This is a genomic window from Nocardioides sp. REDSEA-S30_B4, from assembly GCF_001627265.1.
GTDB lineage: Bacteria > Actinomycetota > Actinomycetes > Propionibacteriales > Nocardioidaceae > Nocardioides.
This window is the reverse complement of record NZ_LUPI01000101.1, coordinates 1-55954: the sequence shown is the minus strand read 5'-3', so window position 1 is coordinate 55954 and position 55954 is coordinate 1. Positions and strand designations below refer to the sequence as shown.

Annotated in this window: 56 protein-coding genes and 1 pseudogene (1 of these 57 cut by a window edge); 41 read left to right on the top strand and 16 right to left on the bottom strand. The window is 73.4% G+C overall.

Annotated features, from left to right (window positions below; genetic code table 11):
* The 5 genes and pseudogenes from dapE to A6R01_RS18385 form a co-directional block, all read left to right on the top strand.
* Window positions 1-297 carry the 3' end of a succinyl-diaminopimelate desuccinylase gene (gene dapE / locus A6R01_RS17480; RefSeq protein WP_292608700.1) on the top strand. Its footprint begins 792 nt before the window's first position, so 297 of the gene's 1089 nt are visible here — the last part of the coding sequence; the start codon falls outside the window, past its left edge; its stop codon occupies window positions 295-297.
* Window positions 284-1045, top strand: a complete 762-nt coding sequence (locus A6R01_RS17475; protein WP_292608696.1) for a TIGR00730 family Rossman fold protein — start codon at window positions 284-286, stop codon at window positions 1043-1045. Before dapE ends, A6R01_RS17475 begins: the two co-directional genes overlap by 14 nt.
* Window positions 1042-1326 (top strand): DivIVA domain-containing protein, encoded by a 285-nt coding sequence (locus tag A6R01_RS17470; RefSeq protein WP_292608693.1) that lies wholly within the window; start codon window positions 1042-1044, stop codon window positions 1324-1326. Before A6R01_RS17475 ends, A6R01_RS17470 begins: the two co-directional genes overlap by 4 nt.
* Before the next feature lie 15 nt (window positions 1327-1341).
* The gene (locus A6R01_RS17465) at window positions 1342-1764 is read left to right on the top strand and encodes a hypothetical protein (RefSeq protein WP_292608690.1); all 423 of its coding nucleotides are present in this window, start codon (window positions 1342-1344) and stop codon (window positions 1762-1764) included.
* A pseudogene (locus A6R01_RS18385) lies at window positions 1764-2282 on the top strand (M14 family zinc carboxypeptidase); the annotation flags it as partial. The gene A6R01_RS17465 and the pseudogene A6R01_RS18385, both read left to right, overlap by 1 nt.
* Window positions 2283-2660: 378 nt before the next feature.
* Here the strand turns inward: A6R01_RS18385 and A6R01_RS17460 are convergent.
* Window positions 2661-3491 carry an enoyl-CoA hydratase-related protein gene (locus tag A6R01_RS17460; RefSeq protein ID WP_292608687.1) on the bottom strand — a complete coding sequence of 277 codons (831 nt, stop codon included), beginning with the start codon at window positions 3489-3491 and terminating at the stop codon, window positions 2661-2663.
* Between the two features lie 156 nt (window positions 3492-3647).
* On the opposite strand from A6R01_RS17460, the gene A6R01_RS17455 reads away from it, so the two are divergent.
* Genes A6R01_RS17455 through A6R01_RS17445 form a run of 3 tightly spaced genes read left to right on the top strand, consistent with a single transcriptional unit; the run spans window position 3648 to window position 5723 of the window.
* Window positions 3648-3815 carry a DUF3117 domain-containing protein gene (locus tag A6R01_RS17455; RefSeq protein ID WP_166191440.1) on the top strand — a complete coding sequence of 56 codons (168 nt, stop codon included), beginning with the start codon at window positions 3648-3650 and terminating at the stop codon, window positions 3813-3815.
* A 10-nt stretch (window positions 3816-3825) separates the two neighbouring features.
* Complete coding sequence (locus tag A6R01_RS17450) at window positions 3826-5382, top strand: leucyl aminopeptidase (protein ID WP_292608684.1); 1557 nt, start codon at window positions 3826-3828, stop codon at window positions 5380-5382.
* Window positions 5379-5723 carry a hypothetical protein gene (locus tag A6R01_RS17445; protein ID WP_292608681.1) on the top strand — a complete coding sequence of 115 codons (345 nt, stop codon included), beginning with the start codon at window positions 5379-5381 and terminating at the stop codon, window positions 5721-5723. The genes A6R01_RS17450 and A6R01_RS17445 overlap by 4 nt, the downstream gene beginning before the upstream one ends.
* A 92-nt stretch (window positions 5724-5815) precedes the next feature.
* Here the strand turns inward: A6R01_RS17445 and A6R01_RS17440 are convergent, their stop codons facing one another.
* A complete protein-coding gene (locus A6R01_RS17440) occupies window positions 5816-6406 on the bottom strand; it encodes an O-methyltransferase (RefSeq protein WP_292608678.1) in 591 nt (196 codons plus the stop codon).
* Between the two features lie 251 nt (window positions 6407-6657).
* Here A6R01_RS17440 and sigE point away from each other — a divergent pair, with 251 nt between their 5' ends.
* The 3 genes from sigE to A6R01_RS17425 are packed head-to-tail and all read left to right on the top strand — an operon-like array spanning window position 6658 to window position 9189.
* Window positions 6658-7323 (top strand): RNA polymerase sigma factor SigE, encoded by a 666-nt coding sequence (gene sigE, locus A6R01_RS17435; protein WP_292608675.1) that lies wholly within the window; start codon window positions 6658-6660, stop codon window positions 7321-7323.
* Window positions 7320-7790 (top strand): zf-HC2 domain-containing protein, encoded by a 471-nt coding sequence (locus tag A6R01_RS17430; RefSeq protein ID WP_292608658.1) that lies wholly within the window; start codon window positions 7320-7322, stop codon window positions 7788-7790. The genes sigE and A6R01_RS17430 overlap by 4 nt, the downstream gene beginning before the upstream one ends.
* 55 nt (window positions 7791-7845) lie before the next feature.
* Complete coding sequence (locus tag A6R01_RS17425; RefSeq protein WP_292608656.1) at window positions 7846-9189, top strand: trypsin-like peptidase domain-containing protein; 1344 nt, start codon at window positions 7846-7848, stop codon at window positions 9187-9189.
* A 42-nt stretch (window positions 9190-9231) separates the two neighbouring features.
* Here the strand turns inward: A6R01_RS17425 and A6R01_RS17420 are convergent, their stop codons facing one another.
* Window positions 9232-9465: a helix-turn-helix domain-containing protein gene (locus A6R01_RS17420; protein ID WP_292608653.1), complete on the bottom strand. Its 234-nt coding sequence runs from the start codon at window positions 9463-9465 to the stop codon at window positions 9232-9234.
* A gap of 100 nt (window positions 9466-9565) precedes the next feature.
* On the opposite strand from A6R01_RS17420, the gene A6R01_RS17415 reads away from it, so the two are divergent.
* On the top strand, window positions 9566-10243 hold the full coding sequence (locus A6R01_RS17415; protein ID WP_292608651.1) for a hypothetical protein: 678 nt from the start codon (window positions 9566-9568) through the stop codon (window positions 10241-10243).
* Window positions 10240-11589 carry a chromosome partitioning protein gene (locus A6R01_RS17410; RefSeq protein WP_292608650.1) on the top strand — a complete coding sequence of 450 codons (1350 nt, stop codon included), beginning with the start codon at window positions 10240-10242 and terminating at the stop codon, window positions 11587-11589. The genes A6R01_RS17415 and A6R01_RS17410 overlap by 4 nt, the downstream gene beginning before the upstream one ends.
* Here the strand turns inward: A6R01_RS17410 and A6R01_RS17405 are convergent.
* Both A6R01_RS17405 and A6R01_RS17400 read right to left on the bottom strand, forming a co-directional pair.
* Window positions 11552-12913 (bottom strand): hypothetical protein, encoded by a 1362-nt coding sequence (locus tag A6R01_RS17405; protein ID WP_292608647.1) that lies wholly within the window; start codon window positions 12911-12913, stop codon window positions 11552-11554. The genes A6R01_RS17410 and A6R01_RS17405 overlap by 38 nt on opposite strands.
* Before the next feature lie 2 nt (window positions 12914-12915).
* Window positions 12916-13293, bottom strand: coding sequence for a hypothetical protein (locus A6R01_RS17400; protein ID WP_292608644.1), 378 nt, complete (start codon window positions 13291-13293; stop codon window positions 12916-12918).
* Window positions 13294-13364: 71 nt separating this feature from the next.
* Here A6R01_RS17400 and A6R01_RS17395 point away from each other — a divergent pair, with 71 nt between their 5' ends.
* The 5 genes from A6R01_RS17395 to A6R01_RS17375 all read left to right on the top strand — a co-directional run bounded on the left by A6R01_RS17395 (window position 13365) and on the right by A6R01_RS17375 (window position 19280).
* Window positions 13365-14828, top strand: a complete 1464-nt coding sequence (locus A6R01_RS17395) for a wax ester/triacylglycerol synthase family O-acyltransferase (RefSeq protein WP_292608641.1) — start codon at window positions 13365-13367, stop codon at window positions 14826-14828.
* A complete protein-coding gene (locus A6R01_RS17390) occupies window positions 14825-15151 on the top strand; it encodes a hypothetical protein (protein WP_292608638.1) in 327 nt (108 codons plus the stop codon). The genes A6R01_RS17395 and A6R01_RS17390 overlap by 4 nt, the downstream gene beginning before the upstream one ends.
* A 68-nt stretch (window positions 15152-15219) precedes the next feature.
* Window positions 15220-17391 carry a zinc ribbon domain-containing protein gene (locus A6R01_RS17385; protein WP_292608635.1) on the top strand — a complete coding sequence of 724 codons (2172 nt, stop codon included), beginning with the start codon at window positions 15220-15222 and terminating at the stop codon, window positions 17389-17391.
* Between the two features lie 78 nt (window positions 17392-17469).
* Complete coding sequence (gene pruA / locus A6R01_RS17380) at window positions 17470-19098, top strand: L-glutamate gamma-semialdehyde dehydrogenase (RefSeq protein ID WP_292608632.1); 1629 nt, start codon at window positions 17470-17472, stop codon at window positions 19096-19098.
* A 2-nt stretch (window positions 19099-19100) separates the two neighbouring features.
* Window positions 19101-19280 carry a hypothetical protein gene (locus A6R01_RS17375; protein ID WP_292608629.1) on the top strand — a complete coding sequence of 60 codons (180 nt, stop codon included), beginning with the start codon at window positions 19101-19103 and terminating at the stop codon, window positions 19278-19280.
* 61 nt (window positions 19281-19341) lie between these two features.
* Here A6R01_RS17375 and A6R01_RS17370 read toward each other — a convergent pair whose 3' ends face one another.
* From A6R01_RS17370 to A6R01_RS17360, 3 genes are all read right to left on the bottom strand, one after another.
* On the bottom strand, window positions 19342-19626 hold the full coding sequence (locus A6R01_RS17370; protein ID WP_292608626.1) for a hypothetical protein: 285 nt from the start codon (window positions 19624-19626) through the stop codon (window positions 19342-19344).
* A gap of 88 nt (window positions 19627-19714) precedes the next feature.
* Window positions 19715-20194, bottom strand: coding sequence for a DUF2505 domain-containing protein (locus A6R01_RS17365; protein ID WP_292608623.1), 480 nt, complete (start codon window positions 20192-20194; stop codon window positions 19715-19717).
* Window positions 20191-20673 (bottom strand): DUF2505 domain-containing protein, encoded by a 483-nt coding sequence (locus A6R01_RS17360; protein WP_292608620.1) that lies wholly within the window; start codon window positions 20671-20673, stop codon window positions 20191-20193. Before A6R01_RS17360 ends, A6R01_RS17365 begins: the two co-directional genes overlap by 4 nt.
* 56 nt (window positions 20674-20729) lie before the next feature.
* On the opposite strand from A6R01_RS17360, the gene A6R01_RS17355 reads away from it, so the two are divergent.
* The 9 genes from A6R01_RS17355 to A6R01_RS17315 all read left to right on the top strand — a co-directional run bounded on the left by A6R01_RS17355 (window position 20730) and on the right by A6R01_RS17315 (window position 39218).
* Complete coding sequence (locus A6R01_RS17355; RefSeq protein ID WP_292608617.1) at window positions 20730-21566, top strand: tryptophan 2,3-dioxygenase family protein; 837 nt, start codon at window positions 20730-20732, stop codon at window positions 21564-21566.
* 232 nt (window positions 21567-21798) lie between these two features.
* Window positions 21799-26667: an NAD-glutamate dehydrogenase gene (locus A6R01_RS17350; protein WP_292608614.1), complete on the top strand. Its 4869-nt coding sequence runs from the start codon at window positions 21799-21801 to the stop codon at window positions 26665-26667.
* 248 nt (window positions 26668-26915) lie between these two features.
* Window positions 26916-30302, top strand: a complete 3387-nt coding sequence (locus tag A6R01_RS17345) for an ABC transporter ATP-binding protein (protein ID WP_366925127.1) — start codon at window positions 26916-26918, stop codon at window positions 30300-30302.
* Window positions 30303-30544: 242 nt separating this feature from the next.
* Window positions 30545-31936, top strand: a complete 1392-nt coding sequence (locus A6R01_RS17340) for an amidase (protein ID WP_292608608.1) — start codon at window positions 30545-30547, stop codon at window positions 31934-31936.
* A 33-nt stretch (window positions 31937-31969) separates the two neighbouring features.
* Window positions 31970-32869, top strand: a complete 900-nt coding sequence (locus A6R01_RS17335; RefSeq protein WP_292608606.1) for an ABC transporter ATP-binding protein — start codon at window positions 31970-31972, stop codon at window positions 32867-32869.
* Window positions 32866-33939: an ABC transporter permease gene (locus tag A6R01_RS17330; RefSeq protein ID WP_292608602.1), complete on the top strand. Its 1074-nt coding sequence runs from the start codon at window positions 32866-32868 to the stop codon at window positions 33937-33939. The genes A6R01_RS17335 and A6R01_RS17330 overlap by 4 nt, the downstream gene beginning before the upstream one ends.
* A 131-nt stretch (window positions 33940-34070) precedes the next feature.
* Window positions 34071-35774, top strand: a complete 1704-nt coding sequence (idi, locus tag A6R01_RS17325) for an isopentenyl-diphosphate Delta-isomerase (protein ID WP_292608600.1) — start codon at window positions 34071-34073, stop codon at window positions 35772-35774.
* Window positions 35771-37300 carry an NAD(P)/FAD-dependent oxidoreductase gene (crtI, locus tag A6R01_RS17320; RefSeq protein WP_292608597.1) on the top strand — a complete coding sequence of 510 codons (1530 nt, stop codon included), beginning with the start codon at window positions 35771-35773 and terminating at the stop codon, window positions 37298-37300. Before idi ends, crtI begins: the two co-directional genes overlap by 4 nt.
* A 1-nt stretch (window position 37301) precedes the next feature.
* Window positions 37302-39218: a DUF5914 domain-containing protein gene (locus A6R01_RS17315; protein WP_292608593.1), complete on the top strand. Its 1917-nt coding sequence runs from the start codon at window positions 37302-37304 to the stop codon at window positions 39216-39218.
* An 8-nt stretch (window positions 39219-39226) separates the two neighbouring features.
* On the opposite strand, the gene A6R01_RS17310 is transcribed toward A6R01_RS17315, so the two are convergent.
* From A6R01_RS17310 to A6R01_RS17295, 4 genes are read right to left on the bottom strand one after another with little or no spacing between them, the layout of a single operon-like run.
* A complete protein-coding gene (locus tag A6R01_RS17310; protein ID WP_292608591.1) occupies window positions 39227-40831 on the bottom strand; it encodes an FAD-dependent oxidoreductase in 1605 nt (534 codons plus the stop codon).
* Window positions 40828-41559, bottom strand: coding sequence for a class I SAM-dependent methyltransferase (locus A6R01_RS17305; protein WP_292608587.1), 732 nt, complete (start codon window positions 41557-41559; stop codon window positions 40828-40830). Before A6R01_RS17305 ends, A6R01_RS17310 begins: the two co-directional genes overlap by 4 nt.
* Window positions 41556-41924, bottom strand: coding sequence for a lycopene cyclase domain-containing protein (locus tag A6R01_RS17300; RefSeq protein ID WP_292608584.1), 369 nt, complete (start codon window positions 41922-41924; stop codon window positions 41556-41558). Before A6R01_RS17300 ends, A6R01_RS17305 begins: the two co-directional genes overlap by 4 nt.
* Window positions 41924-42343 (bottom strand): lycopene cyclase domain-containing protein, encoded by a 420-nt coding sequence (locus A6R01_RS17295; protein WP_292608582.1) that lies wholly within the window; start codon window positions 42341-42343, stop codon window positions 41924-41926. The genes A6R01_RS17300 and A6R01_RS17295 overlap by 1 nt, the downstream gene beginning before the upstream one ends.
* Window positions 42344-42524: 181 nt before the next feature.
* On the opposite strand from A6R01_RS17295, the gene A6R01_RS17290 reads away from it, so the two are divergent.
* Complete coding sequence (locus tag A6R01_RS17290) at window positions 42525-43391, top strand: SDR family NAD(P)-dependent oxidoreductase (RefSeq protein ID WP_292608579.1); 867 nt, start codon at window positions 42525-42527, stop codon at window positions 43389-43391.
* Between the two features lie 18 nt (window positions 43392-43409).
* On the opposite strand, the gene A6R01_RS17285 is transcribed toward A6R01_RS17290, so the two are convergent.
* The gene (locus tag A6R01_RS17285) at window positions 43410-44402 is read right to left on the bottom strand and encodes a Ku protein (RefSeq protein ID WP_292608576.1); all 993 of its coding nucleotides are present in this window, start codon (window positions 44400-44402) and stop codon (window positions 43410-43412) included.
* A gap of 61 nt (window positions 44403-44463) precedes the next feature.
* On the opposite strand from A6R01_RS17285, the gene ligD (A6R01_RS17280) reads away from it, so the two are divergent.
* From ligD (A6R01_RS17280) to A6R01_RS17265, 4 genes are all read left to right on the top strand, one after another.
* Complete coding sequence (gene ligD / locus A6R01_RS17280; RefSeq protein WP_292608574.1) at window positions 44464-45420, top strand: non-homologous end-joining DNA ligase; 957 nt, start codon at window positions 44464-44466, stop codon at window positions 45418-45420.
* A complete protein-coding gene (gene ligD / locus A6R01_RS17275; protein WP_292608571.1) occupies window positions 45417-46331 on the top strand; it encodes a non-homologous end-joining DNA ligase in 915 nt (304 codons plus the stop codon). Before ligD (A6R01_RS17280) ends, ligD (A6R01_RS17275) begins: the two co-directional genes overlap by 4 nt.
* A 109-nt stretch (window positions 46332-46440) precedes the next feature.
* Window positions 46441-46914, top strand: a complete 474-nt coding sequence (locus A6R01_RS17270) for a hypothetical protein (RefSeq protein WP_292608569.1) — start codon at window positions 46441-46443, stop codon at window positions 46912-46914.
* Window positions 46915-47010: 96 nt separating this feature from the next.
* Window positions 47011-47700: a response regulator transcription factor gene (locus tag A6R01_RS17265; RefSeq protein ID WP_292608566.1), complete on the top strand. Its 690-nt coding sequence runs from the start codon at window positions 47011-47013 to the stop codon at window positions 47698-47700.
* A gap of 71 nt (window positions 47701-47771) precedes the next feature.
* On the opposite strand, the gene A6R01_RS17260 is transcribed toward A6R01_RS17265, so the two are convergent.
* Complete coding sequence (locus A6R01_RS17260) at window positions 47772-48365, bottom strand: TetR family transcriptional regulator (RefSeq protein WP_292608563.1); 594 nt, start codon at window positions 48363-48365, stop codon at window positions 47772-47774.
* 58 nt (window positions 48366-48423) lie between these two features.
* On the opposite strand from A6R01_RS17260, the gene A6R01_RS17255 reads away from it, so the two are divergent.
* A complete protein-coding gene (locus A6R01_RS17255) occupies window positions 48424-49473 on the top strand; it encodes an oxygenase MpaB family protein (protein WP_292608560.1) in 1050 nt (349 codons plus the stop codon).
* Here A6R01_RS17255 and A6R01_RS17250 read toward each other — a convergent pair.
* Window positions 49422-50516, bottom strand: a complete 1095-nt coding sequence (locus A6R01_RS17250; RefSeq protein ID WP_292608557.1) for an LLM class flavin-dependent oxidoreductase — start codon at window positions 50514-50516, stop codon at window positions 49422-49424. The two genes, A6R01_RS17255 and A6R01_RS17250, sit on opposite strands and share 52 nt — an antisense overlap.
* A gap of 138 nt (window positions 50517-50654) precedes the next feature.
* Between A6R01_RS17250 and A6R01_RS17245 the strand changes: the two genes are divergently transcribed.
* Window positions 50655-51176, top strand: coding sequence for a hypothetical protein (locus tag A6R01_RS17245; protein WP_292608554.1), 522 nt, complete (start codon window positions 50655-50657; stop codon window positions 51174-51176).
* Window positions 51177-51201: 25 nt separating this feature from the next.
* On the opposite strand, the gene A6R01_RS17240 is transcribed toward A6R01_RS17245, so the two are convergent.
* Window positions 51202-51324, bottom strand: coding sequence for a hypothetical protein (locus A6R01_RS17240; protein ID WP_292608551.1), 123 nt, complete (start codon window positions 51322-51324; stop codon window positions 51202-51204).
* Between the two features lie 243 nt (window positions 51325-51567).
* Between A6R01_RS17240 and A6R01_RS17235 the strand changes: the two genes are divergently transcribed.
* From A6R01_RS17235 to A6R01_RS17205, 7 genes are all read left to right on the top strand, one after another.
* Window positions 51568-52878 (top strand): ATPase, T2SS/T4P/T4SS family, encoded by a 1311-nt coding sequence (locus tag A6R01_RS17235; RefSeq protein WP_292608548.1) that lies wholly within the window; start codon window positions 51568-51570, stop codon window positions 52876-52878.
* Window positions 52878-53732, top strand: coding sequence for a type II secretion system F family protein (locus A6R01_RS17230; protein WP_292608545.1), 855 nt, complete (start codon window positions 52878-52880; stop codon window positions 53730-53732). Before A6R01_RS17235 ends, A6R01_RS17230 begins: the two co-directional genes overlap by 1 nt.
* Window positions 53729-54673, top strand: coding sequence for a type II secretion system F family protein (locus A6R01_RS17225; protein ID WP_292608543.1), 945 nt, complete (start codon window positions 53729-53731; stop codon window positions 54671-54673). The genes A6R01_RS17230 and A6R01_RS17225 overlap by 4 nt, the downstream gene beginning before the upstream one ends.
* Window positions 54674-54716: 43 nt before the next feature.
* On the top strand, window positions 54717-54908 hold the full coding sequence (locus A6R01_RS17220; protein ID WP_292608540.1) for a hypothetical protein: 192 nt from the start codon (window positions 54717-54719) through the stop codon (window positions 54906-54908).
* A gap of 69 nt (window positions 54909-54977) precedes the next feature.
* Window positions 54978-55223: a hypothetical protein gene (locus A6R01_RS17215; RefSeq protein WP_292608537.1), complete on the top strand. Its 246-nt coding sequence runs from the start codon at window positions 54978-54980 to the stop codon at window positions 55221-55223.
* A gap of 134 nt (window positions 55224-55357) precedes the next feature.
* Window positions 55358-55744, top strand: a complete 387-nt coding sequence (locus A6R01_RS17210; RefSeq protein ID WP_292608533.1) for a hypothetical protein — start codon at window positions 55358-55360, stop codon at window positions 55742-55744.
* Window positions 55741-55954 (top strand): pilus assembly protein TadG-related protein (locus tag A6R01_RS17205; protein WP_292608531.1); only part of this gene is annotated, 214 nt, incomplete at its 3' end. The genes A6R01_RS17210 and A6R01_RS17205, both read left to right, overlap by 4 nt.

Sequence of the window (55954 nt, the reverse complement as noted above, 5' to 3'; positions counted from 1 at the left end):
TTCGTGACCGAGTTCTTCGCGCCGTACGACGTCCGCCTCACCGACCTGGCGCCCGGCGCGCTGCCCGGCCTGGACCGGCCGGCGGCCGCGGCGTTCGTCGAGGCGACCGGCGGCAAGGTGGCGCCGAAGTTCGGCTGGACCGACGTCGCGCGCTTCACCTCGCTGGGCATCCCGGCGGTCAACTACGGACCGGGTGACCCGTTGTTCGCCCACAAGGCCGACGAGCACGTCAGGATCTCCGACATCGAGACCTGCGCGACGACGTTGAGGGGATGGCTCACCGATGGGCTGGCGTGACGAGAAGGGCCGGCCGAGCCGGTTCAAGGGGCCGGTCCGGCTGCGCCGCGACCAGGTCGAGACGACCACGACCGACCAGCGGCTGCTGGACAGCCGCGGCCCGCACGACTGGGTCCACACCGACCCGTGGCGGGTGCTGCGCATCCAGGCCGAGTTCGTCGAGGGCTTCGGCCAGCTCGCCGAGCTCGGCTCGGCGGTGGCGGTCTTCGGGTCGGCGCGCACCACGCCCGACGAGCCGTCCTTCGCCCAGGCCGAGGAGGTCGGGCGCAAGCTGGTCGAGGCCGGCTTCGCGGTCGTCACCGGCGGTGGCCCCGGCGCCATGGAGGCCGCCAACCGCGGCGCCAGCCAGGCCGGCGGCGTCAGCGTCGGGCTCGGCATCGAGCTGCCCTTCGAGTCCGGCCTCAACGACTGGGTCGACGTCGGCATCAACTTCCGCTACTTCTTCGTGCGCAAGACGATGTTCGTGAAGTACTCCCAGGGCTACATCGTCCTCCCCGGCGGCGTCGGCACCCTCGACGAGCTCTTCGAGGCGCTCACGCTCTCGCAGACCCGCAAGGTCACGCAGTTCCCGATCGTGCTGCTCGGCACCGCCTACTGGAGCGGCCTGCTGGACTGGATGCGCGACACGCAGCTGGCCGAGGGCAAGATCTCGCAGTCCGACCTCGACATGATGGTGCTGACCGACGACGTCGACGAGGCGGTGGCGCTCATGGTCGCCGCCCGCGAGCAGGAGGACCGAGCCGGATGATGTGGCTGTTCGCGATCCTGGCCGTGCTGCTGCTCGGCGGGGTCGCCGTCGTCGCCGCCGGCATGGGCACCCCGCTGGCGCAGGAGTACGGCGACCGCCCGGACGCCGAGGTCCCCGCCGACCGGCCTTTGGGGCCCGAGGACCTGCGACGGGTCCGGTTCTCGGTCGCGCTGCGCGGCTACCGGATGAGCGAGGTCGACGCCCTGCTCGCCCGGCTCGCCGAGGAGCAGGCGGCACGCGCCCCCGAGTCGGAGGGTCGTGGCGCCACGGGCGAGGAGTGAGGCACACTCACCCGCGTGTCCGTCGCCGTCGTCGTCTACGTCCTCACCGGTCTCGCGGCGGTCGTCGTCGCGCTGACCCGGCTCCGCCTGGGAGGCGGTGGCGGGGCGACCCGCGTCGACGTCGGCTCGGCCTGGCTGATGGCCCACACCGTGCTCGGTGCCCTGGCGCTGGTCGTCTGGATGGTCTTCCTGGTCTCTCCGGAGGACACCCCCAGCGGTGACCCGCTGGTCGGGGTCGTGGCGCTCGGCCTGTGGTGGGGCGTCGCGATCGCCGGCCTGATGATCCTCGTGCGCTGGCTGCCCTCCAAGGGCCGGCACGCCGTCGCGGCGGCCGAGGACACCTGGTCCTCCGGACCGGGGCTCTCGCTGCTCGCACACCTCGGGATGGTCGTCGGCGTCGCCGTCTTCACCTGGGCCTACTGGACGGCCGCGGTCTGATGGCGACCGGCCCGAGCACCGGCCGGGCCGCGCTCGCGGGCGTCTCGGCCCTGGGGCTGCTGGCCACCGTCGTACCCCTCGGTGCGCACCTCGCGCCCCTCGAGGCCGCCGCGGCCCCGCGGAAGCCGGCGGTCGTCCAGACCGTCACGCTCGGCGAGTCGGTCCGCGGCAGGCCGATCTACGCCTACCGCCTCGGTGAGCCGGCCGACAACGGCGTGCCGACCGTGGTGCTGATCGGCGCCATGCACGGCAACGAGCCGCGCACCCGCCCCGCGCTGTGGTCGATCAAGGACGGCGACCCGCTGGTCGGCGCAGAGGTGTGGGTGATCCCGACCTACAACCCCGACGGCATCGCCGCGGGCACCCGCAAGAACGCCCGCGGCGTCGACCTCAACCGCAACTTCCCCTACCGGTGGGCCGACCTCGACGGCAACTACGAGTCCGGCCCGCGCCCCGGCTCCGAGCCCGAGACCCGTGCGGTGATGCGCTTCCTGCGCCGCGTGCAGCCCGACCGGATCCTCAGCTTCCACCAGCCGCTGCACGGCGTGGACACCGACACCAAGGACCGGACGTACGCCGAGCGGGTGGCCCGCATCCTGCGACTGCCCCGCAAGACCTTCGACTGCGGCGGGGTCTGCCACGGCACCATGACCGGCTGGTTCAACCACCGGTTCACGGGGTCGGCGCTGACCGTGGAGCTGGGCCCGAAGCCGGGGCGGCGCTACCTGCGCACCACCTTCGCCCGGCGCATCCTGAAGGTGATCGGCGCCGAGCCCGGCGACTACGCCTGGGGTCCGATGCCCACACCCACTCCCGACCGTCCGGGTCGCCGTCCGGGTCGCCGTCCGGGTCGCCGTCCGGGTCGCCGTCCGGGTCGCCGTCCGAGTCGCCGACGCTCAGCGGCCGGTGAAGACCGGCTTCTCCTTGGCCACGAAGGCGGCGACGGCCGCCCGGTGGTCGTCGGTGGCGCCGGTGGAATTCATCATCTGCCGCTCGAACTCCAGGGCCTCGTCGGTGTCGTGCCCGGCGGCGTACGTCACCGAGCGGCGCATCGCGCCGTAGGCACGCGTGGGGCCGGCCGCGAGCCGGGCGGCCAGCGTGGCGACCTCGCCGGCCAGGTCGTCGGGGGAGACGATGGTCGTCGCGAGGCCGATCTCGAGGGCCTCGGCCGCGGGCACGGTGCGCGGGAAGTAGAGCAGCTCGATCGCCTTGGCGCGGCCCACGAGCAGCGGCAGGCTGATGCTCGCGCCGGTGTCGCACGAAAGCGCCACGCCCGCGAAGGCCAGGTTGAAGCCGGCCGTGTCGGCGACGACCCGCAGGTCGCAGGCCATCGCCAGGCTCGCGCCGGCGCCGGCGGCGACGCCGTTGACCGCGGCGATGACCGGCTTGTCCATCGCCATGATCGTCGAGACGATCGGGTTGTAGTGCTTCTCGACGGTGGTGAAGAGCTGGTCGCTGCCACCGGTCTCGAGCAGGTTGATGTGCTCCTTGAGATCCTGGCCGGTGCAGAAGGCACGGCCGGTGCCGGTGAGCACCACGCAGCGCACCGAGGGGTCCTCGGAGACCTGGCGCACGACCTCGACGAGGATCTCCTTGGTCGCGATGTCGAGACTGTTCATGGCCTCGGGGCGGTTGAGGGTGATGGTCGCGACGCCGTCGGAGACGTCGAGCAGGACGGGTCCGGAGGTGAGCTGGCCGGTGGTCTCACTGGGGGTCTGGCTGGTCATGGGCGCGAGTCTGCCGCATGTCGCAGGACCCCTGTGCTCCCGATCACCGTCGGTGTGGGGGATAATGGTCATCCACGCGTGGTCCGGGCTTCCGGAGGCACGTGTCCGGTGCCCATGAGGCCCCACGGGGCTTCACGACGAGGGAAGAGGTGCGCGATGGCGGCGATGAAGCCGCGGACGGGCGACGGTCCGCTGGAGGTCACGAAGGAAGGGCGCGGCATCGTCATGCGCGTCCCCCTCGAGGGCGGCGGTCGTCTCGTCGTCGAGCTGAACGCCGAGGAGGCCGGCGCCCTGGGCGACGCCCTCAAGGCCGTCGTCGGCTGACGCCTCCTCGATGGAGCCCTCCACACCCGTCCTCCCCACCCAGGTCACGCCCCCTGAGCTCGCGCTCAGCGACGCCGCACCCCACGCCATCGTCGGCGTGGAGGTCGTCGCGGTGCCCGTGCTCCCGGGGGACGACGACACCGGCCCCGCCCTGGGGCCCGGCGCCGAGGAGCTCTCCGAGCAGCTCGGCGCCGACCTGCTGGCGCTGCTGGAGGCCGAGAAGGCCACCGGCAAGGTCGGTGAGGTGGTCCGGTTCCCGGTGCCGCTCGGCGGCCCGACGAACGCCGACCTGCGCTGGGTGTTCCTCGTCGGTGTCGGCGACCAGGGGACCGACGCGCTGCGGCGCGCCGGTGCCGCCCTGGCCCGCGCCACCGTTGGGCGCAGCAGCGTCGCGACCTCCATCGCGTCGCTGACCGACGACGCGGGCCTCGAGGCCTTCGTCGTGGGCGCGGTGCTGGGCTCCTTCTCCTTCTCGTGGCGCTCGCAGGAGCGCCCCGAGTCCGCCCCGGTGGCGCGGATCGTCCTGACCGGCTGTGCCGAGGACCGGCGTCCCGCCCTCGAGCGCGGGCTCGCGCTCGGTGGTGCCGGGTGGCGCGCGCGGCTGCTCGCGACCGTGCCCTCCAACCTGAAGAACCCGCCCTGGCTGGCCGAGCAGGCCCGCCTGGTCGCCGAGGAGGCCGGGCTGGCCTACCGCGTGTGGGACGAGCAGCAGCTGGCGGCCGAGGGGTTCGGCGGCATCATCGGCGTCGGGCAGGGGTCCGCGACCCCGCCGCGCCTGGTCCGCCTCGACTACACCCCGCGCAAGGCCAACCGGAGGACGCCGACGGTCGTGCTGGTCGGCAAGGGCATCACCTTCGACACCGGCGGTCTGTCCATCAAGCCGGCCGAGGGCATGACCACCATGAAGCGCGACATGACCGGCGCCGCCGTGGTGCTCTCGGTGATGGCCGCCCTCGAGACGGTCGGCTGCCCGGTCAAGGTCGTCGGCCTGCTGGCCTGCGCCGAGAACGCCGTCTCCGGCTCCTCGATGCGCCCCGGTGACGTGCTGCGCCACTACGGCGGGCGCACCACCGAGGTCACCAACACCGACGCCGAGGGACGCCTGGTCATGGCCGACGCCCTCGCGTACGCCGTCGCCGAGCTCGCCCCCGCGGCGCTGGTCGACGTGGCGACGCTGACCGGGGCGATCAAGGTCGCGCTGGGCCAGCGCACCGGCGGCTTCTTCGCCGACCACGAGGGCCTGGCCTCCGCCATCAACGACGCCGGCACCCGGTCCGGCGAGCGGATGTGGCGCTTCCCGCTGGCCTCGGTCTACGAGGAGCGCATCTCCTCCAAGGTCGCCGACGCCGACAACGCCGGCGGTGGTCCCGGCGCCATCACCGCGGCGCTGTTCCTGCAGCACTTCACCGGTGACGTGCCGTGGGCCCACCTCGACGTCGCGTCCGTGGGCGACTCGCCCTCGGAGAGCTTCGAGTGGACCGCGGGCCCGACCGGCTTCGGTGCACGGGCGCTGCTGACCTGGCTGGGCTCCGACGAGCCGCTCGCCGGCATCGGGACTGACGCGTGATCGGCCTCAGCGTGCGGTGGTCCCTGGAGGGGCTGCCGGACTCCGTGGCCGAGGACCTGGCGGCGTACGTCGAGACGACCTCGCACGCGCGCTTCACCGGCATGTCCGGGCTGCGCCAGAAGGTGTGGCGGATGCGGCGCGGGGAGTGGTTCGAGGGGACCTACGTCTTCGCGACGCTCGCCGACCGCGAGGCGTTCCAGGCGGAGTTCGAGGCCACCATGACCGACGCGCCTGGATCCCGCATCGTCGGTGCCCCGCCCGTCCTCGTCGAGCCCTGGGAGCTCGTCGCCGTCGCCGAGGGCTGGGACGCCCTCACGCCCACCGCCCGCGGCGAGCGCTGAGGGCCGGCCGGACCGGGTTACGACGAATCCCCTTTCCTGCTTACTGCGCAGTAAGCAGGAAATGGAATGCGGAGTAACCCCGCTCGGGCCCCTCAGTCGGTCTCGGGGACCCAGACCTTCTTCGCAGCCAGCAGCCCGTCGCCGACGGGCAGCAGCACGCTGAGCAGGCTCTCGTGCTCGGCGACGGTGCGGTTGAGCTCGCGGATGGCGACGGTCTCCTCGTCGCGGCGGCTCGGGTCGGCGACGCGGTCGTGCCACAGCGCGTTGTCGAAGGCCACCACGCCGCCGGGGCGCAGCAGGCGCAGGGCCTCGGAGAGGTAGGCGGCGTACTCGCGCTTGTCGCCGTCGCAGAAGACCAGGTCGTAGTGGCCGTCGGTCAGGCGCGGCAGCACGTCGAGCGCGGCGCCGGCGATGGTGCGGACCCGCTGGGAGGGCACGCCGGCCTCGGAGTAGCCCTCGCGGGCCAGCCGCTGGTGCTCGGCCTCGATGTCGACGGTCGTCAGGACGCCGTCGGCGCGCATGCCGCGCAGCATCCACAGCCCGGAGACCCCGGTGCCGGTGCCGATCTCGACCACCGCGCGGGCGTCGAGCACCGAGGCAAGGAAGCGCAGGGCCGCGCCGCCGCCGGGGCTGATCGGCACGACGCCCATCTCCTCGGCGCGGGCGCGCGCGGAGGCGAGCACGTCGTCCTCGGCGACGAACTCCTCGCTGTAGGTCCAGCTGGTCGCGTTGATCGGCGTGGTGATGACGGCCTCCTCGGGCGGACGGACGCGCTCAACCTATCGCGAGCCCGCCGCGTCACGACGTACGCCGCACGGCAGGTGGTCCGGGACCGCGGGAACACCGGCCGCTCGCCGTCCGTTGGGACCCTCAGAGAACGAGTGGGGTGCTCACAGCCTCCTCTCAGCCGCCGTCCCTACCGTGAGGAGCCAGCATGCGAGGCAGGTACCTGTCGAGGGGGAGCGCGGTGGCGGAGAAGGCGGCACACCAGCAGGCCGACCAGAAGGGCCAGCAGGGCCACGCCCAAGAGCACGGCCAGGACCTGTCCTGGGAGCGGATCGTCGAGGAGCACTCCGACCGCGTCTACCGCCTCGCCTACCGCCTCACCGGCGACCGCCACGACGCCGAGGACCTCACCCAGGAGGTCTTCGTCCGCGTCTTCCGCTCCCTGCACACCTACACCCCCGGCACCTTCGAGGGCTGGCTGCACCGCATCACCACCAACCTCTTCCTCGACCAGGCGCGCCGCAAGCAGCGCATCCGCTTCGACGCCCTCTCCGACGAGCGCGCCGACCGCCTGACCAGCGCCTCGCCGGCGCCGGAGGCCGCCTACGCCGACCAGCGCTTCGACGACGACGTCGAGGCCGCCCTGGCGACGCTCCCGCCGGACTTCCGCGCCGCCGTGGTGCTCTGCGACGTCGAGGGGCTGACCTACGAGGAGATCGCCACGATCCTCGACGCCAAGCTCGGCACCGTCCGCTCCCGCATCCACCGCGGCCGCGCGATGCTGCGCCAGGCCCTGGCGCACCGCGCCCCCGCCGCCGGTCGCGAGCGGTACGCCGGCCCGTCGGTCGCCCTGCAGGAGGCGACCCGCCCGTGATCGGTCACCTCGGGACACGCACGAGCGCCCTCCTCGACGGCCAGCTGCCCGCGGCGGAGGCCGAGCGCCTGTGGGCGCACGTCCACGGCTGCCACCTGTGCCGCGACCTGGTCGAGCGCGAGGGCTGGGTCAAGACCCGGCTCTCCGGGCTGGGGGCCCCCGACCGCACGCAGGCCCCCGCCCACCTCAAGGGCGCCCTGCTCGGGGCGCAGACCGTGGCCTGCGAGCCGACCTACCCCTCGACCGTGCCGGCCCCCGGGTTCGGCACGACCTCGCGTCCCCGGCGCGTCGGGGCGGTCGCCGCCGGGGTCGGCGGAGCCGCCGGGATGGCCGTCATGGGTGTCCTCGCCCTGGGTGCCGCACCGGCCGACGCACCCACCGTGGACCGGCGCGCACCGGTCGCCAACCTCACCCCGCCCAGCACCGGCGGTGGCCTGCTGCCGGCCGGGCGCCAGACCCGGCCCTGACACCTGGCCCTGACACCCTCCGACCGGGCTACCGGCCGTCGGGGATGATGGGGCGGTGAGCCAGCACGACCCGGACCACCCGGAGCACCAGGACGCCCCCGCCGCCGACGCGGACGGGCACCCGGACGCCGCCACCCGCGAGCAGGCGTCGGTGTCGCAGCAGCCCGTGGACGACTGGACCCAGGTCACCCGGCCGCAGCCGGTCGTGCCGCCGCAGGCCCCCGGTCCGTGGGGCTACCCCGCTCCGGGCCAGCCGCCGGCCGCACCCCGCCACGCCGCTCCCTCGGCCCGCGTGGCCGGGTGGGTGTGGCCGGTCGTCGCGATGCTCGCGCTGGTCGTGGGCGTCGTCGGCGGGGTCGTCGGCGCCGCCGGGTTCCGGCTGGTCGACGAGGCGGGCGGGGAGCGCCAGGGGATCGTCCGCGACGGTCTCTTCGGCGTCGACACCGCGACCGAGGCCCCGTTGGCCCCCGAGGACGGCACCATCGCCAACGTCGCGGCCGAGCTGCTGCCCAGCACCGTCCAGATCATCGCGGCGTACGGCGGTGACGACCGTGGCGCCACGGGGTCGGGATTCGTCCTCGACCGCCAGGGTCACGTCGTCACCAACAACCACGTGGTGGCCGAGGCCGCCCAGGACGACGGCCGCATCCAGGTCGTCGACCAGGAGGGCAACCGCTACGACGCCAGCGTGGTCGGTCGCTCCGCGGTCTACGACCTGGCGGTGCTGGTCGCCGAGGAGATGGCCGGCGAGTTCGAGCCGACCGCCCTGGGCGCGTCGAGCCGGCTGCGCGTCGGCGAGACCGTGGTCGCGATCGGCTCGCCGCTGGGGCTGTCCTCCACCGTGACCGCGGGCATCGTCTCGGCGCTGCAGCGTCCGGTCACGACCGGCGACCCGGACTCCGACACCTCCTACATCAACGCCGTCCAGACCGATGCCGCGATCAACCCCGGCAACTCCGGCGGCCCGCTGGTCAACCTGCTCGGCGAGGTGGTCGGGGTGAACTCGGCGATCGCCACGACGGGCGGCGGGTTCGGTGCCGAGGCGGGCAACATCGGCGTGGGCTTCGCGATCCCGGTGGAGCAGGTGCGCATCACCGCCGACCAGATCCTGCGCACCGGCGAGGCGCAGTACCCGATCATCGGGGCCGAGGTCCGCACCGGCAACGCCCAGGGGGACGGCGCGGAGATCCAGAAGGTCAACCCGGGCAGCGCCGCCGAGGAGGGCGGCCTGGAGGAGGGCGACGTGATCACCGCCGTGGACGGCGAGCGCGTCACCGACGGCATCGCGCTGATCGTCTCCATCCGCACCCACCAGCCGGGGGAGACCGTCGAGTTCACGGTCCGCCGCGGCGGCGAGGAGCGGCAGGTCTCCGTGGAGCTGCGCGGGCAGGTCGGCTGACCGGCCTCCCCGCCGTGGCGGGCCGCACGGGGCCGCGGAGCGCTAGTCGCGCTCGGCCTCCTCGTAGGGGTGCTCGTCGACGAAGGTCTTGGTCTGGGCGTACATCTGCTCGATGAACTCCTCGAGCCGGGCCGCCTCCACCCGCCACTGACCGCGCCCGCCGATCTTGATCGCCGGCAGCTCCCCGCGTCGCACCAGCGCGTAGACCTGCGCGCTCGAGGTGTTGAGCACCTCCGCCACGTCGGCGAGCGTGAGGAAGCGGGGAGTGGCGGACATGGGCCCATGGTGTCACCTCCGGTCCGGCCCGCGGGCGGGACCCGGGCGGGCTGTGGATGAGCAGGTGAGGAGTCGGCGACGGCGGGGAAGGATGCCGCCCGTGGCCATCGATCTCGGGACCCCACCAGCCGCCCCTCCCACCTCCGCACCCACCGCGACGCGCACCCGCACGCCCGGGTGGCGCGACCCGCGCCTGTGGGTGGGGGTGGTCGTCGTCGCCGGCTCGGTGCTGCTCGGCGCCCGGGTGGTCGGGGCCGCCGACGACACCGTCACGGTCTGGGCGGCGGCCGCGGAGCTGCCGGCCGGCGCGCCCCTGCGACCCGACGACCTGGTCGCGGCGCGGGTCCGCTTCGCCGACGAGGCCGACCTGGCGGCGTACCTCCAGACCTCGCAGGAGCTGCCGGCCGATGCCGTCCTGGAGCGCTCGGTCGGCGCCGGTGAGCTCGTGCCGGGCGCGGCCCTGGGGGCCGGGGGCGACAGCGACCTGCTGCAGCTGGCCGTGGCCGTCGAGCCCGAGCAGCTGGCCGGGGCCGTGGCCGCCGGCAGCCGGGTCAACGTCTACCTCGTCGCCCGCGGCGGCGGGGACCGCGGCCACGACTCCGGCGAGCCGGTCCTCGAGGACGTGGTCGTCCTCGATGCCGCGGCAGCCGACGACGGGTACGCCGCCAGCGGGCTGCGCCGGCTGGTCCTGGCCGTGCCCGAAGACGACGCGGGGCGCTACTACGGGCTGCTCGGCAGCCTGACCGACCCGCTGGTCTCCGTGGCGGTGCGCGGATGAGCTCGACCGTCGTCCTCGTCGCCGGCGGAGGAGCCGGCTGGGAGGCCCGCGCGATGGACGCGCTCGGGGCCCGCGCCGGGGTGGTGGTCCTCAAGAGGTGCGTCGACGTCGACGACCTGCTCGCCGCCGCCTCCTCCGGCCAGGCGGAGGCCGCCCTCGTCGACCTCGCGGCCCACGGCCTCGACGCCACCGCGGTCGACCTGCTGCGCCGCCACGGCGTGCGGCCGATCGGCGTGGTCGCGGCCGGCACGAGGGGGGAGCAGGCGCACGCCCGCGCGTCCCGGGTGGGCATCCGCACGCTGGTCGCCGAGGCCGACATCGCCGAGGTGGCCGAGGTGGTCCTGGCCCCCGAGCGGCCCGCGGTCGGCGGCACCGTCGCCCGCGACGACCTTCCGCAGGACCCTGCCGCGGCGCAGGCCCCGGCCGCCGGAGCCCCTCGCGAGCCGGGGAGCGTGCTGGCGGTCTGGGGACCGGCCGGTGCCCCGGGCCGCACGACCGTCGCCACCGCCCTCGCAGCGACGTCGGCGGCGAGGTCCCGGGAGACTCTGCTCGTCGACGTCGACCCCTGGGGCGGCGCGGTCGCCCAGCAGCTCGGGGTGCTCGACGAGGTCTCGGGTCTGCTGGCCGCGGCCCGCCTCGCGACCAGCGGGGTGCTCGAGGAGCGCTTCGCGACGGTGCTGCGCTCGCTCGGCGGCCGGCTCGAGGTCCTCACCGGCCTGCCGCGCGCAGACCGCTGGCCCGAGCTGCGCGACGGGGTGGTGGAGGAGGTCCTCGACCTCGCCCGCCAGCGCGGACGGGTCGTCGTCGACACGGGCGCCCCCCTCGAGCGGGACCCCACGACGGACCTGTCCGGACGACCTGGGCGCAACGCCGCGACGCTCGCCGCGCTCGCCGAGGCCGACGACCTGCTGGTGGTCGGCACCGCCGACCCGGTGGGGCTGGCCCGCCTGGCCCGCGGCCTGGTCGAGTTGGGGGAGGAGACGGGCGGTCGGCCGGTGCACGTCGCGGTCAACCGGATGCGCCCGAGCCTGGGGTGGTCCAGCGGCGAGGTCGAGCAGATGGTGCGCGGCTTCGGCGACGTGGCCTCGGTGACGTTCCTCCCCGAGGACCAGGCCGCCACCGACCGGGCCCTGGTGGCCGGACGGTCGGTGGTCGAGCTGGGCGACGGACCGCTGGCCGGGGCGGTGGCCGGTCTCGCCGACACCCTGTGGGGCCCGGTGCCCGGCAGCGGGCGCCCGGCGCGTCAGTCCCGCCAGCCCCGCCGGCCGGGCCCGGCGGGCGGCCGGACCCGGGTGGGGACGCCCGCCCTCAGGCGGCGAACAGCAGGTACAACCCGCCGGCGGTGAAGAACACCATCGCGACCAGCATGCCGAGCTGACCGGTGAGGTGGTGGCGCGGCGGCAGCAGCCGGACCGCCCGGTCGTGGGCGGCGATGACGCCGACCACGTGACCGAGGACGACCGCGATCACCTTGATGTTGGCCAGCAGCGTCGGGTGGTAGGAGAGCCAGTAGTTGACGCTCCAGTCGCCGGTGCCGAGGTAGTCGGCGCCGGTCGTCAGCGGGTCGCTGGCCTTGATCAGGGTGTCCTGCCCGACCTCGAACCAGTAGGACAGGTAGTGGGCCACGATGTAGCCCAGGATGATCGGCACCACCGAGTGCGCGAGCTGGCGCGGCATCTCCAGGCGCGACTGGCCCGGGTGCACCCCGGTGAGCATCGAGCCCACCGACAGCACCACCGCGACGCCGACGCAGAAGGTCAGCAGCGCGAGGTTGTCGGCGACCAGGCCGAGGTCGTTCTCACCGATGAAGGAGTTCGTCTGGACGAACCGCACCCAGGGGGCCGACTCCTTGAAGGAGTCGAACGCCGTGGAGCCGAACAGCACCGCGACCACCCCGACCAGGCCGGCACGCGGCACCACGGTGTTGAGGTTGGCCAGCGGGGAGATGACGTGCAGCCGACCCTCACGCACGATCCAGGGCGACAGCTTGCCGATGAGCGTGGAGTAGACCTCGAACGGGTCGGCGTTCTCGTAGAAGTCGTTGCCGAACAGCGCCCCGCCGAGCAGCATGACCGCGACGTACGCCGCGCACCACAGGCGCACGGGACCCAGCTCGGTGGAGTAGGGGTAGACCAGCTCCAGCCACACGAAGGCGTAGAGCCCGAGGGCGGCCGGCCAGTGACCCAGCCAGGCGGGGTAGCGGAACAGGCCCTCGTCGGGGTCGGACCCGGAGATCCGGGCGAACAGCAGGTTGATGGTCCGCGCGGGGCTGATGGCCTTCCAGACCGGACCGAGCACGGCGGAGAAGAAGACCAGCCCGACCCAGAGCCAGACGTAGAACATCCCGAAGAACGGGTTGGTCAGCAGGTCCTCACCGAGCACGGCCGCGAACGCGGCGTACCCGAAGACCACCAGGCCCAGCACCCGCATCGCGACCGACCAGCCGGTCGAGGTGACCAGCGTGCTGAGCGCGGCGGGCGCGGGGCGGCCGTCGGTGGCGGCGTCGTAGCGGGGGGTGCGCCAGGCCAGTGCCAGGACGATGAAGGAGATCGTCAGCGCCGCCACGGCGCCGGAGATCGCCAGCTCCGGGGAGATCGGCAGGTCCTTGGCGCCACCGATGCCGTGCATCGGCAGCGGGCCGGGGACGAGGCCCGGCAGGATCGCCCCCACGCTCAGGAGACCTGCAGCTGCACGATGATCTGGTCGATGTCGTGCGACTCGACCTCGACGACACCGGGCTGGTCGACGACCATCGTCTGCTCGGACTCACCCGCGGGGTAGTCCAGCGTCAGCTCCTCGGTCGTGTGCGCGTGCAGCTCCCCGGCCTCGTCGGCGGTGATGTCGAAGACGATCTCCTGCCCGACGCCCACCTGGATGCGGTCGCCCTTCGGGTCGATGGAGCCGTCGGCGACCGTGACCTCGATGACCAGCGGCTCGGTGGTGCCGTCGGTGCCTGCGTCGGGCTCGTCGTCGCTCCCGCAGGAGGCGAGGGCCAGGGGCAGGAGCAGGGCGGCGCCCAGGGAGAGGACGCGGGTGGGGATGCGCGACATGTCTGACAGAATCGCACGAGCAGCAAGGGGTCCGGCGATGGGGAGCCGGGTCCGATGACGAAAGGGACCCGATGAGCGAGCGGCTCCGGCCCAGGGACCTCGCCTTCCTGGCCGAGGAGACGCCGTCGACGCCCATGCACAACGCCACGCGCTACCGACAGAAGATCCAGCAGGTCCCCGGCCGGCTGGCCAACCCGGTCTGGATCGACGACCCGCACTTCGACCTCGGCTACCACGTACGCCGCTCCGCACTGCCGCGCCCCGGCAGCCTCGAGCAGCTGCGCGAGCTGGTCGCCCGCATCGTCTCCCGCCCGCTGGACCGCTCCAAGCCGCTGTGGGAGGTCTACTTCGTCGAGGGTCTCGCCGACGGCCGCGTCGCGATGCTGTCGAAGTCCCACCAGGCGCTCGTGGACGGCGTGACCACCGTCGACCTGGGGCAGGTGCTGCTCGACAAGAGCCCCGAGGTCAAGAGCCTGGGCGGCGACCAGTGGGCCCCGCGCCGGGCTCCGTCGCCCGGCGGCCTCGCCGTCGGTGCGCTGCGCGACACCCTGCGCTCACGCCAGGTCGCCTCCGACTCCGTCCGCACCCGCGCCGCGACGCTGCTGCGCGCCGCCGACGCCGCCGCCGAGACCGCCGGTCGCGTCGTCGGGGGAGTGACCGGTCGCCGGTCCTCCCACGAGGGTCCGCTCGTCGGCACCCACGGCCAGCAGCGCCGGGTCGTGTCGGTCCACACCGAGCTGGCCGACCACCGCGCCATCCGCGACCTGCACGGCGGCACCGTCAACGACGTCATCCTGGCCACCGTCGCCGGCGGACTGCGCGGCTGGCTGATGACCCGGCACGAGTCGCTCGGCGGCCTGCGGCGGGTCCGCGCCGTCGTGCCGGTCTCGGTCATCGACTCCGAGCTCGAGGCCACCTCGCTGGGCAGCCAGATCGCGCCGCACTTCGTGGACCTGCCCATCGGCGAGCCGAGCCCGGTCGTGCGGCTCCACCAGGTCTCCTACTCCTTCAAGGTGCACAAGGAGACCGGTCGCGGCGTCGCGGCCAACCGGCTCGCCGGCATCGCCGGGTTCGCCCCCGCGACCTTCCACGCCATCGGCTCCCGGGTCGCCGCGGCCGAGGTGGGCCGGGGGATGCAGCTCAGCGTCACCAACGTGCCGGGGCCCCAGTCACCGCTCTACGCCGCGGGCGCACGGATGGAGGCGACCTTCCCGGTCCCCCCGCTGCCGCCCCACCACCTGCTGGCGATCGGCGTGACGTCGTACGACGGTGGGGTGGCGTACGCCGTCACCGCCGACCGTGACGCCGTGCCGGACGTCGACGTCCTGGGCCAGTGCATCACCGAGGCGCTGGCCGAGCTGCTCGACACCGTCTCCGGCTCGCGTCCCCGGGTGCCGCGCGGGCGCAAGGGTGGCTCGTCGCGGACCAAGCCCCGGGCGGCGAAGAAGTCCACCGCCTCGAGGACGGGCGCGAGGAGCGGCCAGAAGGCAACCCCGAAGTCCGGCAGGACGACCGGCGGGAGGACCACCACATGACCGTGCGCGCCTACGTGCCCGCCACCTTCGACCTGCTCGCACGCTTCCACGCCGAGGGCGAGGTGCCCACCGCCGGTGCGGTGGTGGCCGTCGACGAGTCCGAGGACGCCGAGTACGCCGCCCTCGTCGAGGCCGCCGAGGTCTCCGCCGAGATGAGCGGCGGGGGACGCCGCGTGGTCGTCGTCGCGGAGGTGCCCCACGAGGGCGCCGTCGCCCCGATGCGCGACGTCGCCTCGGTGCACGTCGACACCGAGGACGGCGCCGACCCCGACGACGAGCTGGCGTGGTTCGCCACCCAGGAGATCCCGCACCTGCTCGAGTGAGGTCCTGGGGCGTGAGATGAGTACTCGTGCTCTACCCGGCCCGGCGGCGGTCGCGCCACGATGCTGTCATGAGCGCCCCTGACGTCGCGTGCCCCGCCTGCGCCGCGCCCTTCACGCCCGGTGCCACCGCGTGCCCCTCATGCGGCATCCGCCTCGTCGGCCCCGACGCCGTGCGGCTGTGGGAGGTCGACCAGCAGATCGAGGCCCTGCGCCGCGAGGCGGCGGTGCTGCTGGAGTCGATGCGCTCACCGCTGCCGGCCGCGCCGGCGGGTGTGCCGTCCACGCCGGCGAACGGGACGTCGCAGCCCCGACGGCGTGCCCCGGGCCTCACGGGCCAGGGCCTGCTGCTCGGGTTCGGCGCGCTCCTGCTGCTCTCCGCGGTGTCGGTCTTCGTGCTGGTCGCCTGGACGCTCATCGGGGTCGTCGGCCAGGCCGTGCTCCTCACCGGTGCCACGGTCACGGCGGCACTCGCCTCGCGAGCGGCCTCGACCCGCGGGCTGCGGGCCGCGGCCCACACCTCGGCCGTCATCGCGATCGGGGTCTCGGTGCTCATGGCCCAGGGGGCCTACTCACTCGACGTCGCGGGCCTCGGCGACCTCACCGGCAGCCGGTACGCCGCCGTCGCCGCCCTCGTGCTCGCCGGCCTCTGGTGCGGCTACGACGCGCTGACGGCCCGGTCCTGGTCCGCGACCGGCCGCACGTCGGCGTACCTCCCCGCCGCCGTGCTCGCCGTCGCGGTGGCCGCCCTCTCGCTGCTGGTCTCCGTCGAGCCCGGCGGGCTGGTGCTCGGCGTCGGGCTGCTCGTCGTGGCGGCGCTGCTGGGCGGCGTCGCGTTCGTGGTCCACGTGGCGCTGGACACGCGTCGCCGGCGGCAGCCGGTCGGCGTTGCCGTGCTGGTCGCCGCCGCGTCGGTCGTGCTCGGGGCCGCGGTGCTGGTGATCACCGCCTACGACCTGGACCTCGGCCTGCTGGAGCGCTACCCGGCCGGAGCCGTGCTGGTCCTGCTGGCGGCGCTGGTGGTGAGCGCCCCGGCGTACGTCGCCGAGCGGCTCGGTCGCAGCAACGCGACGGCGCGCCTGTGGTCCACCGGCACCCGGCTCCCGGCCGTCCTCGCCGCGGTGCTGGGGGTGGGCACGGTGCTGCTCGACGTGCCCGGGTGGGGCTGGGCGGTCGCCTCGGTCGTCGCCTCGCTCCTCCTGGTCGCGTCCGCGTGGGTGCTGCCCGGGCTGGTCGCCCGAGCCGCGGCCCTCGTCGCTCCGCTGGCCGCGGCGCTCACGGTCCTCACCGTCGAGACCAGCACGCGGAGCGTGGCCGACCTGGTCCGTGGTGGCGCGGGTGCGGTCGACACCGTCCCGGTCCCGGTCCCGGTCGAGGTGGCGCTGCCTGGCCTGTGGGCGCTGGCCTGCCTGGTGCTGCTGGTCCGCGGCCCGCGCCGAAGCCACGCCCGGGGCGGGCTGGCGCACGGCGGGACCGCGGCACTCCTGCTCGCCGTGGCCCACGGCCCCTGGGAGGCCACGGTGCCCGCCGGCATCGCCTGGGTCCTGCTCGCCCTGGCCGCCGCTCGACACGCGCTGGTCCACGGTCGCGCCGCCGACCACGTGGTCGCCGCCGTGACCGCCGGCTACGCCGTGGTGCCCCTGCTCCAGCTCCTGGTCCAGGGCCCGGACCCGGTCGTCCAGGCGGCCGGCACCTGGGCGGTCGCGGCCGGTGTCGCGTGGTACGCCTCGGCCCCCGGTCGCCTCGCCGTCGGGCACCTCGCCGCCCTGCTGGTCTCGTGGGGGCACGTCCTCCTGGTCAGCCGCTGGGACGGCGCGGCCCTGGAGGCCTACACGCTGCCGGCGGCTGCCGCCTTCGCGGTCCTCGGCGTCCTGCAGCACCGGGCGAGCCGGGCGGCGCCGGGATCGGTGCTCACCATGGGTCCGGCGCTCTCGATCGCACTGACGCCGACGCTGGTGCTCGCCGTGGGCAGCGACGACCTCGTCCGGCTCGCGGCGGTGCTGGTGGCCGGCATCGCCTGCCTCGTGGTCGGGGCGGGCCGTGGTCTGCGGGCGCCGCTCCTGGCAGGGGCAGGGACGCTCGGCGTGGTCGCGCTGATGCAGGGCAGCCCCTACCTCGCCTACGTCCCGACCTGGCTGCTGCTGGGCTGCGCCGGCGCGGTGCTGCTGGCCCTGGGCGTGGCCTGGGAGTCGGCGCTGGCCGCCGGGCGACAGGTCGGACGGTGGGTGCACGCCCTGCGATGAGCCGCCGGCGGGAGCACGGCCCCGAGCGGTGACCTGCGGCTTTCGCCCGGCGGGGGCCCGCTCGCTATCGTCGCGACCATGGACGCCATCAGCTTCCCTCCGGCTCCCACGAACGAGCCCAACCTGACCTATGCGCCCGGCACCCCGGAGCGCGAGTCGCTGCTCACCGAGATCGCCGCGCTCGAGTCCGGGTCGCGCGACCTCCCGGCGTACGTCGGAGGGGAGTGGCGTGCCGGCGGCGGCGAGGAGATCCGCGTCGTGCAGCCCCACGATCACCAGCACGTCCTCGGCGTCACTCGCAACGCGACCACCGGCGACGCCCAGGCTGCTGTGGACGCCGCGCTCGAGGCGGCCCCCGCCTGGCGGGCGATGCCCTTCGACGAGCGCTGCGCGATCATCCTGAAGGCCGCCGACCTGCTGGCCGGCCCGTGGCGCCAGAAGCTCAACGCCGCGACCGTGCTCGGCCAGTCCAAGACGGCGTTCCAGGCCGAGATCGACTCCGCCTGCGAGCTCATCGACTTCTGGCGCTTCAACGTGCACTACGCCAAGCAGATCCTCACCGACCAGCCGATCGCCAACAGCCCCGGCATCTGGAACCGCACCGACCACCGCCCGCTCGAGGGCTTCGTCTACGCGATCACGCCGTTCAACTTCACCGCGATCGCCGGCAACCTGCCGACCGCACCGGCGCTGATGGGCAACACCGTGGTCTGGAAGCCCAGCCCGACCCAGCAGCTGGCCGCGTCCCTGACGATGGAGCTGCTGATCGAGGCCGGCATGCCGCCGGGCGTCATCAACATGGTCCCCGGCGACGGTCTCGCGGTCTCCGAGGTGGCGCTGCCGCACCGCGACCTCGCCGGCATCCACTTCACCGGCTCCACGCCGACCTTCCAGCACCTGTGGCGCTCGGTCGGGGAGAACATCACCGGCTACCGCTCCTACCCGCGCATCGTCGGCGAGACCGGCGGCAAGGACTTCATCGTCGCCCACCCCTCGGCCGACCCGGCCGTCCTCACCACCGCGATGATCCGTGGTGCGTTCGAGTTCCAGGGACAGAAGTGCTCGGCCGCCTCGCGCGCCTACGTCCCGCGCTCGGTGTGGAACGTCATCAAGGACGACCTCGTCGCGCAGACCGAGTCCATCTCGATGGGCGACCCGACCGATCTCTCCCACTTCATGGGCGCCGTCATCGACGACCGCGCGTTCGCCAAGCACAAGGCCGCCATCGAGCGGGCCCAGGCCACCGACGGCCTCGAGGTCATCGCCGGCGGCCAGGTCGACGACTCGGTCGGCTACTTCGTGCGGCCCACCATCGTGGAGATCGACGACCCCACCGACGAGATGTTCGCGACCGAGTACTTCGGCCCGATCCTCGCCGTCCACGTCTACGACGATGCCGACTTCGAGTCGGTCGTGCGGCAGATGGAGTCGTTCGCGCCGTACGCGCTGACCGGCGCGATCATCAGCCAGGACCGCGCCGCGATCGCCTGGGCGCGCAAGGAGCTGCGCTTCGCCGCCGGCAACTTCTACATCAACGACAAGCCGACCGGCGCGGTCGTGGGGCAGCAGCCCTTCGGCGGCGGTCGGGCGTCGGGCACCAACGACAAGGCAGGCGCGGCGGTCAACCTGCTGCGCTGGACCAGCCCGCGCTCGGTCAAGGAGACCTTCGTCCCGCCGACCGACTACCGCTACCCCTACATGGGCTGAGCGTGACCCCGACCCTGCTGACGGTCCTCCTCCACCTCGGTGCTCTGCACCCGGTGGAGAAGGGTCTGACGCTGCTGCTGGCCTTCGGGCCGTTCGTGGTGCTCGGCGTGGTCGTCGCCGTACGCCGCCGCCAGGACGCCGCCACGCACCCCACCTCCCACGACCCCTCCGACCCCGACTGACCCCACCCCATCCCACGCCGAGCCGGCGTATCAATACGCCGGTTCGGCGGGTGGTGGTGGCTCAGCCGAGGGCGGCCCAGGCCCGGCGGAGCTCGCCCTCGACGGGGGCCCAGCCGGCGTCGACGGCGCCGCCGACCACGTCGCCCAGGCGCTGGGGGAGCGCCCCGCCGTCGATGCCGACGGTGGTGCACAGCGAGTCGGTGAGCCCGGGGGACTCGGCGGCCACGGCGTGGTCCAGGCACCACCGCAGGCCCTCGGCCCGGTCGTAGACGGCGTCGCTGGCCAGCGCGAAGGCCGGCACGGCCATCAGGCCGATCAGCAGACGGGTCCAGTGGTGGAGTGGCACGTCCTGCTCAACGAGCCACCCACCACCAGGTCACTGCACCCATCGGGTGAGGTATCGGGTGAGCAGGTCCCCATGCAGGCGGGCCCGGTCAGCGGGCGAGGTACTCCCGACCGACCCTGTGCTCGGCCTTGAGCGCCTTGAGCAGCAGGTCGGCGATCAGGCCCTCGATCTTGCCGCCGACCAGCGGGATGTTGACCTTGATCGTCAGGTCGACGGTCTCCACGCAGGTGTCGCCGGAGCCGGCGACGGCGGCGGTGCCGGACATCTCGCCCGGCTTGCCGGGGATCGTGACGGTGACGTCGCCGGTGGGGCCGTGCCAGGACTCGGTCTGGACGATGTTGATCTCGTCGCCGACGAACTTCTTGGCGAACGACGGGATGCCCTGGGCCGCCTGGTACTGGTCGATGGTGACGTCGAAGCCGTCGCCGGTGGTCTCGACGGTGACCTCCCGGCGCAACACCCGCTGGTGGTCGCAGACCTCCTCGCGGAAGGCGGGGTCCGCGAGCATCGCGAGCACCTTCTCGGCGGGGGCGTCGTAGGCCATCTCGTGCACGAGTCGCTTGCTCATCGCTCTCCTCCCAGCCAGGCGGTGCCGATGGTCTGCTCGACCTCGAGGCCCGCCTTGATGTTGTCGGCCATCAGGCCCTCCAGCTTGCCGCCGATGACCGGTACCTTGACCTTGACGTCGAGCTCGACGACCTCTGCCGTGCCGGCACCGCGGGCCTCGAGCCGGACGGTGCCGGTGGCGGTGGTCGGTTTGCCCGGCGCGGTCACCGAGACGGTGCCGCCGGCGTGGGAGGTCCAGTGCTCCTCGATGACCGCGCGGGTGGTGTCGCCGGCGATCTTCTTGGCGATCGCCGGCAGGCCGGCGGTGTTCTGCACCTGGTCGTTGACGAGGGTGAAGCCCTCGTCGGTGGGGGTCAGGTCGATGTCGTGGGAGACCACGCCCTGGGCGTCGCAGACCTTCGCGCGGAAGGCCGGGTCGGCCAGCATCGCGAAGACCTCGTCGGGTGGGGCGTCGTAGGTCAGCTCGTGTCGGAACTTCACGGCGCACATCATGCCGTGCCGCGGCTGCACGGGTCCCCGTGTGGGACGTTGTGGTCATGAGTGGCGAGAACTTCGTGTCCTTCGGGGAGCAGGGCGCGCAGCTGACCTACGGCTCCTACCTCCAGCTCCCCAAGCTGCTCGACGCGCAGCGCTGCGAGTCCGGCGGAGACGGCGCCCCGCCCGCGCACGACGAGCTGCTCTTCATCACGATCCACCAGGTCTACGAGCTGTGGTTCCAGCAGCTCCTGCACGAGGTCGAGGCCGCCCGCGAGGCGATGCTCGGCGGGGGCGGCAGCGGCGGGGGTGAGGGCGGCAGCCGCCTCTGGTGGGCGCAGCACCTGCTGCAGCGGGTGCACGTCATCGAGCGCACGCTGGTCCAGCAGGTCGACGTGCTGGAGACGATGACCCCGCAGGACTTCCTCCAGTTCCGCCAGCGGCTCGCGCCGGCCAGCGGCTTCCAGTCGGTGCAGTTCCGCGAGCTCGAGTTCGTCTCCGGCGCCAAGGACGCGGGGTACGTCGAGAGGTTCCGCGGGCTGACTGCCGACGAGCAGGCGCGGCTGGCCCGGCGGTTGGAGGAGCCGACCCTGTGGGACGCCTTCCTGGTCGCGCTCGCCTCGGCGGGGCTGGCGGTCGGGTCCGACGAGGAGGTCTCCACCTCGCTGCGCACCGTCGCCCACGACCGGGACACCCATGCGGCGCTGTGGGCGCTGGCCGAGGCGCTGCTCCAGCACGACGAGCTCGCCGCCTCCTGGCGGGCACGGCACGTGGTGATGGTCGAGCGGATGATCGGGGCGAAGTCGGGCACCGGCGGCAGCTCCGGGTCGACGTACCTGCGATCGCGCCTGCCGCTGCAGTACTACCCGCTGTTGTGGGAGCTGCGCAGCAACCTCTGACCTCTCCGTGCCGGGCGCCCTCCCGGAGGGGCGGCGCGGCACCACCCCTTCGTCGGAACCACCCGCCTCGCTCGTCCCTCACGAGCCGGGGGCCAGGCCCATCCACCCTCCTCCGGGGGGTGGCGCCGCGCCGCCCCGCCGTCCGGACGCTGCGGCGCCGCGCCGCCCCGCCGTGCGGCCTCCGGGCGCGCCCGGTTGGCCCGGGCGTGACGTGGGTCCTAGTGTCGGAGACGTGTCAACGACGACGCACGACAGTGAGCTGAAGGACCTGATCGCGAAGGCGACCGAGTTGGCGAAGGCCGGGAAGGGGACGGGAGGGCCGCCGCACGACGAGGTGGGCGCGCTCCTGACGGCCTACTACCGTCACGTCGCCCCCGAGGACGTCTCCGGCCGGGCCGACGTGGACGTCTACGGCGCCCTCGCGAGCCACTACCGGCTGGCGGCCGAGCGGCCCCAGGGCACCGCCCGGGTGCGGGTGCTGACGCCGACGCTGGCAGAGGACGGCTGGTCGGCGGGCGGGCACAGCGTGGTCGAGGTCGTCACCGACGACATGCCGTTCCTGGTGGACAGCCTCACCATGGAGCTCTCCCGTGAGCTGCGCGACGTGCACGTCGTGGTGCACCCGCACTTCGACGTACGCCGCGACATCACCGGCGCGCTGCTGCACGTCGCCCCGGTCGACGACGGGGCGCTCGAGCCCGACGACGACTCGGTCCGCGAGTCGTGGATGCACGTGGAGATCGACCGGATCGCCGACGAGGACGCCGCGAGCATCGTGGAGAACGTCCAGCGGGTGCTGCGTGACGTGCGCGAGGCCGTCGAGGACTGGCCGCGCACGCGGCAGCGGATGCTCGACGTGGTCGACGAGCTGCGGGCGCACGCCCCGAGCAGCCTGGACGCCGAGGAGGTCCGCCAGGGCGCCGAGCTGCTGGAGTGGCTCACCGACGACCACTTCACCTTCCTCGGCTACCGCGAGTACGCGCTGGAGGAGCACGACGGCGAGGACGCGCTGCGCGCGGTCCCCGGCAGCGGTCTGGGCATCCTGCGCGCGGACCAGGACACCTCCGAGGCGTTCGCACGGCTGCCCGAGCCGGTCAAGGCCAAGGCACGCGAGAAGACCCTGCTGGTGCTGGCCAAGGCCAACTCGCGCGCAACGGTGCACCGACCGGCGTACCTCGACTACGTCGGCGTGAAGACCTTCGACGCCGCGGGTGAGGTGACGGGGGAGCGGCGCTTCCTCGGGCTGTTCTCCTCGTCGGCGTACGCCGAGTCGCTGATCCGCATCCCGCTGCTGCGTGAGAAGGCGCGCGAGGTGCTGCGGCGCAGCGGCTTCGACCCGCGCAGCTACGCCGGCCGGGCGCTGATGGACACCCTCGAGGGCTACCCCCGCGACGAGCTCTTCCACACCACCGTCGACGAGCTCGCGCCGATGGCCGTGGCCGCGATGCACGCCCGTGAGCGACGGGCGGTGCGCGTGATCACCCGTGCCGACACCTACGGGCGCTACGTCAGCGTGCTCGTCTACCTCCCGCGCGACCGCTACAACACCGCGGTCCGTGAGAAGTTCAGCGAGATCCTGCTCGACCAGCTCGGCGGCGAGTCCGTGGAGTTCACCGTCCGCATCAACGAGTCGACCACCGCGCGCGTGCACTTCGTCGTGCACCTGCCGCGCGAGGTCGGCGACCCGACGGTCACCGGCACCCTGCGGGCGCTCGACACCACCGACCTCGAGCGGCGGCTCGCCGACGCCTCGCGCTCGTGGCGCGACGACTTCCTGGCCGCGGTGCTCTCGGAGTACGGCGAGCAGGTCGGCGCCTCCCTGGGTCGCCGTTACGTCGACTCGTTCCCGGAGGCCTACAAGGAGGACTTCTCGCCCCGTGCGGCGGCCGTCGACGTCGGCCGGCTCGAGGGCATCGAGGGCGAGGAGGGGCTCGACCTGTCCCTGGCCCAGCACCTCGACGCCGGGCGCGGCGAGGCACGGCTGAAGGTCTTCCGCGTGGGCAGCCCGCTGTCGCTGTCCGCGGTCCTGCCGATGCTCACGAGCCTGGGCGTCGAGGTCGTCGACGAGCGACCCTACGAGCTCGACGACCTGGACCGGCCGACCTACGTCTACGAGTTCGGCCTGCGCTACGGGTCGGCGCTCCCCGACGACGCACGCGAGCTCTTCGTCGACGCGCTGCGGGCGGTGTGGGACGGACGCGCCGAGGTCGATGGCTTCAACCGGCTGGTGCTGGGCGTGGGGCTGGGCTGGCGGCAGGCGATGCTGCTCCGCGCGTACGCCAAGTACATGCGCCAGGGCGCCTCGCCGTTCGCCGTCGACACCATCGAGGAGGCGCTGGCCGCCAACGTCGACATCACCCGGCTGCTGGTGCGGCTCTTCGAGCTGCGCTTCGACCCCGAGGTCACCGACCGCGAGCAGCAGACCGAGACGCTGGAGGCCCGTCTGGGCAGTGCGCTCGACGACGTGGCCAGCCTCGACCACGACCGCATCCTGCGCGGCTACCGCACCCACATCCGCGCCACGCTGCGCACCAACCACTTCCAGCACGGCGAGGACGGGCGGCCCAAGGACTACCTCAGCCTCAAGCTGGAGCCGTCCGCGATCCCGGACCTGCCCTCGCCGCGGCCGAAGTTCGAGATCTTCGTCTACTCCCCGCGCGTGGAGGGCGTGCACCTGCGCTTCGGGTCGGTGGCCCGCGGCGGCCTGCGGTGGAGCGACCGACGCGACGACTTCCGCACCGAGGTGCTGGGGCTGGTGAAGGCCCAGATGGTCAAGAACACCGTCATCGTGCCGGTGGGTGCGAAGGGCGGCTTCTACGCCAAGAACCTCCCCGACCCCGGCGACCGCGAGGCGTGGATGGCCGAGGGCATCGCCTGCTACCGCACCTTCATCTCCGGGCTGCTCGACATCACCGACAACCTGGTCGAGGGCCGCACGGTGCCGCCGGCCGACGTGGTCCGCCACGACGGCGACGACGCCTACCTGGTGGTCGCGGCCGACAAGGGGACCGCGACCTTCTCCGACATCGCCAACGAGGTGGCGCTGTCCTACGGCTTCTGGCTCGGCGACGCCTTCGCGTCCGGTGGCTCGGTCGGCTACGACCACAAGGCCATGGGCATCACCGCCCGCGGCGCCTGGGTCTCGGTCCAGCGGCACTTCCGCGAGCGGGGCATCGACTGCCAGGCCGAGGACTTCACCTGCGTCGGCATCGGCGACATGTCCGGCGACGTCTTCGGCAACGGCATGCTCTGCTCCGAGCACACCCGCCTCGTGGCCGCCTTCGACCACCGCGACATCGTCCTCGACCCCGACCCGGACGCCGCCACGTCGTACGCCGAGCGCAGGCGGCTCTTCGAGCTGCCCCGCTCCTCGTGGCAGGACTACGACACCTCGCTGCTATCCGAGGGCGGCGGCGTGTGGTCGCGCCAGCGCAAGTCGATCCCGCTCAACGACCACGTCCGGCGGGCGCTCGGCATCGACGAGGGCGTCGAGCAGATGACGCCGAACGAGCTGATGCGGGCCATCCTCACGGCCCCGGTCGACCTGCTGTGGAACGGCGGCATCGGCACCTACGTCAAGGGCGCTGAGGAGACCCACGCCGACGTCGGCGACAAGGCCAACGACGCGATCCGTGTCGACGGTGGCCAGCTGCGTGCGGCCTGCGTCGGCGAGGGCGGCAACCTGGGGCTGACCCAGGCCGGGCGCATCGAGTACGCCCGTCGCGGCGGACGCCTCGACACCGATTTCATCGACAACTCCGCCGGCGTCGACACCTCCGACCACGAGGTCAACATCAAGATCCTGCTCGACCGGGTCGTCGCCGACGGCGACCTCACCCACAAGCAGCGCAACACGCTGCTGGCCGAGATGACCGACGAGGTCGCGGCGCTGGTGCTGCGCGACAACTACGAGCAGAACCTCGCGCTGGCCAACGCACTCAACCACGCGCCGTCGATGCTCCACGTCCACGAGGCGCAGATCCGGCAGCTCGAGGCGGACGGGGTGCTCGACCGCGAGGTCGAGGGCCTGCCCTCGACCAAGGTCATCAAGCGACGTGCCGAGCGCGGCGAGGGGCTCACCGCGCCGGAGCTGTCGGTGCTGATGGCGTGGACGAAGATCGTGCTGGCCGACGAGCTGGTCGCCAGCGACCTGCCCGACGACCCCTACCTCGTCCAGGACCTCACGGCCTACTTCCCCTCCGCGATGCGCGAGCGGTTCCAGGCCCAGATCGGGGACCACCCGCTGCGCCGGGAGATCATCGTGACCCAGGTCGTCAACGACCTGGTCAACGGTGCCGGCATCACGTTCCTGGCCCGGCTGGGCGGGGAGACCGGGGCGAGCGCGCCGGAGCTGGTGGGGGCCAACTTCGTGGCCCGCGAGGTCTTCGGGTCCCTGCCGCTGCGGCAGGAGCTCAGCGCCTGGGACAACAAGCTGGACGCGGCCGTCCAGACCCGGATGCGGCTGGAGATGCGGACACTGGTGGAGCGGGCGAGCCGGTGGTTCGTCGCGAACCGTCGCCCGCCCATGGAGAGCCAGGCGGAGGTGGACCAGCTCGCCGGGCCGGTGCAGGAGACGATGGCGCGGCTGCCCGAGCTGATGAGTGGGCGCGAGCTGGCCGCGTTCGAGGAGCGTCGCGAGCGGCTGCTCGCGCAGGGTGTGCCCGAGGAGCTCGCGGAGCGCGTGGCGGTGCTCCCACCGGCGTACATGGTGCTGGGGGTGGTGGACACCGCACTGCGCACCGGTCTGGAGCCTGCCGACGTCGCGCGGGTCCACTTCGCGCTCGGCGAGCGGCTCGGCCTGCCGGTGCTGGTGCAGCGCATCCTGGGGCTCCCGCGCGAGGACCGTTGGCAGACCATGGCCAGGGCGGCGCTGCGGGACGACCTGCACCAGGTCCACCTGCAGCTCACGGGGCAGGTGCTCGCCGCGACCGAGGACGACGAGTCCGCCGCTGCGCGCATCCAGGCCTGGGAGGACGCCGACGCCGTGCAGGTCGACCGGGCCGCCCGCACGCTGCGGGACATCTGCTCCGACGACGCCGCCGACCTCGCACGGCTCTCGGTGGGGCTGCGGGTGGTGCGGGGGCTGCTGGCGACGGGGTAGCCCCTCGGTGGTCGAGGCGCGAGGCCGCACCGCTGGTCGAGGTGCGAGGCCGGTCACGGCCGAGCCTCGAGACCCGGTGACGGGGAGGTCCGAGACCTCCCCGTTATCGGTTTTACCGTTGTCGGAGGGCCGACCTAGGCTGCTTGACGATGACAACGGAATCTCGGGAAGCGCCTCAGGCGGCGGGTGTGCACTCGCTGTGGCGGCTGCGTGGCTACCTGCGGCCCTACGTGTGGTCGCTCTCGCTGATGCTGGTCGCCTCGCTGGGCGGCGTGGCGCTGGCCATCGGCATCCCGCTGGTGACCCGGGCGATCATCGACGGGCCGATCACCGAGCGTGACCTCTCCGCCCTGTGGCCGTTGGCCGGTCTGGCGCTGCTGCTCGGGGTGACCGAGGCGTTCCTGGTCTGGATGCGTCGGTGGGTGCAGTCGGCCGCCGTGCTCGGCCTGGAGACCACGATGCGCCGCGACCTCTACGCCCGGTTGCAGGAGCTGCCGATGGCCTTCCACGGCCACTGGCAGTCCGGTCAGCTTCTCTCGCGCGCGACGACCGACCTGTCGGCGATCCGGCGCTTCAGCGGCTTCGGCCTGCTGTTCCTGCTCATCAACGTCGTGCAGCTGACGGCGACGACCGTGGTGCTGCTGCACATGTACTGGCCGCTCGGCCTGGTCGTCGCGGCCGCCTCCGCACCGATCGTGTGGCTCTCGATGCGCTTCGAGAAGCGCTACGTCGTGATCTCCCGGCGGGTGCAGGACGAGCAGGGCGACCTCGCGACGTACGCCGAGGAGGGTGCCGTCGGCATCCGGGTCATCAAGTCCTTCGGCCGCAGCGAGCACGTCTCGGCCGGCTACGAGCGAGCCGCCGACCGGCTGCACGCCACGAGCATGGAGAAGGTCCGGCTCTCCGCCCGCTTCTGGACCTTCCTCGAGGTCATCCCCAACGTCGCGGTCGTGATCGTGCTGGCCCTCGGCGCGTACGGCGTGGGCCGAGGCTCGCTGACGCCCGGTGAGCTGGTCGCGTTCATCACCCTGCTGCTGAGCCTGGTGTGGCCGGTCTCCTCGCTCGGCGTCATCCTCGCGATGGCCCAGGAGGCGATGACCGCGTCCGCGCGCATCCTGGAGATCTTCGACACCGAGCCGTCCATCGTGGGCGGTGAGCGTCGCATCGACGCCCCGCGCGGGCACGTGCGCTTCGAGGCCGTCGACTTCGCCTTCCCCGACACCCCCGACACCTCGGTGCTGGCCGGGCTCGACCTTGACATCGCGCCGGGGGAGACCGTGGCCCTGGTCGGGGCGACCGGGTCGGGCAAGACCGTGCTGACCGCCCTGGTGCCGCGGCTGTGGGACGTCACCGGTGGCCGGGTCACCCTCGACGGGGTCGACGTCCGGGAGCTGGACCTGGAGCACCTGCGCTCGCTGGTCGCCACCGCCTTCGAGGACCCGACGCTGTTCTCGATGAGCGCCCGGGAGAACCTCACGCTGGGACGCTCGGACGCGACCGACGAGGAGATCGACGAGGCGCTGCAGATCGCCCAGGCGCAGTTCGTCCACGACCTGCCGTGGGGCCTCGACACCCGCATCGGCGAGCAGGGCATGGCGCTCTCCGGCGGCCAGCGGCAGCGGCTCGCCCTGGCGCGCGCGGTGCTCACCCGCCCCACGGTGCTCGTGCTCGACGACACCCTCTCCGCCCTCGACGTGCACACCGAGAAGCTCGTGGAGGAGGCGCTGCGCCGGGTGCTGGCCGACACCACCGGCATCGTCGTGGCCCACCGTGCCTCCACGGTGCTGCTCGCCGACAAGGTGGCGCTGCTCCAGGGCGGGCGGATCACCCACGTCGGCCAGCACAGCGAGCTCCTCGCGACCGCCGAGCGACTGACGGCCGGCCGGCTCGGCGGGGGCTCCCGGCGCCTCCTGCGCGAGCTGCTGTCGCCGTACTCCGGGGCGCTGAAGCTGCTCGTGCTCGTCGTGCTGGTCGAGAACGTCGCCCGGCTCTCCATCCCCTACCTCGTCAAGGTCGGCATCGACTCCGGCATCCCGCCGATCCGCACCGACGACGACCTCACCCCGCTGGCCACCGTGGTGGCGCTCGTGCTCGGCGCGACGCTGACCCAGGCGGTCGCGCGCAACCGGTTCCTGGTGATGCAGGGGCGCATCGGCCAGGACGTCCTGCACGCGCTGCGCCGCCGGGTCTTCCGACACTTCCAGGCCCTTGACCCGCAGTTCCACGACACCTACACCTCCGGCCGGGTCATCTCGCGCCAGACCTCCGACGTCGACGCGATCTACGAGATGCTCGAGACCGGCTTCGACGGCCTGGTCACCGCCGCGCTGACGCTGGTCGGCACCGCTGGCATCCTGCTCTTCCTCGACGTCGAGCTCGGTCTCGTGGCGCTGCTGTGCTTCCCGTTCCTGGTGCTGCTGACCAACTGGTTCCGCAAGGCCTCGGCCGCCTCCTACCGCGTCACCCGCGAGAAGGTCGCGCTGGTGATCGTCCACTTCGTGGAGTCCATGGGCGGCATCCGCGCCGTCCAGGCCTTCCGTCGCGAGCGTCGCAACCAGGAGATCTTCGACGACGTCAACGACCAGTACCGCCGGGCCAACCTGGTGGCCTTCCGGCTGGTCGCGTGGTTCATGCCGGGCATCCGGCTCATCGGCAACGTCACCATCGCCTCGGTCCTCCTCTACGGCGGCTACCTCGCCTACAACGGCGACGTCACCGTCGGCGTGCTGGCGGCCTTCCTGCTCTACCTGCGGCAGTTCTTCGAGCCGATGATGGAGATCAGCCAGTTCTACAACACCTTCCAGTCCGCCTCGGCGGCCCTGGAGAAGCTCGCCGGCGTGCTCGAGCAGGAGCCCGGGGTGCCCGAGCCGACCGACCCGACGCCGCTGGGGCGAGCCGCGGGGGAGGTGCGCTTCGACCACGTGGAGTTCGCCTACGTCGAGGGGCGCCCCGTCCTGCCCGACCTCGACCTGGTCGTGCCCGCCGGGCAGACCCTCGCCCTGGTCGGCACGACCGGTGCGGGGAAGACGACCATCGCCAAGCTGGCGACCCGCTTCTACGACCCCACCGCCGGTCGGGTGCTGCTCGACGGCATCGACCTGCGCGAGCTCGCCGGCGACTCGCTGCGCGACAACGTGGTGATGGTGACCCAGGAGAACTACCTCTTCTCCGGCACGGTCGCCGACAACATCCGCTTCGGTCGTCCCGAGGCCTCCCTGGACGAGGTGGTCGCGGCGGCCCGGGCGCTGGGGGCGCACGAGTTCATCGAGGCGATGCCGCAGGGCTACGACACCGAGGTGACCAACTCCGGTGGTCGGCTCTCGGCCGGCCAGCGTCAGCTGGTGGCGTTCGCCCGGGCGTTCCTCGCCGACCCCGCCGTGCTGATCCTCGACGAGGCGACGTCCTCGCTCGACATCCCCTCGGAGCGGCTGGTGCAGCAGGCGCTGCGCACGGTGCTGGCCGGCCGGACGGCCGTGATCATCGCCCACCGGCTCTCGACGGTGGAGATCGCCGACCGGGTGCTCGTCCTCGAGCACGGCCGGATCGTCGAGGACGGCAGCCCCGCCGAGCTGGTGGCCGGGGGAGAGGGCCGCTTCGCGGGTCTCCACCAGGCCTGGGCGGACTCGTTGGCCTGAGTGGTCGAGGTGGGCCTCGGGGCGGCCGGGGGCTGAGGCGGGGCACGGAACGGCCCCCGCGCCCCCTCCGTCGGAACCAGCCCCTCGCTCGTCCCTCACGAGGGGGCGGCCAGGCCCATCCTTCGTGGGAACCAGCCCTCTCGCTCGTCCCTCACGAGTGGGCGGCCAGGCCCATCCACCCTCCTCCGGCCGCCCCGCGCCCCGCGGACCCGCGTCCGCACCCGGCGGCTAGGGTCGGCGCCATGAGCGAGCTGCACCTCCTCGACGCTGCCGAGACCGCCCGCCGCACGAGTGCGGGGGAGGTGAGCGCGGTCGAGGTCGCGCGGGCCTCCCTGGAGCGGATCGCCGCCCTCGACCCGGGGCTCAACGCGATGTCGCGGGTGCTCGCCACCGAGGCGCTGGCCGAGGCCGAGAGCCGGGACGCCGCGCTGGCGGCGGGCGAGCCGTGCGGTCCGCTGCACGGCGTACCCGTCGTCATCAAGGAGGAGGTCGACGTCGCCGGGACGGTGACGACCTTCGGCGGCGAGGGCAACAGCACCCCGGCGGCCGCCGACGCCGAGGTGGTGCGCCGCCTGCGGGCGGCCGGTGCGGTGGTCGTGGGGAAGACGACGATGCCGGAGTTCGGGGCGTGGCCCTACACCGAGGGCACCTCGCGCGGCATCACGCGCAACCCGTGGGACCCCTCGCGCACCCCGGGCGGCTCCAGCGGCGGCACCGCCGTCGCGGTGGCCACCGGCATGGTGCCGGTCGGCCTCGGTGGTGACGGGGGCGGCTCGATCCGCATCCCCAGCGCGATGTGCGGTCTCTTCGGCCTCAAGCCGCAGCGCGGCCGCGTGACGACCGCCCCGCACCCGCACCTGTGGTGGGCGCTGGGCACGGCCGGCCCGTTGACCCGCACCGTGCTGGACAGCGCGATCTTCTACGACGCCATCCGCGGGAACGTGCCCACCGACCTCTACTCCGCCGGCGAGACGGGCTCGTTCACCGAGGCCGCCCGCACCGCTCCGGGACGCCTCCGGATCGGCTGGTCCACCAAGCCGGTCACGCTCGGCGTACGCCCCGACCCAGCCCACGTGCGGGCGGTGCAGGACACCGCGCGCCTGCTCGGCGAGCTGGGCCACGACGTGCGCGAGGTGGACCCCCGATACCCGGACCCGACGCTGGCGTTCGTGCCGCAGTTCTTCGCCGGCATCCGTGACGAGGCCGCGATGGTCGAGCATCCCGAGCGGCTGGAGCGGCGCACCCGTGAGACCCGACGCCTCGGGGCCTGGGTGACGCCCCGCGTGCGCGACTGGGCGCTGCGCCAGAGCGAGGAGATCTCGCGGGCGGCCAACCGGGTCTTCGACGACGTGGACGTGCTGCTGACCCCGACCGTGGCGCACCGTCCGCCGCAGGTGGGCGTCATCGACGGTCGCGGAACGGTCGGCTCGACGCTCAAGGCGATGCCCGCCATCGCCTACTGCGCGATCTGGAACGTCGCCGGCAACCCCGCCGCCAACGTCCCCGCCGGGCTCGGTGAGGACGGCCTGCCGCTCGGCGTCCAGCTCGTCGGGCGCCAGCACGACGAGACCACGCTGCTCAGCCTCTCCGCCCAGCTCGAGGCCGCGCGCCCCTGGTCCTTCCCGCGCCTCTGACCGACTCCGGCGAGAGGCCCCTAGGGTGAGGCCGTGACTGCGATCAGGGTGAGGGACCTGACCAAGGTGTACGGAGAGGTGCGCGCCGTCGACGGCGTGGACCTTGACGTGGCCGACGGGGAGTTCGTGGGCGTGCTCGGCCCCAACGGGGCGGGCAAGACCACGCTGCTGGAGGTCGTGGAGGGCCTGCGCCGCCCCGACTCCGGGACCGTGGAGGTGCTGGGCGAGCAGGTGTGGCCGCGCAACGCGGCGGTGCTCCCGCGCATCGGCGTGCAGCTGCAGGCCTCCGCGTTCTTCGAGCGGCTCACCGCTCGCGAGCAGATCCGCACGTTCGCGGCCCTGTACGACGTCAGCCCGGCGCGCGCCGACGACTGGCTCGAGCGGGTCGGGCTCGCGGAGAAGGCCTCGGCGCGGGTCGAGGACCTCTCCGGCGGCCAGGCCCAGCGGCTCTCCATCGCCTGCGCGCTGGTGCACGACCCCGAGCTGGTCTTCCTCGACGAGCCGACCGCCTCCCTGGACCCGCAGGCCCGCCGCAACCTCTGGGACCTGCTGGCGGGCATCAACGAGGCCGGCCGCACCGTCGTGCTGACCACCCACTACATGGACGAGGCGGAGGTCCTCTGCGACCGGGTCGCGGTGATGGACTCCGGCCGGGTGCTGCAGGTCGGGTCGCCGGCCGAGTTGGTGCGCCACCTCGACGCCCCCGCCCGCATCATCGTGGCCCCCGGCCAGCTCGACGAGGCAGGGGCCCGGGGCATCGCCGGCACCGAGTCGGTCGAGGTGGGGCCCGACGGCACGGTGCTCACCACCCGGCACCCCGCCGACGTGGTGGCCCGGCTCGGGGAGCTCGGCGCCCTCGACGGGGTGCGGGTGCAGACCGGGACCCTCGAGGACGTCTTCCTCGCGCTCACCGGACGGAGCTACCGAGCATGAGGGCCTTCTCCGCCATCGCCGCGGCGATCGTGCGCGGCTTCGTCCGCGACCGGGCCTCGCTGTTCTTCGCGGTCGTCTTCCCGCTGATGTTCCTGGTCTTCTTCGGTGGCGTGCTGTCCGACCGCGGGCAGCCGGCCGCCGAGCTGGTGCAGGTCGGCGACCTCGCGCTGGTCGAGGCACTGTCCCCGGAGGCCCGCGACGCGTTCGACGCGGCCTTCGACGTACGCCGGGTCGACGACCTCGACACCGCCCTGGAGCAGGTGCGCAGCGGTGACGCCGACGTCGCGCTGCGCCAGGACGGCGGCACCCTGGTGGCGCACTACACGCAGACCGACCAGGTGCAGGCTGCCGTCACGCAGGCGACCCTCAGGGCCCTCGTGGACGGCACCAACGTTGCGCTGCTCGCGCAGGAGGCCGGCTCGGCGGTGCCGTTCGCGCTCGACGTGGAGCGGGTGGAGGACGAGTCGCTGACCGTGATCCAGTTCGTGACGCCCGGCCTGCTGGGCTGGGCGATCGCGACCAGTGCGGCGATCGGCGCGGCCGCGACCCTGCAGGGGTGGCGGCAGACCAAGCTGATGCGGCGCCTCCAGCTGGCGCCGGTGCGCACGCGCACCATCGTGTCCGCGCGCGTCGTGGTCACGCTCGGCATCGCGCTGGTGCAGACCGCGATCTTCCTCGGGGTCGGCATGGCGTTCTTCGGGTTGTCGCTCACCGGCTCCTGGTGGATGGCCGTGCCGCTGGTCCTGGTCGGGACGCTGTGCTTCATGGCCCTCGGCCTGCTCGCCGGCGCGCTCACCACCACGGCGGAGGCGGCGGTCAACGCCGCCAACTTCATGGTGCTGCCGATGGCGTTCCTCAGCGGTTCCTTCTTTTCCCTCGACGGGGCGCCGCGGTGGTTGCAGACCATCTCGGACCTGATGCCGCTCAAGCACCTCAACGATGGCATGCTCGACGTCATGGTCCGGGGAGAGGGCCCGGCCGCCGCCCTGCCGGTGCTTGGGATCCTCGCGGCGTTCGCACTCGTGGTCACGCTGGTCGCGGCCAAGCTCTTCCGCTGGGAGAGCGTCTAGGCCCCGGTCCGCCGCTCCTCGCCGGCTGCGGTGTGACCGGCCGGGCACCCTGTTGGGTGACCTGTCCTGGGATGCGTCTGCCTACGTTCGTTGCAGACGTGCAGCCGTAGCGACCAGAGAGCGAGCCCACGATGAGCCCACTCGCGCACGGCGCGGCGGCATCGACCGACGTGGTCGGCGCCCAGGGGGATACCCCGCAGGACGCCGCTCCACACCCCTCCGACCTGGTCGTGCTCCTCGACGAGGAGGGTCGACCGACCGGCACGGCCCCCCGCACCCGGGTCCACACCCGTGAGACCCCGCTCCACCTCGCCTTCTCGCTGTACGTCGTCGACACGGACGGTCGGCTGCTGCTGACCCGCCGCGCGACCGGCAAGACCGCCTGGCCCGGGGTCTGGACCAACTCCTGCTGCGGGCACCCCAGGCCGGGGGAGCCGGTGCAGGCCGCCGTGCGCCGGCGCACCGCCGAGGAGCTCGGGCTCGAGGTCGGCGGGCTCGACGTCGTGCTCCCCGACTTCCGCTACCGCGCCGTCGACGCCTCGGGTGTCGTGGAGAACGAGATCTGCCCGGTCCACCTCACCGTCGTCCCGGTCGGCACCGAGCCCCGGCCCGACCCCGCAGAGGTCGCCGAGCACGCCTGGCTGGACTGGTCCGACGTACGCCGCACCGCGGAGGCGTGTGCGCGCGCGGCGCGGGCCGGTGCCAGGGCCGAGGAGCCGACCGCACCCACCACCCCTCACGCCGCGCAGGCCGGCGCCGAGGCGCTCGCCGCGGTCGAGGAGCTGCTCCGGCTGCGCCTGGACCGCCTGGCGGGGGAGTGGCGCCGCGGGCCCGGGCCCGAGCCGCTGGTCGGTGACGCCGACCCGGTGCTCGGCGAGCAGGGCCTGCCCGGCATCCTCGCCGAGCTCGTGCTCGGCGCCGGCAAGCGTTTCCGCCCGCTCATGTGCCACTGGGGCTGGCTGGCCGCCGGCGGCACGGAGTCCGGCGCCGACCCGACGGTGCCCGTGCGCATCGGGGCGGCCCTGGAGCTGCTGCACGCCTTCGGCCTCGCCCAGGACGACGTGATGGACGGTTCGACCACGCGCCGCGGCCGTCCCGCCACCCACGTGTCCGCCAGCGACTGCCATCGCGCTGCCGGTGGTCGCGACGACGCGCTGCGCTACGGCGCGTCCGTGGCCGTGCTCGTCGGCGACCTGGCCCACATGGAGGCCGACGCGATCGTCGCCGAGCTCGCCCAGCCGGTGCGGCACCTGTGGTGGCGCACCAGCGTCGAGCTCGTGCGCGGGCAGGTCCTCGACCTGTCGGAGGCGGCCGCGGGTGGCGGCGCGAACGCCGAGGCCCGCGCCTGGGCCGTGGCCCGGGCCAAGTCCGGCGGCTACACCATCCAGCGCCCGCTCGAGCTCGGTGCGGTCGCGGCCGGCGCCGGGTCCGAGGTGCTGGACGCCCTGGGGGAGTACGGCGCGCACCTGGGCGAGGCCTTCGCCCTGCGCGACGACCTGCTCGGCGTCTGGGGCGACCCCGAGCTCACCGGCAAGCCCGCCCACGACGACCTGCGCGCGGGCAAGGCCACCGTGCTGCTCGCGTGGGCGGAGCAGGAGGCGACCGGCCGCGCCGCGGACCTGGTCGCCCGCATCAGGAACCAGCAGCACGAGGACGGCGACGTCGAGGAGGCAGCACAGATCATGGAGAGCACCGGGGTCCGCGAGCGGGCCGAGGAGCAGGTACGCCGCAGCCACGCGAGCGCCCTTGCAGCACTCGAGGAGCCCGCGCTGCACCCCGCCGGGGTCGCGGGCCTGCGCCAGGTCGCCGACAGCGTGTGCTGGAGGACCCGATGAGCCGCGTGGTGGTGATCGGGGCCGGCCTGGCCGGTCTCGCGACGGCCTGCCACCTCAGCCGCTCGGGCCACGAGGTCGTCGTGGTCGAGGCCGAGCACGCCCCGGGCGGGCGCGCCGGTCGGATCGACCGCGACGGCTACACCTTCGACACCGGCCCGACCGTGCTCACCATGCGCGGGCTGCTCGACGACGTGGTCTCCGCCGCCGGTGGCGACCTCGACGCCCTGCTCCCCATGCGGATGCTCGACCCGGCGTACCGGGCGAAGTTCGCCGACGGCTCCGAGATCCTCGTGCGCCACGGCCACGAGGCGATGCGCGAGGAGATCCGCACCGTCTGCGGGCCCGCCGACGCGGCCGCCTTCGACGACTTCAGCGCGTGGCTGAAGAAGCTCTACGACGTCGAGATGCCGCACTTCATCGACGCCAACTTCGACAGCCCGCTCGACCTCGTCTCCTCGCCGGCCGCCGCCGCGAGACTGCTGGGCCTCGGTGGCTTCGGCCGGCTCGGGCCCAACGTCCGGCGCCGCTTCGCCGACGACCGGCTGCGCCGGCTCTTCACCTTCCAGGCGATGTACGCCGGGCTGCCGCCGTCCTCGGCGCTGGCCCTCTACGCGGTCATCACCTACATGGACTGCATCGAGGGCGTCTGGTTCCCCGACGGCGGCATGTCGGCGGTCCCGCACGCCCTGGCCAAGGCGGCCACGGACGCCGGTGTCGAGCTGCGCCTGGGCCAGCGGGTCACCGAGGTGCTGCGCCGCGCCGACGGCGCCGTCGCCGGCATCGTCATCGAGGGCGACTCCGAGGGCGGTGAGCGGCTGGCCGCCGACGCCGTCGTATGCACGCTCGACCTGCCGGTGGCCTACCGGCGCCTGCTCCCCGACCTCGCGCCGCCGCGGGTCGTGAAGAAGGGCAAGTACTCGCCCTCGGCCGTCGTGTGGCACGTCGGCGTCCGCGGCGGGCTCCCCGAGGGGACCCGGCACCACAACATCCACTTCGCCGACGCCTGGGACTCCTCCTTCGACGCCCTGATCAAGCAGGGCCGGATGATGCCGGACCCCTCGCGCCTGGTCACGGTCCCGACGATGAGCGACCCTTCGCTCGCCCCCGACGGCTCGCACGTCCTCTACGTCCTCGAGCCCGCCCCCAACCTCGACGGCGTCGTGGACTGGAAGACCCAGCGCGGCCGCACCCGTGAGGAGCTGGAGCGCTTCCTGGAGCGCGAGGGCTACCCGACCGACATCGTCGCCGAGGAGCTCGTGGACCCCGTCGACTGGGAGGCCCAGGGCATGGAGCGCGGCACGCCGTTCGCGCTGGCCCACACCTTCGCCCAGACCGGCCCGTTCCGGCCGTCCAACGTCGAGAAGCGCGTGCCCGGCTTCTTCTTCGCCGGCTCCGGCACGACCCCCGGCGTCGGCGTCCCGATGGTGCTGGTCTCCGGCAAGCTGGCCGCCCAGCGGGTCACCGACTACCTCCCGGCAGCCCCCGCCTGGAAGCCGCGCGCGGCGCGCCGTACCGAGGTGGCCTGAGGTGTCAGCGGTCGCGACGTCCGTGGTGGAGCCGGACCTCGTCGAGGGCTACCGCCGGTGCGCGGAGCTCACCCGGCGGCACGGCACGACGTACTACTGGGGCGCGGCGATCCTGCCCAAGGAGCGCCGCCGGCACGTCCACGCGGTCTACGCGCTGTGCCGCCTCGCCGACGACATCGTCGACGCCCCGGGAGCCACCGACCCGGGGCAGGTCGCCGCGACCGAGCAGGCGCTGGCCGACTTCCAGGCCGCGTTCATGCGCGCCGTGCAGGAGGGCACCAGCCCCGACCCGGTGCTGGCCGCCGTCGCCCGCACCGTCCGGGAGACCCGGATCGACCCGGAGTGCTTCGAGCGGTTCTTCGGGGCGATGGCCCAGGACCTCACCACCACGACGTACGACACCTGGGAGGACCTGCTCGGCTACATGGAGGGCTCGGCCGCGGTCATCGGGGAGATGATGCTGCCCGTCCTCGAGCCGAGCTCGGCCTCGGCCAAGGAGCCGGCACGCGCGCTCGGCAACGCCTTCCAGCTGACCAACTTCCTGCGGGACGTCGCCGAGGACCTCGACCGCGGCCGGGTCTACATCCCGCAGGAGGACCTCGAGCGCTTCGGCGCCGACCCCGCCCGACGCCGGGCCGACGCTTCGTGGCGCGCCCTGATGGCCTTCGAGGTCGAGCGCAACCGCGGGCTGTACGCCGAGGCCGATCGCGGCCTGGCTCTGCTCCCGGACGCCTCGCGCCGCTGCGTCGGCACCGCCCGCCGTCTGTACGCCGGCATCCTGGACCGGATCGAGGACGCCGGCTACGACGTCTTCGGAGAGCGGGTCGTCGTCCCCACCTGGCGCAAGGCCGCCCTCGCCGGCGCGGCCCTCGGCGTCACCGCGGCCGGTGCACTGCGCACCTCGCCGTCCACCGCTGGTCGAGGTGCGAGCGGAGCAAGACACGAGACCCCGCCGCGCATCCCGAGCGCCCTGAAGCCGATGCCGCGGCGCGACCAGCTCGAGCCGTCGTGGCAGCACGCGAAGCCGGCCCGCATCCGGGCCGCCCTCGACGTGGCCCTCGCCCGCGACCCCGGCGGGTGGTACACCGTCGGGCCGTCCACCGCGCTCGGCACGACCAGCATCACCCGCTCCGTCGCGGGCCGCGAGGTCGTGCTCTGGCGCACGAGCACCGGGGTCGCAGCCGGTCCCGGCTCCTGCCCCCACCTGGGCGCGTTGCTCACCGACTGCGAGGTGTTCGGCGACAAGCTGCACTGCCGCTGGCACGGTCTCGCGCTGGCCCCCGAGGGGCAGCCCGGCTGGCCGGCGTACGCCGCCCACGACGACGGCGTGCTGCTCTGGGTCCGCGTCCCCACCCCCGGCGAGACGCCCTCCGACCTGCCGCGGATCACCGCCCGCCCGCCGCTGGCCCGCTCCGTGGCGGCGGTCGTGGAACTGCCCGGCACCTGCGAGCCGCGGGACATCATCGCCAACCGGCTCGACCCCTGGCACGGCTCGTGGTTCCACCCCTACGCCTTCAGCCACCTCGAGGTCGACGAGTCCGCCAGCGACGACGAGGTCCTGACCGTCGACGTGACGTTCCGGCTGAGCCGGCGCTGGGGCGTGCCGGTGCGGGCCGAGTTCGCCTGCCCCGACGCCCGCACGATCGTCATGACGATCACCGAGGGCGAGGGCGCCGGCAGCGTCGTGGAGACGCACGCGACCCCGATCGGGCCGGGCCCCGACGGCAAGCCGCGCACGATGATGGTCGAGGCCACCATCGCCCACTCCGACCGCCCAAGGTTCAGGGCCGCCCGCGCCGTCTCCAGCCTGCTCCAGCCGGCGATGCGCCACACCGCGCGTCGCCTGTGGGTCGACGACATGGTCTACGCCGAGCGTCCCTGGCTGCTCCGCGCGCGCGGGGAGTCCTACGGGATCTGAGCCTGGGCTCAGCCGCGCGAGAGGGTACGACGCAGGGCGCCCGCGCCCGGGACCCGACCGCGCAGCGGCGGGCTCCAGGTGCCGTGGCCGGCGACGTCCCAGCGGGCGAGGAGCGTGTCCGCGGCCTGGAACCCTGTGGTGGCGGCGCGCTCCATGAGCGCGACGGGCAGCTCGCACCGGGTGCCGTCGCCGGCCAGGACGACCCGTGGGTCCGGCGTACGCACCCCGGGGCGGGTGGCCCACGGGTCGGTGCCGACCAGGGGGCAGTCCTCGCGCACGAGCAGCTCCTCGCCGAGGACCCGGGCGCCGTCGAGCCCGGGGTGCACCCGCAGCAGCTCGCGCCAGAGCACCTGGCGCAGGGCCGCCTTGTCGACGGCGAGGTCAGCGGGCAGGGCGTAGGCGTGCAGCTCGACGACCGACCCCCCGTGGCGGACGGCCCAGTCGCGCGCGCCGTCCTCGAGCATCTCCAGGAAGGAGATGTTGTCGAGGGGCCCGAAGCCGCTGGTGCCGAGGAACGGCGCGGCGTCGCGCGGGGCGGGACGGTCCAGCCACAGCCGCCACACGCCGAACGGCGGGGCGTGGCCCAGCCCGGCCAGGCGATCGCGCCAGGCCGGGTCGGAGGCGCCGAGCCAGGGGGCGCCCTCGACCAGTCGTTGCAGCGGGCGCCGGTCGGTCGCCACGACGACCGCGTCGACCTGGAGGCTGCGGTCGTCGGTGACGACCACGACACCCTCGCCGTGCTCCTCCAGAGCGCGCACGGGGGAGTCCAGGGTCACCGAGGCGCCGAGCCGCTCCAGGTGCGCGGCCAGCGGCGACCACAGGGCGGTGTCGAAGTCGTCGGCGGCGACGTCGAAGAGCAGCCCCTCGGCCGAGCCGAGGAAGTAGGTGTGGAACATCGCGACCAGCTCCCCGCCGGAGAACTCCCGGGGGTCGGCGAAGAAGCTGCGCGCGAAGACCTCCAGCGCCAGGTGCCGGGCGCGGTCGGGGAAGCGCAGCCGGTCCAGCACGTCGGCGGCGCTGCGCCCGTCGAGGGCGGAGAACGTCTCGGGGAAGGCGACGTCGAGCAGGCCGAGCGCCTCGGCCACGTCCACGCGGGCCAGGTCGCGCGCCGTGAACGAGGGGGAGCGGAGCACGAAGCCCATCACGCTCCACGGCGGTGTGCGTGGGATGTGGGTGAAGGAGTCGCGCATGCCCTCGGCCGCGAGCAACGGGTAGTCCCTCACGGCCCGCAGCGCGGTCAGCGACGGGTCGGCGCGGCGCAGCAGCGCGCGCAGGTTGTAGTACTGCCGGAAGAAGGCGTGGAAGCCGCGGCTCATCGCCACCGACGAGCCGTCGACCTCGACCTGCCACGACGCCACGCGGCCGCCGAGGCGGGAGGTGGACTCCAGCAGCTCGACCCGCACGCCGCGCTCGGCCAAGGCGGTCGCGGCCGCGAGGCCGGCGATCCCGCCACCGACGACGGCGACGCGGTGCCGCCCGCCGTCCTCGCGCAGGCCGGCCGGAGGAGCGGGCTGGTGCTCGGCGCGCCGGTCGCGCCCCGGGCGCCAGGCGCCGCGCGGGAGCCGGCCGCCGGCGGCGTACGGCGTGGTAAGGGCGGGGAGGAAGGAGCTCATCGGGGCTTCCTTGCGCGCCACGTGTGCACCTGGCCGCGCTGCCAGCCCGTGGCGGAGCGGTGCTCGACGTCGGTGAACCCGACCGCACGCAGCCGCCCGGCCAGGCCCTGGACGCCGTCGAAGTCCAGGACGCTGCGCCACAGGTAGCGGTAGATCGGGCTGCCGGGAGCGGTCACGAACCCCAGCGGGATCACGACCAGCCAGCAGGTCAGGTGCCAGGCCCAGGTGGCGATCCTGCTCTCCCGGACGCTGTAGTCGTGCACGACCAGCGCGCCGCCGTCGGTCAGCACGTCGAGCACCTCGCCGAGGAGGCGGTCGCGGGAGCTCACGTTGCGCACGAGGTACGCCGCCAGCACGCCGTCCACGGGACCCAGCTCGGCCCCGGTCAGCCGCTCGGCGTCGGCCTGGCGGAAGTCGGCTCGGGCCAGCGCGGTCTTGCCGCGGGCCTGATCGAGCATCCCGGCAGACCCGTCGATCCCGACGACCTCGGCGTCCACGCCGGCCTCGTCGAGCGCGCGCACGAGCGCGGCGGTCGAGGCCCCGGACCCGCAGCCGAGGTCGACGACCCTGGGGCGCCGGCCCGGCGTGGCGGGCAGGGCCTCCACAAGCGCACGGGCGGAGGAGCGCAGCTGCGCGTGGTAGCCCGGGCTGAGCGCGACCATGAGGTCGTAGCTGCGCGCCACCCGGTCGAAGGCGGAGGGGACGGTGCCCCCGGCGAGCTCGGTCATGCGCGCTGCTCCTGTCGTCGTCCGCTGTCGCCGGCGCCGTCGCCGGTGCCCGAGCGCCGCTCCTCGCGCCGCCCGGCGTGCACCCACAGCACCATGGCGAGGGTCACCATGCCGAAACCGAAGGCGAAGTCCTCCACCGGGATGTCCCAGGGGGCGCGGACGCCGGTCATGTCGGCCTCGTTGTAGAGCACCAGCGGGTCCGACAGCTTGGTCAGCCAGCCGTCGACGGGGACCTGGAAGCCCATGACGATGGCCATCGCCAGCCAGTAGCGCCAGGTGCGCAGGATGCCGGTGCGCAGCCACAGCAGCTCGATCGCGAGCACGACGACGACCGAGACGAGCGCGGTCAGCGTGTAGATCCCCATCAGGCCACCTTCTCCTCGGTGCTCGCCGACGGAGCGGGGCGGGGCCCGCCGCCGTGCGGCAGGTCACGGAGGACCCGGCCGAGCGGCTCCCCGGCGCGCAGTCGCCCGAGCGCGGTCAGCACGTTGCCGACGGCCTCCAGCGTCAGCAGGCCGCAGATCGGCACGACGATGAAGAAGACCAGCTCCTCCAGCGGCATCTCGAAGGGCAGCAGGATGCCGGTCAGCTTCTCCTCGGAGTAGGACCACGAGCCCGCGGCGATCATCGCGATGTCCCAGATGCTGTAGGCCAGCACGAGCGGCGCCATCGCGACCAGCAGCCGCCGCGGCCGCCGCCAGACGCGTGCCCCGAGGAGCAGCTCCAGGGGCAGCGTGATCAGCAGGCACAGGCCCATGACGACGAGGTACTCCCCGCGTTCCATCTCCACTCCTCGTCCACCGGTCCACAGGGACCCACTCCGACACTCTGCGGACAAGCGTCCCCGAGCGGACAACACCCCTGGCTCACCCGGAGTGGGCTGGCGGTCACGCCGCCGACCGGGTGGGCGCGAGCGCCTGTGGTCGTCCCGGGTCGGCCTCCCGGCCGGGTGCGAGGATGCCCCCGTGCTCGACCTGCTGCCCTCCGCCCTCCCCGCCACCGTCACCGCCACGCCGGCCCGCCTGCTGCGCCGCCTGCGCGGCGCTCCCTCACCCGTGGCGGGCCGCACGGTCCTGGTGACGGGGGCCTCCTCGGGGATCGGCGAGCACACGGCGTACGCCGCCGCGCGGGCCGGTGCGAAGGTCCTGCTCGTCGCGCGCCGCGCCGAGGAGCTGGACCGGGTCGCGGAGCAGGTGCGGGCGCTGGGTGGGCAGGCAGCGACGTACTCCTGCGACCTGACCGACGGCGAGGCCGTCGACGCGCTGGTGGTCCGGGTGCTGGCCGAGCACGGCGCGGTCGACCACCTGGTCAACAACGCCGGTCGGTCGATCCGCCGCTCGCTGTCCGAGAGCGCCGACCGCTTCCACGACGTGGAGCGGACGATGGCGATCAACTACTTCGGCCCAGTGCGGCTCACGATGGGGCTGCTGCCCGCCATGCGCGCGCAGGGCTTCGGGCACGTCGTCAACGTCGTGTCGTGGGGCGTGCAGATCAAGGCCCCCAAGTTCTCGGCCTACCTCGCCTCCAAGTCCGCGATCGACACCTGGGGCCGGATCCTGGCCCGCGAGGCGCGCTCGGACGGCGTGCACGTGACCAACATGCGCTTCGGGCTCGTGAAGACGCCGATGATCGCGCCCACCAAGGAGTACGAGAACCAGCGCGCGATGACCGCCGAGCAGGCCGGCCAGCAGGTGCTGCGGATCATGGAGGACCTGCCGCCCGCATGGGGACACCCGGTCGGGTACGTCGGCGAGGCGATGGGGCTGCTGGCGCCGAGGCTCACCGACGCGGTGATGCATCGGCTGCACCAGCGCATCCCCGACGCCCGCTGAGCCGCGGGGAGGACGCGGTCAGGAGGCCTTCTTGGCCGCCGTCTTCCTGCTGGCCGTCTTCTTGCTCGTCGACTTCTTGGCTGCGGTCTTCTTCGCTGCGGTTTTCTTGGTGGCCGCCTTCTTCGCGGGAGCCTTCTTCGTCGACTTCTTCGCCGCGGTCTTCTTGGTCGTCTTCTTCGCGGCGGCCTTCTCGGCCGGTTCCTCGGCCTCCTCGGAGGTGTCCTCGCCCCGGCCCTTCTTGGCCGCGTCGACCGAGCGCTGCAGGGCGGCGAGCAGGTCGACCACCTCGCCGGAGGTCTTGGTGGAGGTGGGGGTCCGCTCGACCTCGCCGCCCTCGATCTTGGCCTTGACCAGCGCCTCGACGGCGTCGGCGTAGTCGTCGGAGAACTCGCTGGCGTCGAAGTCGCCGGAGAGCGTCTCGACGAGCATGTTGGCCATCTTGACCTCGGCGTCCTTGACCTCGCCGACCTCGACGCTGAAGTCCGGGACACGGATCTCGTCGGGCCACATCATCGTCTGCAGCACGATCACGTCGCCGGCCTCGGTCTCGCGCACCCGCAGCACGGCCACGGTGGTGCGCTGGCGCAGGGCGACGGTCACGACGGCCATCCGGTCGGCGTCCTGCAGCGCCTGGCGCAGCAGCGCGTAGGGCTTGGCGCCGGTCTTCTCGGGCTCGAGGTAGTAGGACTTCTCGAAGAGCAGCGGGTCGATCTGGTCGCTGGGCACGAACTTCTCGACCGCGATCTCGCGCGAGGACGTGACGGGCAGCTCGGCGAGGTCGTCGTCGGTGAGGATGACCATCTCGCCGTCCTCGGTCTCGTAGCCCTTGGCGATGTCGGCGTAGGCCACCTCCTCGCCGTCCAGGGAGCAGATGCGCTGGTAGCGGATGCGGCCGCCGTCCTTGGCGTGCACCTGGCGGAAGGAGACGTCGTGGGACTCGGTCGCGGAGTAGAGCTTCACCGGGACGCTGACCAGCCCGAACGAGACCGAGCCCTTCCAAATGGCACGCATGGTGCCCAGTGTGACCCGTGGGGCGAGTGAAAGTCATCGCCCCGACGGTCACAATGCGGGGGTGCCCGTGCCCCGCCCCATGCTCGCGACCAAGACCGACGCCGTCCCCGTCGGCGCGGAGTGGTCTCACGAGGTCAAGTGGGACGGCGTGCGGATCCTGGCCGAGGTCACCGACGGGCAGGTGCGGCTGTGGAGCCGCAACGCAAACGACGTGACCGTCGCCTGGCCCGACGTGGCGCTCCCGCACGAGGCGCTCGTGCCCGGGTCGACGCGGCCGCGGGACCTACTCGTCGACGGCGAGATCATCGCGCTCAACGAGCGGGGGCTGCCGGACTTCCGGGTGCTTCAGGACCGGATGCACGTGCGCCGCGCCAGCACCGCGACCCGGCTGGCCGCCGGTCTCCCGGCCACCTACATGGTCTTCGACCTGCTCCGCGTGGACGGCGAGGACCTGACCGGGCTCCCGCTCAGCGAGCGGCGCGCGCGCCTGGCAGCCCTCGACCTCGCGCCCTGGCAGGTCCCCGAGCCGTACGACGACGGGCAGATGCTCCTGGAGGCCACCCGCGCCCAGGGGCTGGAGGGCGTCGTGAGCAAGCGGCTGTCCTCGCGCTACACCTTCGACGCCCGCTCGCCGCACTGGCGCAAGCTGGCGCACCGCCACCGTCGCTCCTACGTCGTGGGTGGCTGGCGTCCCCAGGAGGGCACCTCGGACCGGCTGGCCTCGCTGCTCGTGGGGGAGCCCACCGCCGACGGGCTGGTCTACCGCGGCCGGGTCGGCAGCGGCATCGGTGGCAAGGTGTCACGCATGCTCACCGAGGCGGTCGCCGGGCTGACGCGGGCGAGCAGCCCGTTCGTGGACGAGGTGCCGCGGGTCGACGCCGCCGGCACCACGTGGGTCGAGCCGGTGCTGGTCATCGACGTGGACACGCACGGGGTCGGCTACGCACGCCTGCGCCAACCGTCGTACCGGGGGGTGCGCGAGGACCTCGACCCCGCCGACCTCGAGGACCAGTCGTGAGCCCGGCCAAGCAGCCCAGGGAGGAGGTGCACGTCGACGTCGAGGGCCGGACGCTGCGGCTGAGCAACCTCGACAAGGTGCTCTACCCGCGCACGGGCACGACCAAGGGCGAGGTGCTGCACTACTACGCGCAGGTGGCGCCCACCCTGCTGCCGCACCTGGCCGACCGCGCGGTGACGCGCATCCGCTGGCCGCACGGCGTGGCGGAGGGCAGCTTCTTCGAGAAGAACGTCCCGCAGGGGACGCCGTCGTGGGTGCGGACGGTGAGCGTCCCGACCACGGGGTCGCGCGGGGAGAGCCGGCACGGCGACCGGCTGGTGTTCCCGGTCGTCGACGACCTCGCCACGCTGACCTGGCTGGTCAACCTGGCCGCCCTGGAGCTGCACGTCCACCAGTGGCGCGTGGGCCGCAACGGCCGCCCCCGCAACGCCGACCGGATCGTCATCGACCTCGACCCCGGTGAGCCCGCGACCCTGCACGAGTGCTGCCAGGTGGCGCTGATGGTGCGCGAGAAGCTGGCCGAGCGCGACCTCGACGCGCGGCCGGTGACCAGCGGGAGCAAGGGCCTGCACCTGTACGCCGACCTGCCGCGCCGGCTGCCGGGGGAGGAGTCCACGGCGCTGGCCCGCGAGGTCGCCGAGGAGCTGCAGGCCGCGCACCCGCGGCTGGTGACCGCGACGATGACCAAGGCGCGTCGCAGCGGCAAGGTGTTCCTGGACTGGTCGCAGAACGCCTCGTCGAAGACGACCATCACGCCCTACTCCCTGCGGGGACGCGACAAGCCCTTCGTGGCGACCCCCGTGTCGTGGGCCGAGGTCGAGGCCGGTGCCGAGGACCCGGTCGGGCTCGAGCAGGTGCGGATGGAGGAGGTCCTCGAGCGGGTGGCGGACCTGGGCGACCTCTTCTCCTGACCCCCTCCTGACCCTCCTCGGAGGTGTGTGGAGGGCTGTTACCCAACCGTGGAACCCGTGTGCACGCAGCGAGAACACATCGTGCCGACCCGCTCGTAGCGTGGATGACATGAAGTCGGAGAACATGAGACTCGCGGTCGTGCCGGTCGGCGCAGCCGTCCTGGGGGGCGTGCTGTGGCTCTCGGGCATCCCGCTGAGCAACGCGAACGGCTCGTCCGAGGGCGTGACCCTCGAGTCCGACGGGGCCCAGGCCTCGCTGGTGGTCTCCGACCTCGCCGCGGGCGACACCGTGACCCGCTCGATCTCGATCTCCAACCCCGGTTCCGCCCCGGCGCGACTGACGATGACCGAGACCGGCGACGCGGTCGACCACGACGCCGACGGCGTCAACCTCACCATCGAGCGCGAGGGCGTGCGTCTCTACGACGGCCGTCTGGGGGCGATGAGCGACGTCACGACCGACCAGGGATGGATCCCGGCCGGCGGCCGGGTCAGCTTCACCTTCCGCGTGTCGCTGCCCGAGGACGCCCCCTCGTTGCGGTCCGCCGAGAGCATCTCCTACGCCTGGGAGATCACCTCCTGACACCCCCCCCCGGCGGGTGTGCCGCTGGGGACGCACGAAGGTAAAGGGTCGGATGGTCCCCCGCCCGGGTCGGTCCGGTGTCCTATTGTTCGGGCCATGGAGCACCGGGTGCTGGTCGTGGAGGACGAGGAGGACATCGCCTTCCCCCTCGTGCGCACCCTGGAGCGCGAGGGCTACGACGTGGCCTGGGTCGACAGCGGCGAGAAGGCGCTGGCCGACGTCGCCGGCACCCCCACCGACGTGATGATCCTCGATCTCGGCCTGCCCGACATGGACGGCCTGGAGGTCTGCAAGATGGCCCGTGAGGGCGGGTTCGGCGGCGCGATCATGATCGTGACCGCGCGTGCCGGCGAGCTCGACCGTGTCGTCGGTCTCGACACCGGTGCCGACGACTACCTCGCCAAGCCCTTCGGCCTCGCCGAGCTGCAGGCCCGCGTCCGGGCGCTGCTGCGCCGCACCCACGGCACGCCGCGCGAGGAGACGAACGGTGACCCGGAGGGCCTGCACATCGACGTCGCCGCGCGCCGCGTCTTCGCCGGCGAGACCGAGGTCCCGTTGACGGGCAAGGAGTTCGACGTCCTCAACATCCTGGTCGCCAACCGCGACAAGGTGGTCTCCCGCGGCCGGCTGATGGCCGACGTGTGGGACGAGAACTGGTACGGCTCGACCAAGACCCTCGACGTCACCATCGGGCGCCTGCGCCAGAAGCTCGACACCGCCGGGGTCAGCGAGAAGGTCGTCGCCGTGCGCGGCGTCGGCTTCCGCCTGGAGATCCCCTCCGCCTGAGGCCCCACCCCGGCTTGCGTGGCTGAGCGCGGTCCCTGGGCCGCGCTGGACCACACGAGGCGGTCTGTCCCTCAGCGCACCACCGCGAGCACGGCGCGACCGAGCGCGTCGGCGAGCGCGCCGGGGGAGAGCGGCGTCGCGGAGATCGCGTCGTCGTCGAAGAGCGCCCGGCTCGCCCCGAGCGCGAAGAGCATCCGCCACGCCGCCTGCGCAGCGGGTACGCCGCAGTCGAACCGCAGCTGCAACCACCGCGTCACGGTGTCGGCGAGCCGGTGGGTGAACGCCGTCGAGGCCGCCTCGACCTCCTCGGACTCCACGGCGTCGACGAGGAACGCCCGCAGGCTGCCCCGGTGCCGCACGAACAGGTCCACCGCGGCCGCGGCCAGCAGCGCGACGGCCCGCTCGTCGTCGGGCTCGGTGTCGGCCTCCGCGAACGCCGTGGCGGTCTCCGCCTCGATGGTCGAGAGGGCGCGCGCCTGGGCGGCGAGCAGCAGCCCGTGGCGGTCGCCGAAGCGGTGGTAGAGGGAGCCGTTGGAGGTGCCGGCGGCACGGGCCACGGCGGCCACGGTCACCGCGGCCTGCCCGCCCTCGTCGAGCAGCGCCAGCGTCGCGGCGAGCATCCGGTCCGCGGAGGACTCCGAGCGGGTCTGCAGCGGCGTACGCATGGCAGGAGCGTAGCCACCCCCTAGCCAGAAGTGGAGCGTTTGCTCTAGTTTGGTCGTCATGGAGCTCCGAGTGCGTGGCAAGACCTTCGGCGGCGTGCCCAAGGACCACTGGCGGCAGGTCAACGACCGGCTCGACCCCGAGACCGACTACCGCGAGATCTACCGCAACGCGGTGGCCTACGAGTTCCCCTGGGACATGAACCAGGCGCTCTCGTTCGCGCTGTTCCGCACCTACGCCGTGCCCGGCATCGGGGCCCTGCTCGACGCGACGGGACAGTTCACCGGCAACTGCCAGAAGCGCTACGACGACACCGCGCTGCTGCTCGAGGTGCCGGCCGAGAAGGGCTTCGACGACCCCGACGCACGCGCGGCGATCCGGCGGATCAACCAGATGCACCGCGCCTACGACATCCCCGTCCACGAGATGCTCTACGTGCTCTCGACCTTCGTGGTGGTGCCCAAGCGCTGGCTCGACGTCTACGGCAAGCGGCCGTTCACCGACCACGAGCTGGTCGCCTCGGTGAACTACTACCGCGCGCTGGGCCGGCACATGAACATTCCCGACATCCCCGAGACCTACCTCGGCTTCTCGCAGGTGATGGACGACTACGAGCGCGAGCACTTCGCCTACGACGAGGGCGGCCGCCGCGTCGCCGACTCGACGCTCGCCCTGATGCTCACCTGGTACCCCAAGCTCGCCGGTCCCGCCGTGGAGATGTTCTCCCGTGCGCTGATGGACCAGCCGCTGCGCGATGCCCTCGGCTACGACGCCCCGCCCCCGACGCTGGAGACGCTCTCGCGGACCGCGCTGCGGATGCGCGGGAAGCTGCTGCGCGCCTTCCCGGCCCGGATGACCGAGCAGACGGTCATGGACCTGCCGTGGGTGCGCTCCTACCCCGACGGCTTCCGGATCGCCGAGAGGTCGCTGGCGCACGGCCGAGAGGTCGCTGGCGCACGGCCGAGAGGTCGCTGGCGCACGGCCGAGAGGTCGCTCGCGCCACGGATCTCCCTCGTCGAAGACCTGCGCTTGCTTCCCCAGCAGCCGGCTGCTCGTGGTCAGCCCTGCGCCAGCAGCTCTCGGACCCGCGGGACCACCTCGGTGCCGTAGAGCCGGATCGACTCGAGTCGCTGCTCGTGGGGCAGCGAGCCGACGGCGTACTTCATCTGGAAGCGGGAGAGGCCGAGCGAGCGCACCGCCCAGGCGATCTTCTGCGCGACGGTCTCGGGTGAGCCGACGAAGATCGAGCCCTCGGGCGAGGCGCCCTGGTCGAAGGTGGTCTGCGAGTAGGGGCCCCAGCCGCGCTCGCGGCCGATCCTGCCGAACGCCTCGGCCTGGTGGGGGAACATCTGCTCGCGCGCGAGCTCGTCGGTGGCCGCGACGTGGCCGGGGGAGTGCATGCCGATGGGGAGCTCGGGGCGGCCGTACTCGGCCAGCGCACGGCGGTAGAGGTCGGCGAACTGCACGAACGCCGCCGGCGAGCCGCCGATGACGGCCAGCACGAGGGGGAAGCCGTACGCCGCCGCGCGGATCACCGACTGCGGGGTGCCGCCGACCGCGATCCAGGCGGGCAGTCCGGCCTCGGTGCGGGGGAAGACCTGCTGCTCCTCCAGGGGCGGGCGGACGCTGCCGCGCCAGGTGAGCGGCTGCTCCTGCTGCAGGTGGGCGAAGAGGTCGAGCTTCTCATGGAAGAGCACCTCGTAGTCGGACAGGTCGAGACCGAACAGCGGGAAGGACTCGGTGAACGAGCCGCGCCCGAGCTGCACCTCGGCGCGGCCGCGGCTGATCGCGGCCAGGGTGGAGAAGCGCTGGAAGACCCGGATCGGGTCGTCGGAGGACAGCACCGTCACGCCGGTCCCGAGGCGGATGCGCTCGGTCTGCCCGGCGATGGCCGACAGCACCACGTCGGGCGCGCTGATCGCGTAGTCCTCGCGGTGGTGCTCGCCCAGGCCGAGGTAGTCGACGCCGACCTGGTCGGCCAGCACGCCCTCGGCGACGACCTCGCGGATCGCCTCGGCCTGCGGGCGGGGTGTGCCGTCAGGTTCGGTGCCGGTGTCGCCGAAGGTGTCCAGCCCGAAGGTGGGTCGCTCCGGGGTGCCGAGGACGGCGGGGTCGAAGACGGGCTCGGTCGGGGTCGGAGGCGTGGTCGTCACATCTTCAACTTTACCGGTGGGGGCCACCCGCCCGGACGTGAGTCGTGGCGCGCGCCATCGGGGGCGGCCACCGCGCCGCGGGCGTCGCAGGTGTGGGTTGGGCGACCGTCCGGCTCCCCGTGGTCGTACTGTCCTCGCGTGAGGAGTCTGCGCTGGGTGGCGCTCGGCATGGTGCTGGTGGTCCTGGACTTCCGGATCGACGCGCTCGACCTGCTGCCGGACCCGCTGGGGTACGCCGCGATGACGTTCGGTCTGGTGCCGCTGACGTCGCGGCACCGCGGGTTCCTGATCGCTGCCGTGGCCGCGGCGGCGGGAGTGCTCGCCTCGCTGCCCGACGTGACCGATCCGACCTTCGCCGAGTCGTGGTGGGCCGCGATCACCGGCGTGCTGCAGACGCTGGTGGTGGTGCCGACGTGCGTGGCCGTCGCGGCGCTGCTGCCTGCGGAGGCGGGGCTGGCCCGGGCGGTCTGGGTCGGCGACCTGATGGTGCTGGGCGTCTCCCTCCTCGCCGAGCCGGTTCTCGGGCCGCTGCGCGGCGGTGCGGCCGACGACCTGCTCGCCCCACTCGTGCTCGTGCTGGTCGGCTTCGCCCTGCTGGTGGTGGCCGGCTTCGTGTGGTTGCTGGTGCGCGCCGCGCGGTCGCCGCTGCCGCAGCGCTGAACGACCGAGCGCGGCGGCGTGAGTCTCAGGCGGGTGAGCCGATGCTGGTGAGGACGACCATCGCCAGCAGCACGAGGAAGGACAGGACGAGCAGCCAGGCGGCGGCGCGAGACTGACGTCGCGCCTGGCGGGCGGTGGTGTGGGGCATGTCGGGGGACCCCTTTCTGAGCCGAGCCTGGGTCAAGGCTCGGGTACTGCCGGGGGTATGCCAAGCGTTTGTGCCGTGTCCGAACGATCCCGAACAGACTCGACGCCGCCGCGACCCGTGGGACGGGTGGGGTGGCTGAGTTATCCACAGATTCCGGCCGGTTGAGGTCGCCGGGACCTGGGTATGCGTCTGCGCACCTACCCTCGACGGGCCATCACTCTTTCATCTCGGGACGGAGCGGCCATGGCGATGAGCCCTGCCTCGGCGTACGCCGACACCCGTGCGCCCCACCTCGGCGCACGCGGAGGGACGAGCGCGCACAGCAGCCACGACGCGCTCGTCGACGGCCTCGACGCGACCCTGCGTGAGCTGGTCCGCCGCGAGGGGGTCGACCCCCAGCGCGACGCCGACGTGGTGCGTCGCCTCGCCGAGGGCGTCGTACGCCGCCACGACGACCACTCCCTGACCGGCGCCGTCGCCCCGTTGGCCGACCCCGACGCGGTCGTGGGCGAGCTGCTGGCCAGGGTCAGCGGCTTCGGGCCCCTGCAGCCGCTGCTCGACGACCCGACGGTCGAGGAGATCTGGATCAACGATCCCACCCGGGTCTTCGTGGCTCGCCGTGGTCGGCACGAGCTGACCAACCTGATGCTGACCCGGCCCCAGGTCGACGAGCTCGTCGAGCGGATGCTGAAGTCGTCGGGCCGCCGCATCGATCTCTCGCGCCCCTTCGTCGACGCGATGCTGCCCGAGGGCCACCGTCTGCACGTCGTGCTCGAGGGGATCTCCCGCGGCTTCTCGGCGGTCAACATCCGCAAGTTCGTGCTGCGTGCGGCCCGCCTGTCAGACCTCGTCGAGCTGGGCAGCCTCACCTCGCAGGCGGCGGCCTTCCTGGAGGGTTCGGTGCGTGCGGGCCTGAACATCCTGGTCACCGGCGGGACGCAGGCGGGCAAGACCACGATGCTGAACTGCCTGGCCGCCGCGGTCCCCGGCGGTGAGCGCGTGATCTCCGCCGAGGAGGTCTACGAGCTGCGCTTCCCCCATCCCGACCACGTGGCCCTCCAGACCCGACAGGCCGGCCTCGAGGGCACCGGAGAGATCCGGCTGCGCGACCTGGTCAAGGAGAGCCTGCGCATGCGCCCGTCACGGATCATCGTGGGCGAGGTGCGGTCGGAGGAGTGCCTGGACCTGGTGCTCGCCCTCAACTCCGGCTTGCCCGGCATGTGCACCCTGCACGCGAACTCGGCCCGCGAGGCCCTGGTCAAGATGTGCACCCTCCCGCTCCTGGCGGGTGAGAACATCTCCGACCGGTTCGTGGTGCCCACCGTCGCGACCTCGGTGGACCTCGTGGTCCACCTCGGGCTCGACCCCCGTGGCCGACGCCGGGTCGAGGAGGTCGTGGCCGTCCCCGGTCGCGTCGAGAACGGCGTCATCGAGTGCGAGCCGGTCTTCGTGCGCCGCGACGGGGAGCTGCGCCGCGCGCACGGCACGCCACCCCGCCCCGAACGCTTCGAGCGGGTCGGCCTCGACCTGCGTCGGCTGCTGGGGGAGGGCTGATGGGCGCCCTCGTCGGGCTCGGCGTCGGCATCGGGCTGCTGCTGATCTGGTCGGCCTTCGCCGTCCCGCGCACCGCTCGACCCACCCGTGAGGGGCCGGGTCGGCTCGACCGGACGCTCGCCGCCGCCGGCATCACCAGCGTCACCCCGACCTCCCTGGTCGCCCTCTGCGCCTCCAGTGCCGTGCTCGCCGCGCTCGTGGTCCAGGTCGCCTCCGGCACCCCGACGGTGGCGCTGGCGTTCGGGGTGATCGCGGGCTACCTCCCGCTCGCGGTCGTCCGCGGCCGTGCCGTACGCCGACAGCGCGAGCTGGCCGAGGTCTGGCCCGACGCGGTCGACAACCTCGCCTCCGCCGTACGCGCAGGCATGTCGTTGCCCGACGCCGTGGCCGGGCTCGGTGTCCGGGGCCCGGAGCCGCTCCGCGACGCCTTCACCGCCTTCGGTCTGGACTACCAGGTCAGCGGCCGCTTCGGCGACTGCCTGGACCGGCTGAAGGCACGGCTCGCCGACCCCGTCGGGGATCGCGTGTGCGAGAGCCTGAGGGTCGCCCGCGACGTCGGCGGGGGAGACCTCGGGCGGCTGCTGCGCAACCTGTCGGGCTACCTCCGCGATGACGCCCGCACCCGCTCCGAGCTCGAGGCCCGCCAAGCGTGGACCGTCAACGGCGCCCGCCTCGCGGTCGCGGCCCCGTGGGTCGTCCTGCTGCTGATGTCGTTCCAGACCGAGGTGATCCGGCGCTACGCATCGGGTGCCGGGGTGGTCGTGCTCGCGGTGGGTGCCGGTCTGTGCCTGGTCGCCTACCGGCTGATGATGCGCATCGGTCGACTGCCCGTGGAGCGGAGGATCCTGTCGTGACCGCGGCCCTGTGGGGAGCGGTCCTCGGCGGCACGCTGGGTGCCGGACTCCTGCTGGTGATCGCCCGGTTGCGGGTGATGGGTCGCGCGCAGCTCTCGGACCGGGTGCTGCCCTACGTCCGCGACCTGCCCCAGGTGTCTCCGACCGCGAGCCCGAGCAGGCAACCCGCACCTCCACTCGTCGGCGCGGCCGTGGCCGTCTACGGGCCGGTCCTGCGGGCGCTGGCCGACGGCGTCGAGCGGGTGCTGGGCGGGGCGACCTCCGTCCGGCGCCGGCTCGAGCGGGCCGGCCTCGACCTCACCGTCCACGACGTCCGCGTCCAGCAGGTGGTGTGGGGCCTGGTCGGCTTCGGCGTCACGGCGGCGTGGGGGCTGCTGCGCACCCTCGGCGGTGGCGGCAACGTCGTGGGACACCTGCTCGTCAGCGGGGTGGCGTTCACCGCGGGCGTCCTGGCCCGCGACACCTGGCTGACCTCCCAGGTCCGGGCACGCGAGCGCCGCATCCTCGCGGAGTTCCCGACCGTCGCCGAGCTGCTCGCCCTGTCGGTCGCGGCCGGTGAGAGCCCCGTCGGAGCGCTGGACCGCGTGGTCCAGCGGTGCCGCGGGGAGCTCAGCCGCGACCTGGCCCGGGTGCTCGCCGAGATCCGCACCGGCGAGCCCGTCGGCGTCGCGTTCGACCGGCTGGCCGCGACCACGGGTGTCCCCGTCGTCGCCCGGTTCGCGCAGGGCGTGGCCGTCGCCGTCGAGCGGGGTACGCCGCTGGCCGACGTCCTCCACGCCCAGGCGGCAGACGTCCGCGAAGCAGGACGACGCGACCTCATCGAGCGAGCCGCTCGCAAGGAGGTCGTGATGATGATCCCGGTGGTCTTCCTGGTGCTCCCGGTGACCGTGCTCTTCGCCTTCTGGCCAGGCGTCGTCGGCCTCAGCCTCTCGGCCCCCTGAGCCCCACCTCTCCAGCCCCACCCCTCTCGGGAAAGGAACCACCATGACCACCCTCCACCTGCTGGCACTGACGCTGGTCGGAGCGCTGCCGGCGCGCACCCGCGACGACCGGGGCGACGTGCCCGGCTGGGTCCTCGTCACCGTGATGTCCGCCGGCATCGTCGGTGTGCTGACGATCGTGGCCCAGGACGAGCTCTCCTCGCTGCTGCGTCGGGCGCTGCGCCAGGTCCAGTAGTGGGGCACCGGGGCCGAGCCCTCCGACCGCGCGCCGCTCGAGGCGCGGCGGTCGTCGACTTCGTGCTGGTTGTGGTGGTGCTCGTGCCGCTGGTGCTCGGGGTGCTCCAGGTCTCGCTGGTCCTGCTCCCGCGACCAGATCGCCGGCGCGCTGGCCGCCCGGTTCGCCGAGGACGTCACCGCCCGCGTGGTGTCGGTGGACGGCACGCCCACCGTCGTGGTGACGGTCCGGGCGAGCGTGCCCGCGCTGGGCCTGGGCGGCCCGGGGGTGGACCTCGAGGTCGACGGGCACGCGGTGCAGGAGCTCCAGCCGTGACCGTGACGCCGGCTCGTGTGGCCCCCTCTCGTGTGGCGGAGCGCGCGCCATGGCCCGCGCTGAGCCACACGAGGCGGGGCCACCACAGGCGCGATGAGGAGGGCAGCGCGCTGGTCGAGGTGGTGTGGCTGGGGGTGCTGCTCCTGCTCCCGATGCTCTGGATCGTGCTCAGCGTCTTCGAGGTGCAGCGGGGCGCGTTCGGCGTGGAGGCAGCGGCCCGGTCCGCCGCGCGGGCCTACGTGCTCGCCGGCGACGACGCCACCGGCCGGCAACGAGCAGAGGCGGCGGCGCGCCAGGCGCTCACCGATCAGGGGCTGGAGGAGGCGCCGCTGGAGATCCGCGTGGACTGCACCGTCCCGGCCGCCTGCCACAGCGGGACCTCGGTGGTCACCGTCGTCATCGGGACCCGGGTCGACCTGCCGTTCCTGCCAGACCTGCTCGGGGCGGGGGAGCCGAGCTTCGCCCTCGACGCCGCCCACAGCGTGCCGGTGGGGCGCTACCAGGAGGTGAGCGTCCCGTGAACCATCGACCGACCCGGGCACGCGGGCGGGGCCAGCGCGGCTCGGTGACACCGCTGATCGTCGGCTTCGCCACCGTCCTGGCGCTCGGCATCGCGCTGGTCACCGACGCGACCGCGGCCTACCTGCAGCGCTCGGGTCTCAGCACGCTCGCCGACGGTGCCGCGCTGTCCGGCGCCGACGCCGGCGCCACCGGTCGCAGCACCTACACCG

Coding starts and splice junctions, on each gene's coding strand:
- A6R01_RS17475 (WP_292608696.1), top strand. CDS start 284: ATGGGCTGGCGTGACGAGAAGGGCCGGCCGAGCCGGTTCAAGGGGCCG.
- A6R01_RS17470 (WP_292608693.1), top strand. CDS start 1,042: ATGATGTGGCTGTTCGCGATCCTGGCCGTGCTGCTGCTCGGCGGGGTC.
- A6R01_RS17460 (WP_292608687.1), bottom strand. CDS start 3,491: ATGACCAGCCAGACCCCCAGTGAGACCACCGGCCAGCTCACCTCCGGA.
- A6R01_RS17455 (WP_166191440.1), top strand. CDS start 3,648: ATGGCGGCGATGAAGCCGCGGACGGGCGACGGTCCGCTGGAGGTCACG.
- A6R01_RS17450 (WP_292608684.1), top strand. CDS start 3,826: ATGGAGCCCTCCACACCCGTCCTCCCCACCCAGGTCACGCCCCCTGAG.
- sigE (WP_292608675.1), top strand. CDS start 6,658: ATGCGAGGCAGGTACCTGTCGAGGGGGAGCGCGGTGGCGGAGAAGGCG.
- A6R01_RS17420 (WP_292608653.1), bottom strand. CDS start 9,465: ATGTCCGCCACTCCCCGCTTCCTCACGCTCGCCGACGTGGCGGAGGTG.
- A6R01_RS17410 (WP_292608650.1), top strand. CDS start 10,240: ATGAGCTCGACCGTCGTCCTCGTCGCCGGCGGAGGAGCCGGCTGGGAG.
- A6R01_RS17400 (WP_292608644.1), bottom strand. CDS start 13,293: ATGTCGCGCATCCCCACCCGCGTCCTCTCCCTGGGCGCCGCCCTGCTC.
- A6R01_RS17395 (WP_292608641.1), top strand. CDS start 13,365: ATGAGCGAGCGGCTCCGGCCCAGGGACCTCGCCTTCCTGGCCGAGGAG.
- A6R01_RS17390 (WP_292608638.1), top strand. CDS start 14,825: ATGACCGTGCGCGCCTACGTGCCCGCCACCTTCGACCTGCTCGCACGC.
- A6R01_RS17385 (WP_292608635.1), top strand. CDS start 15,220: ATGAGCGCCCCTGACGTCGCGTGCCCCGCCTGCGCCGCGCCCTTCACG.
- pruA (WP_292608632.1), top strand. CDS start 17,470: ATGGACGCCATCAGCTTCCCTCCGGCTCCCACGAACGAGCCCAACCTG.
- A6R01_RS17365 (WP_292608623.1), bottom strand. CDS start 20,194: ATGAGCAAGCGACTCGTGCACGAGATGGCCTACGACGCCCCCGCCGAG.
- A6R01_RS17355 (WP_292608617.1), top strand. CDS start 20,730: ATGAGTGGCGAGAACTTCGTGTCCTTCGGGGAGCAGGGCGCGCAGCTG.
- A6R01_RS17345 (WP_366925127.1), top strand. CDS start 26,916: ATGCTGGTCGCCTCGCTGGGCGGCGTGGCGCTGGCCATCGGCATCCCG.
- A6R01_RS17340 (WP_292608608.1), top strand. CDS start 30,545: ATGAGCGAGCTGCACCTCCTCGACGCTGCCGAGACCGCCCGCCGCACG.
- A6R01_RS17330 (WP_292608602.1), top strand. CDS start 32,866: ATGAGGGCCTTCTCCGCCATCGCCGCGGCGATCGTGCGCGGCTTCGTC.
- idi (WP_292608600.1), top strand. CDS start 34,071: ATGAGCCCACTCGCGCACGGCGCGGCGGCATCGACCGACGTGGTCGGC.
- crtI (WP_292608597.1), top strand. CDS start 35,771: ATGAGCCGCGTGGTGGTGATCGGGGCCGGCCTGGCCGGTCTCGCGACG.
- A6R01_RS17310 (WP_292608591.1), bottom strand. CDS start 40,831: ATGAGCTCCTTCCTCCCCGCCCTTACCACGCCGTACGCCGCCGGCGGC.
- A6R01_RS17305 (WP_292608587.1), bottom strand. CDS start 41,559: ATGACCGAGCTCGCCGGGGGCACCGTCCCCTCCGCCTTCGACCGGGTG.
- A6R01_RS17300 (WP_292608584.1), bottom strand. CDS start 41,924: ATGGGGATCTACACGCTGACCGCGCTCGTCTCGGTCGTCGTCGTGCTC.
- A6R01_RS17295 (WP_292608582.1), bottom strand. CDS start 42,343: ATGGAACGCGGGGAGTACCTCGTCGTCATGGGCCTGTGCCTGCTGATC.
- A6R01_RS17285 (WP_292608576.1), bottom strand. CDS start 44,402: ATGCGTGCCATTTGGAAGGGCTCGGTCTCGTTCGGGCTGGTCAGCGTC.
- A6R01_RS17270 (WP_292608569.1), top strand. CDS start 46,441: ATGAAGTCGGAGAACATGAGACTCGCGGTCGTGCCGGTCGGCGCAGCC.
- A6R01_RS17265 (WP_292608566.1), top strand. CDS start 47,011: ATGGAGCACCGGGTGCTGGTCGTGGAGGACGAGGAGGACATCGCCTTC.
- A6R01_RS17260 (WP_292608563.1), bottom strand. CDS start 48,365: ATGCGTACGCCGCTGCAGACCCGCTCGGAGTCCTCCGCGGACCGGATG.
- A6R01_RS17255 (WP_292608560.1), top strand. CDS start 48,424: ATGGAGCTCCGAGTGCGTGGCAAGACCTTCGGCGGCGTGCCCAAGGAC.
- A6R01_RS17240 (WP_292608551.1), bottom strand. CDS start 51,324: ATGCCCCACACCACCGCCCGCCAGGCGCGACGTCAGTCTCGCGCCGCC.
- A6R01_RS17235 (WP_292608548.1), top strand. CDS start 51,568: ATGGCGATGAGCCCTGCCTCGGCGTACGCCGACACCCGTGCGCCCCAC.
- A6R01_RS17230 (WP_292608545.1), top strand. CDS start 52,878: ATGGGCGCCCTCGTCGGGCTCGGCGTCGGCATCGGGCTGCTGCTGATC.
- A6R01_RS17220 (WP_292608540.1), top strand. CDS start 54,717: ATGACCACCCTCCACCTGCTGGCACTGACGCTGGTCGGAGCGCTGCCG.